The organism is Vibrio gazogenes (genome assembly GCF_023920225.1).
Classification (GTDB): Bacteria; Pseudomonadota; Gammaproteobacteria; order Enterobacterales; family Vibrionaceae; genus Vibrio; species Vibrio gazogenes.
Map to the genome: position 1 here is coordinate 461,373 of NZ_CP092587.1, position 57,671 is coordinate 519,043.

Below are 57,671 nucleotides of genomic sequence, written 5' to 3' on the forward strand. Positions count from 1 at the left end.
CGTGTTGTACGGTTATATGCCCGTTTATTCCCATGACCATATTTTGTCGGGCGTAACGATCTTTGGTAGAGGCACATCCCAAGATTCGATCGGCAGTCGTTCGACAAACTGGCACGAGTGGGCGAGCCCGATAGGTTTGGCTCCGCTTCGGCTTTTAAACCAAGGTTCTAAGGTTCGATCATAATAACCGCCCCCCATACCGAGACGGTGTCCTGATGCATCGAAGCCAACCAGTGGCGTAAAAATCAGATCAAGCTGGCGTGTCGGAAGAATCAACAGCTGATTCAGCCGTGGTTCGGCAATACCGTAACGGTTCTGAACCATGTCAGTTTCTGGTGTATAGCGTAAGAAAAGGAGCTGACCGGTTGAAAAAGGATGAAGCACGGGGAGATAAACGGATTTGCCTTGTTGCCAGAGCCATTCAATCAAGGCGTGGGTTGAGAGTTCCCCATCAGTTGATAAATAAACAGCGATATGTTGGCTGGTATCCAGCTCGGGTAAGTGAGAAAGCTGACGAATCATCTGCTCACTGGCCGCTTGCTGAAACGCATCAGAGAGCTGTTTTCTTCTGTCGCGGATCTGCTTTCTGAAATCAGCGCGCGTCATGTCGTTCTGGTGCATAGGGAACCCCAAAGTGCCGTTGCAGATGTTTGACCCTTGAACCAGCTGGTTCAAGGCGGATTAGTAATGTTGACCGTAGGCTTCTCGGTGCGTGCCGAGCTTGCTCAATAGCCAACAAGTACCAACCCTTATGTATTGCTTATCGGCTCAGGGACGTAATCCGCTGACGAACACTTCAGGGTAAATTTTGTGGCGCTGAGTTACGATTTTTCTTGCTCGACTTGATGAATCACCTGATCCAGCGATGTGGAGAGCAACTCCATCCGGGTTGCCAGATTCGACGTCGTCTGTTGATTCTCTTTTATCTGGCTTTGTAACTCATAACAAATATTTAAAGCAGCAATCGTGAGTAACTTCACTTCATTTGTCACCTTAGTTCTTTCCGCCATCTCTTTCAAACGATTATCAAGCTCTTTTGCCGCCTGAATCAGTGAGTCTTCTTGACCCGGGGGACAATTCACTCGTGTTATTTTTCCTAAAATCTCAACATCAACCGCTTGATTACTCATGACTTATGAACTCGCAACATGCCACTGTGGATGATACGTTGACGGTATCACCAAGACGGAAACTATAGGAAAAGCATCGATAAGATTCAAGTCTTTCCCTTGATATCAAGGTCAATGATTGGTTAAAAACACAGATCTTAGACAATTCGGACAAAACCTAGGCTATTGTTCCGGATAGTTTAACAGATTTGATGTTTTGAACATTTCAGCAATGAGACTGAGGTGGTAGGATTAGTTTTATTTTTCTTTAGGCAGCCCTATGAGTGACAATAAGTTTCCTAAATATGAGTCTTTTGCTGAGACGCTAAAGTCTGTTTCCCTCTCTGTAACACCAGCTGAACTACATGGACTGTTAACCGGTATGTTATCTGGTGGTTTGAGTTCGGAAGATGGGCGTTGGCAGCCGCTCTTATTTGATTATACCAACGATGGCATGGGCTGGCCGATGGCAGCATTGGGTTTGGCCGGTGAGCTGATGGCCCATACAGCGGAAGAAATCACCCAGAATCATTTTCAGTTGTGGTTGTTTCTACCGACAGGCGATGGTGAGCATGGTCTGTTTGAATTAGCCGATGGCGTTTCCGAATGGATTAATCACTTTATCTCCGGTTTGGGATTAGCTCATCCGAATATCAATAAGCTGTCGAATGACGCCAAAGAAGCTTTGGCTGATTTGGAAGAGATGGCTCGGCTTGGGATTGATGAAGATGATGATCTTGAGGAACAGGCGCTAATACTTGAGCAGGTTATCGAGCATGTAAAAGCCTGTGTCTTAGCGATCCATGCTGAATATGGCATGCGGATCAAAACCGAAAACAAGCGTCCCACCATTCATTAAATCGGTTGGATTGTCGAACGTTGGGTTGATACCGACAGTTATATATCAGGGATTCAGTCCATTGTTATTACGCGTGAATGTCTCACTCTACTACGGTCTTACTGAGCTGGGCTTGATTTATGGCAGAGTTATACGGGAACCTATACAAACGGAAAGCAGTTGAATGAAAATGTTTGATGTCATTATTTCTGGTGGTGCAATGGCTGGAGCGACACTGGCACTGGCATTAGATGCCAGTTTTGGTGGAAAACTTCGGATCGCAGTGGTTGAGTCATGTGATTTTTCGACGCAGACGCATCCCGGATTTGATGCACGATCAATTGCACTTTCTGACGGAACCGTTCAAATACTTCAGGCATATCAGCTCTGGGATGCGATTCAACCTTATGCGACACCGATTTCTCGGATTCATATTTCCGACCGGGGACATGCCGGGATGACAGATTTTGAAGCTAGTCGCCTTGGGATGTCCGCACTGGGTTATGTGGTTGAGTTGGCTGATGTCGGCCAAGTTTATCATCGCTTGTTGCAGGAACGTGCCGCGATTTCTCTGTTTTGCCCGGCAACGATCCAAAGCGTTGAGCGAACCACTGACGAAGTACAAGTGCAACTTGCTGATCAATCCACGCTCCGTGGCAAACTATTGATTGCCGCAGATGGCAATACATCGACCTGTTGCCATCAGCTCGGAATCACTTCTGAGGTGCGTGACTTTGAACAGGTTGCAGTGATTGCAAATGTTGAATTAAGTCAGCCTCATCAGGGACAGGCTTTTGAACGTTTCACGACTTCCGGACCATTGGCCCTGCTGCCCATGTCGCGTCAACGAATGGCAATGGCGTGGTGTATCAGGCCTGATTCTTTGGCAGAAATGCTTGCTCAAGACGATGACACATTCTTAGCCAAGCTTCAGCAGACATTTGGTTGGCGGTTGGGAAAAATGAACCGTGTCGGAACACGGGCGGCTTATCCGCTCAAGCTGACCTATCGCACTCGCGCGGTTTCTCATCGTTTTGCCATTATCGGTAATGCTGCTCAAACACTCCACCCGATTGCCGGTCAGGGATTTAATCTGGGCATTCGGGATATTGCAACATTGGTTGAAGAAGTGCGACGCTATCCGAATGATGTCGGATGTTATGCTGCACTGTCTGCATTCCAACAACGTCGCACCCCCGATCGACAAAAGACGATGATAATGACTTCCACGCTGGTCCACACTTTCTCTAATGCGTGGTTTCCGACGGTTGTGGGAAGAAATTTAGGGTTGATGGCCATTGATAACCTCCCTGTGCTCAAACAACCCTTGTTGACTCGGACACTGGGATACGTATCTCGTTAGAAGGTTTTTATATGATGCAAAGTTTTGATATTGCCATTATCGGTGGTGGTATGGTTGGGTTGACATTGGCCGCAGCACTGAAGAATACGGACTTGAGAATTGCTGTGATTGAAGGTCACACGCCGGATGCAACATTAGGTGAAGTGCCGGATATCCGCGTCTCAGCTTTGAGCCGAGCCAGTGAACATATTCTAAAGAATGTTGGGATCTGGGAAGGAATTGCCCAACGTCGGGCTGCGCCTTATGGTGGAATGCATGTTTGGGAAAAAGACAGCTTTGCCCGGATTGAGTTTGACTGTCAACAGCTTGCTCAGCCAGATTTAGGTCATATCGTTGAGAACAGAGTGATTCAACTGGCGGCTTTGGATGTCGTGCAATCCCAGCAAAATGTCACCTTTTTTATGCCGACGCATTGCCAGAGTCTGGTCGTGGGTGAAAGTGAAGCTTGGTTGACTCTGGATAATGGTCGTGCTTTGACCGCGAAGCTGGTTGTAGGTACGGACGGTGCAAACTCTTGGGTTCGTCAGCAGCAGGATATTCCGTTAACGCATTGGGATTATGACCACACAGCTTTGGTCGCAAATGTAATGACGGAAGAGCCCCATCAGCATATTGCACGGCAGATCTTTACACCACTGGGGCCGTTGGCATTTTTGCCTCTGACTGATCCGCATATGTGCTCTATTGTCTGGTCTACAGCTCCCGAGCGAGCAGAAGCATTGTTAAATATGACAGCAGAGCAATTCAACCGCTCACTCTGTACTGAATTTGATCGGCATCTTGGTTTATGTGAGTTAGTTAGCGAACGAGCGGTCTTTCCTTTGAAAATGCGTTATGCCCGAAACTTTGTCTGTGAGCGTATTGCACTCGCCGGGGATGCTGCCCATACCATTCACCCACTGGCAGGGCAGGGGGTTAACCTTGGGCTGCTTGATGCGGCATCGTTAGCTCAGGAAATCAAGACGTTATGGCAGCAAGGCAAAGACATTGGATACCAACGAAACCTACGCCAATATGAACGCTGGAGAAAAGCTGAAGCTGCCAAGATGATTGCGGCAATGCAGGGATTTAAGACATTATTTTCCGGAGATTTTCCAGTGAAGAAATTAGTGCGGGGGATGGGTATATCGGTATTAAATCAAGTACCATATGTCAAAAACGACATGATGTTGCGGGCTTTGGGGATTCGGGGGCACTTACCGGAGCTTGCGAAAACAGGAATTATCGAGTGACACATTATCGAAGGGCAACGAATTCGTTGCCCTATTATTCTGGTTATGCGCATACGTATTTTAGTCGCATAATTTCCTGATTGATTTCTTTGACCGTTCGATAATGACGTTGTTCTGCTTGTTCCGGAAGCATCAGTTTTCCCTGATCGAACTCAAATTTGCCAATACCGTCAATGTAGATTCTACCTTTAAATAGCCGACTAATATGTTTAGCAATCATACTCGGTATATAGCGCTTAAACAGTCTCATATTATCGTCCTTTCCTGAATATCTGAGGTGATTGTTAACTTGGTGACTTCACAGCCAGCAAACCTCAACATCACCTTTGTGAGAACTCAATTCACTCTCACGATTTTATTTTATTTCATTCTTCATACTGTGATATTTGTAGTGAAATAATCATGACATGATGAGTCAATTGAATTTTTGTGCTGTCATCTACATATTTAACAGAACGAGACAAATAGGCTGTATCGGTTCTGTTAACTTTGAGACAGCTTACACACATCTTGTGCAACGATGTGCTATCCCCGTTCTCGGTGGACTATTAGGCCCGATCATTGTGACACTTTTATAACAAAATTGCTGAACCATTGTTAAATTTTATGATGCTTATCCATGAATATAGTTTTTGACCGATGGCTGTCAAAAAAAATCCCTAACTTTGATGAAAAAAAGCCCGCATCTGTTTGGATACGGGCTAAATAGTCACAGATGCATTACACAAAAAGTGGATGTACTGACTTGAATCAGTTTCACTTTTCCGTCAATTCAGTCGCGATTTTGTTGAAAAAACGTGACTGAACCAACATCAACCAGACTACGTGAAAAAATAATAAATGACTATTTATGTTTTATTTTTGCTTAACAATTCACTTGTTGATTTGTTTATATTTGATATTGATCACATATTTTTGCAATGAATTACACTAACAGACAGGAGGTTCGCGATGAATGGAGAAAATGACGGGCTGAACAAGTTGAAGTAAGTCTTTGGCTTGTATTGCGATGCCGGCATGCAGGTCACCGCTACTGATAGTAATTTCTGATTCTTGGGAAATCACGGGATCAAACAGGATCGGCATATTGGTTTTAAGCAGTAACGGTGTGACCGCACCAACAGGGTAGCCTGTTACCTGCAAAACTTGGTCGCTTGTTGCACATGTCATTCTTCTCCACCCAAGGTAGGATCTGACTTTTTTGGGATCGACGGACAGATGGCCCGGCACACAAGCTAATGCATAACGTTCACTCATATCTCTCAGTAGAACACACTTGACCATTTGAGCCGGGCGAATTCCACGTAAAATCGCAGCTGCTTCGATCGTGACGGCTGCTTCTTGTTGCAGCAGCAGCCGGTGTGGCACCTGCTGCTGCCGGAGGAATTCAAGGATTTGGGTATCCAGATTAGGATTCATCATCCAAACCATAAGGGAGTGGTTGTATTGTCCACTCTGTTTGTGGTGCCCCCACGATTCTGAAGCGGGTATCTGCTTCCAGATTGTTTGGCAGGATGATAAGACCAATTGCAGAATGATCACTAAATGGATAGACCGCAAGAAAGCGACCGACACTGCGCCAGTTTTCCCCGACGGAACGTTCCAACTCGAGTGGTTGCTCGCTGTTGAATGTTGTGTCGATGTTTCCTTTAAGGATGTACATAGCGCGTTTGTTGGTACCACGATATTTTGCTCGCGCCACGATTTCCTGCCCGGTATAACAGCCTTTACTAAAGCTAATGCCACCGAGCGCCTGAAGATTCAGCGCTTGGGGAATGTGTTGTTCCTGTTCGTTCGCCGTCACAATCGGTAGCGCTTCTTCAATGTCAAAACGGGTCCATAAGCTTTCGGTGACTTTTTCACCCTGAAAGTCGGCTATGAATGATTGGGCTGTCGGCTGGTTTGTGATCAATAACCAGCGTTGCGCAGAGATTTTTACTGCCGTGCCGCCTTCGATCTCCCGGACATCGCCACGAGTATCACTGAGGGTATTGATGTAATTCTCAGCATCTTTTCCCATCACTCCGAGAAGCATGTCATCGCCTTGCGTGAGCTCGATCTTGGAAAAGACCGCATATTTTTTGAGAGCCTTGAGTTCGGCATCAATTGCACTGGTCGGTTGGAACATGGCGTAGCCATGGTTGTGGCGGAAAATGCGAAATACCGACCAGACTTTTCCTTTCGGATCGCAATGTGCACCGAACGTTGATTGATCTTTCTCGAGCGAAACGATGTCACAGGTAATCTGACCCTGTAGATAAGATTTCTGATCTGCTCCGGTAGCGGTAATATATCCCCATGACGAGAGTTGGGTGAGGAGTAAATTCGGTAAGGGGGTTTCTGGCGTATGTTCGAAAGGGTGAAAGTTGTTTTCTTGTGTCATATCTGTATCACCTTGTGCCGATTGAATGGGGACATTCTATATGTAAATCTTTTGATCCCCAAATCAACTGTTGGGACGTGTTTTCTTGTATTGCAAGGATGACACGCGATGTTATTTCATGGTAGACATTTACCGACAAATACGGGCGAGTTCAAATCATACTATCGTTTTCAGATAAATCTTTTGCTAATCGTCAGAAAGGTATGTTAAATCGGATAAGTTTTGTCGCTTAGATTGGACTGTGACCCACTTAGTAGCGGGTCGAGTGCTCCCTTGATACACTAATAAAAATTAAATCAATGAGGTTTTATAATGTATACCGACGAAGAGAAAGCCCGTATTAAGTGGGCATGCCGACGTGGTATGTTGGAACTAGATGTGGTGATTATGTCATTCTTTGAAGAATGTTTTGATCAATTGAGTGAATCCGATCAGCAGGATTTTGTTTCTTTATTGGAATGTGATGATCCGGATCTCTTTTCTTGGCTGATGGGGCATAAGCGGAGTGAAAATCTCAGTCATGCTTCGATGGTTGATAAGATAGTCGCTTATAACCTTGCTAAAGTCCGTTAATCTTTACGCCTCAGTCTCTTTGAATGCCTATATGGTTCAATGGTTGATTGTTCAACTTTCCATCTGGGCATTAATTTCTACCAATTTTCCCCTGATTCCCTCGATTATTTGTATCGGCTGGCTGCTGAATATCTGGCATGAACAAAAACTCTTGTTACCTGTGATCTCTGAACCATGCCGATATACGGATACGGGTATGCTGATCGCTGGCATTCGACAGCAGAGGATTGAGCAAGTTGAACTTTCATTTGCAATCTGGTTCGTGATTTTCGTCGGAGAACATGGTAAGCGGCAGATTCTGTGGCGTGATAGCTGCCGGGATCATACATATCGGCAGCTTTTGGTGATGGAAAAACGGAGGCGTTATCACCTCCGTTGACTAGGGGCTGTTGACCTTTCATGGTTGAATTTTGTTCAATCTGAACGGGTATTGATCGCGACGCGGGGCATGCCGCTTAGCTATCCTAAGCAAATGACCCGCAACAAAGAGCAAGACACGTTCAGATGAACCCTCTGGGCAGCATTTGTCGCTCATTTATCCAGCGTTAGGTCATGGTTCATGTAGATCGCTACACTTCACATGACCTGCCTTGACTAAATGCACGACAAATTGCTGCAAAAACCATCACGAAAGGTCAACAGCCCCTAGTAACGCGCTTTCAACATCATCCAGACTCAGGAAAAATCTTTAGGGTCAAGGACGGTCGGGCCACTATTCTCTAATAGCTCCGGATAATCCAGCGTGTAATGCAATCCGCGGCTTTCCTTACGCTGCATTGCACAACAGATCATCAGTTCGGCAACCTGAAGTAAGTTTCTGAGTTCGATGAGATTATTGGAGACCCGGAAATTACTATAATATTCATGCGTTTCCTGTTGAAGCAGGTGAATCCTTCTCAAAGCACGTTCTAAACGTTTATCTGTGCGAACGATGCCCATATAATCCCACATGAAGAGTCGCAGCTCATGCCAGTTATGTTGAATGACAACTTCTTCATCGGAGCAGGTGACTTGGCTCTCATCCCAAGGCGGAAGTGACTTAGCAAGCTGAGCATGTTCGAGCTTTTCGAGAATATCTTGTGCCGCAGAACGGGCATAAACCACACACTCCAGTAATGAGTTGGATGCCATTCTGTTCGCACCATGTAAGCCGGTATAGCTGACTTCACCAATGGCATAAAGTTGCTTGAGATCGGTTTCCCCTTGGCGGTTCACCATTACCCCACCACAGGTATAGTGTGCTGCAGGAACAATCGGAATCGGCTCTTTGGTCATGTCTATTCCCAGACTCTGAAGGCGGGTGTAAATGGTCGGGAAATGTTTTTCGATGAAGTCCGCAGGTTTATGACTGATGTCCAGATACATACAATCCGCACCAATACGTTTCATTTCATAGTCGATTGCTCTGGCGACCACATCCCTCGGTGCCAGCTCCGCTCGCTCGTCAAAATCCGGCATGAATCGGGAACCATCGGGACGGCGTAGGAAAGCCCCTTCACCCCTTAACGCTTCTGTCAGCAAAAAGTTGCGCGAATCCGGGTGATACAGGCAGGTGGGATGAAACTGGTTGAATTCTAGGTTGGCGACACGACAGCCTGCGCGCCAAGCTATGGCAATCCCGTCTCCTGATGAAACATCAGGATTGGACGTATATTGATAGACTTTGGATGCGCCACCAGTTGCCAGAATGATAAATTTCGCTTTAATTGTTTCGACATGTTCGTCGTTACGGTTCCAGACATAGGCACCGATCACTTTCTTCGGATCTCCGCCAATTTTGTCTTCAGTAATCAGGTCAAGTGCGTTGTGGCGTTCCAGTACTTTGATATTCGGGTGATTGATGACGTTATCTTGTAAAGATGTCTGCATCGCCATGCCTGTTGCGTCCGCTGCATGGAGAATTCTACGATGGCTATGTCCGCCTTCCCGGGTCAAATGATACTTAGGATGGTTTTGGTTACTGCCTTCGTCCAGATCAAATGGCACACCACCGTCAATCAGCCACTGAACGCACTTTTTAGCATTTTCAGCAATAAAGCGAACGGTCTCTTCTTCACAAATGCCACCACCGGCAACCAGCGTATCCTGAACATGTGATTCGATACTGTCGGACTCATCGAATACTGCTGCAATACCGCCTTGTGCATAATAGGTCGCACCTTCACTCCAGGCCCCTTTACTCAGAACAATGACCTGACACTTTTTTGCAACCCGTAGTGCGAGTGAGAGTCCGGCAGCACCGCTTCCGATAACGAGTACATCACACTGATGTTCTTGATTTACACGCATAATTTTATTTTTCCCAACAATTCCTAATCTATTTCTCTTCCGTTCATGTTGTTTTGAGTCATGAACAAGCTCCCTGAAGCGACAATTGGACCTTAAGTATTGAAACGTAGTGGCGATATAATGGATCAGTCAGATAAAAATGAATGAATTCCCGATTTCGCTTGTTTTTCTCTTTCACTACATGCAATGCTTTAATAAACACGGTTGACATCGATGAAATTTTACCTCATTTAAGGAAAGTGACGAAGCGCTGATTTGTGCAGCGACTGACTCACCTTTAATATGAAGAAAAATTTCACCGCAGGTGGGAACTATTTTCCTGTGCATGAGTCTCACTATACTGCTCATGTAAGCGGTGGTGTCAATACTACATTTTGAAGTATGAATACCCATATCTGAGAAGGTAAGGGATGAACGATAGGAGTATACGCTCGAATGCACGAGCAGTTGACTGATCAAGTATTGATTGAGCGCGTTCAGAGTGGAGATAAGCAAGCCTTTAATCTTTTGGTCGTAAAGTACCAGAATAAAGTTTGCAACCTCATCGCTAGATATGTAAACAACAGCGGTGATGTCGCCGATGTCGCTCAGGATACTTTTATTAAAGCCTACCGGGCTATTCCTTCATTTCGAGGAGAAAGTGCATTTTATACGTGGCTCTACAGAATTGCCGTGAATACGGCAAAGAACCATATCGTTGCACAAAGTAGACGTCCTCCTGCAAATGATGTGGATGCCGAAGAAGCGGAATATTACGAAAGTGGTCATGTTTTAAAAGAAATTTCGAACCCAGAGAATATTACGCTGTCGAAAGAATTGAAACATGCTGTATTTGCGGCAATTGATGCGTTGCCTGAAGATTTAAAGACCGCAATGACTCTGAGAGAGTTGGAAGGATTGAGCTATGAAGAAATTGCGGTTGTGATGAATTGTCCTGTCGGAACGGTAAGATCACGAATATTCCGAGCACGAGAAGCGGTAGAAAAGCGGATTGGTTCGCTTTTGTAATGTCTGGAGTTGTCTAGATAATGGTGAATAAAATGGCTGATAAAGAAAAACTTTCGGCGCTTATGGATGGCGAGTTGATCGATAGATCGTTGATTAGCGATCTATCGCAAGATCATGAAGGTTTAGAAACATGGCGCAACTATCACATGATTGGCGATGTGATGCGTGGTGATACACCTCAAGGGGAATGGGATATTGCCTCTCGGGTTGCGTTAGCGCTGGAAGATGAGCCAATCCATCGTAAAGATTTGGCATATGAACAACATAATACTGAGAATCCGGACACTTTAACGATTACACCTTTGGAATCTCAGCCATCGCCAAAACAGTCCAGAAGACAGTTACCAGCATGGTTAGGTCAATTGGGACAGGTTGCTGTTGCTGCTTGTGTTTCTCTTGTCGTCATTGTCGGTGTACAACAGTATCAGACGGGGGATGGTGTTGACGGAGAGCGTGTTGCTGACAATGGACAGCTTCCAGTGTTACAAACGGTCCCTCTGTCCGGAACTGCTGAGCCCGTAAGTCTGACGCGTGATTCGATGATGAGACATACGACAGAAAACAGTGCTCAGGAACAACGTCGCCGCGTCAATGCAATGTTGCAAGATTACGAGCTACAGTTAAAACTTTATAGCGAACAAAAACGGGAATCATCTGTGCGTTCAGGTGAAAACCAAGAGTTAGTTGTTGAATGAAAAAAATTCTGGTCAGTGTTGTAACTGCGCTGTTCAGTCTGAATGTGTCACTAGCCTTTGCAGATGAACCCTCTGCAGAGGCTTTGTTGCATCAGATGAGCCGTGCCAGCCAAAAATTAAATTATGAGCTTTCCTATATTCTGATTAAGAAGAACGGAATTGAGCCATTGTTATATCGGCATGCGGTCGAAGATGGTTATTCTTTGGCGCACTTGGTCTATCTGAGTGGTCCTGTTCGAGAGGTTATCCGTCGTGGTGACGAAGTGAGCTACATCGAACCGGGAGTTGAGCCATTTACCATCGAATCCAACAAAATGGTGGCACCGGTTATTCCGTTACTCCATGGCGACATGAATCAACTGAGTCATTATTATGATTTTGTGAAAATCGGCCGTGGTAGAGAAGCCGGCGCAGCGTGTCAGGTTATTCGTGTGGTTCCGAAAGACGGGCTGCGTTATTCCTATATCCTGTGGATCGATGAGCGAAGCCATCTGCCACTCCGCGCTGATCTGGTTGATCGGGACGGTGAAGTACTGGAGCAGTATCGGACCATCTCTTATTCTTTGAGTCATAAATTGGCTGAGCTGATGCTGAGCCTGAATAAAGCGCAATTGCCACATGTGCTTTCATTGCCTGAAAATCCCGTGAAGAAGTCATTCTGGAACGTGGGTTGGGTTCCGAATGGATTCTCTTCTAAAGAATTGAACCGTTACCGGATGGCAATCACGGATCGTTTGGTCGAAAGTCAGATCTATACCGACGGCTTGTTTAGTTTCTCGGTTTATGTGGCTGATAGTGACAACCTTTCGTTGAAAAACCAGTTGATCCGTCAAGGTCGCCGGACATTACAAACCGTCGTGAAAGGAAAAACTGAAATCTCAGTGATTGGTGATATTCCACCATCCACGGCAAAACGAATTGCGCAATCCGTGACGTTTAAACAGCGCTCGAAAACCACGCCAGAGGAAAGTCAGCCATGATGACGGCTTTGGCAACGGTTGCTCAAGTGCATGAAAATGCTGGTGATTATCAGGTTGAACTGAGTTGTCAGCAGCAGACCAGTTGTAGTCACTGTGAGTCATCTTCCAGTTGTGGCACAGGAATGGTTTCTAAAGCTATCGGTAAGAAAGTGTTGACTTGGCAGTTGCATACGTCCCAGCAAGTCAAAGCGGGTCAGGTTGTGGAAATCGGATTTCCTGAAAAAAGTCTATTGCAGTCTGCTGCTATTGTTTATCTTTTTCCTTTGTTCATGATGATTCTAGGCGGCGGAATTGGGCAGCTTTGGCTTGCACCACTACTTGGTGGTGGGGAGCCGTGGGTCATTGCCTGTACTATCTTATTCACCGCTGGTGGCGTATGGATTGCCAAAATTCTGGCCCGTCGAATGGAAAAGCTATCTCTGGAAGAAGTTGTTTTGCTCCGGGTTTTAGGAGAGCCAATTGTCAGTCATGATGTCTCAACGTGATTTATGATGCGAATCCCTTTTAAATTGGGTAGAATCTGCCAACTTAAATGGAATAGAACCTGTATCTTTGAGACGGTTTGTTCTTTTTCTTCTAAATATTAAAAGAGTTTAATCATCCCAAACCTATGAAGCACATTCGTAACTTTTCGATTATCGCCCATATCGACCACGGTAAATCCACGCTTTCCGATCGCCTGATTCAGGTGTGTGGCGGCTTAACCAACCGTGAAATGGCAGAACAGGTTCTAGATTCAATGGATCTTGAGCGTGAACGTGGTATTACCATTAAAGCTCAGAGTGTGACTCTGGACTACCTCGCCAAGGATGGAGAAACATACCAGCTCAACTTTATCGATACTCCCGGACACGTTGACTTCTCTTATGAGGTCTCCCGTTCTCTCGCTTCGTGTGAAGGGGCTCTGTTGGTTGTCGATGCCGGACAAGGCGTTGAAGCGCAAACGCTCGCCAACTGCTATACCGCGATTGAAATGGATTTGGAAGTGGTTCCTGTCCTGAACAAGATCGACTTGCCAGCGGCAGAACCGGAACGGGTTGCTGAAGAAATCGAGGACATTGTCGGCATTGATGCGATTGATGCTGTACGTTGTTCTGCGAAGACCGGAATCGGTGTCGATGATGTTCTGGAACGTATTGTTTCAGATATACCACCGCCGGAAGGGGATGTTGATGCCCCCTTGCAGGCCTTGATTATCGATTCTTGGTTTGACAATTATTTAGGTGTCGTGTCTTTGGTACGGATTAAAAATGGGATCCTGAAAAAGAACGATAAGATCAAAGTCATGAGTACCGGACAAACTTGGGGCGTTGATCGCCTCGGGATCTTTACACCGAAGCAGGTGGATACCGAGAAGTTAGGCACTGGCGAAGTGGGCTGGGTTGTCTGTGGTATCAAAGATATTCTCGGTGCACCGGTCGGGGATACGTTAACGCATGCAAAATATGGGAGTGAGAAGCCTCTCCCTGGATTTAAAAAAGTCAAACCGCAGGTTTATGCCGGATTATTCCCGGTTTCGTCGGATGAGTACGAAAACTTCCGCGATGCACTCGGAAAACTCAGTCTCAACGATGCATCGTTATTTTATGAGCCGGAGACATCGGCAGCACTTGGTTTTGGTTTCCGTTGCGGTTTCCTTGGCATGCTGCACATGGAAATTATCCAGGAGCGCTTAGAGCGGGAATATGATCTTGATTTGATTACAACCGCACCAACGGTTGTGTATCAGGTCGAGCAAACCGATGGTGAAGTGATTCATATCGATAGTCCGGCTAAATTACCAGCGATAAACGATATCCATGAGATTCGTGAGCCGATCAGTCGTTGTAATATTCTTGTGCCTTCAGATTATCTGGGGAACGTCATTACACTCTGTGTCGATAAACGGGGTGTGCAGGTTGATATGGTCTACCACGGCAATCAGGTTGCTTTGACTTACGATATTCCGATGGCTGAAGTGGTTCTGGACTTTTTTGACCGCTTAAAATCAACTTCTCGCGGTTATGCTTCTCTGGATTATGCTTTCCAACGTTTTGAAACATCAGACATGGTGCGCGTTGATGTGTTGCTCAACAACGAGAAGGTGGATGCTTTGGCGATTATTACCCACAAAGCTCAGGCCCAGACACGCGGACGTCAGCTGGTTGAAAAAATGAAGGAATTCATTCCTCGGCAGATGTTTGATATTGCGATTCAGGCTGCAATCGGTAACCACATTATTGCACGTTCAACCGTGAAACAATTACGCAAAAACGTACTGGCAAAATGTTACGGTGGTGACGTCAGCCGGAAGAAAAAACTGCTGAAGAAGCAGAAAGAAGGTAAAAAACGGATGAAACAGATTGGTAACGTCGAGTTACCTCAAGAAGCGTTTTTAGCCATTCTCCATGTTGGCAAAGATTAATTGACCTTCTGTCCGTTGCACTATCCCCATGAGCTCAAGATGTCTTTTCAACATGTTGAGTGACTTGGATATACACAGATCAAGTGAAAGAGTCTCGGTTCTTTCACTTTCGTATTTTTAACAAAGGGAAGTTCATGGCGAATACATTTTCACTCATACTAGTCATTGTGACGCTAGTGACAGGGATTATCTGGGCGCTTGAAAAGTTTGTCTGGGCGAAAAAACGCCAGCAAAAGCTCGATGAAATTCTGGCTCAGACCAAAGAGCTCGATCCATCCCTACAGCGTCAAGTTTTACCTCAGCCATGGTGGGTGGAAAATAGTGTTTCTATTTTTCCCGTCATTGCATTGGTTCTGATTGTTCGGTCATTTATTTTTGAACCGTTTCAGATCCCATCAGGGTCGATGAAACCGACATTGCTGATTGGTGATTTTATACTGGTTGAGAAATTTGCGTATGGCTTGAAAGATCCGGTGACACATACACAGTTTTTGGCTATCGGTAAACCAAAGCGTGGTGATATAGCTGTGTTCCGTTATCCTCCGGATCCGAGTGTCGATTATATTAAACGCGTTGTCGGATTACCGGGTGATATTGTTCGCTACAGTCCAGATAAGCGTATTTGTATTCAGCCGAAAGGCGCAACTGAATGTAAAATTGTGCCACAGTCGAACCGTGTTCGTAGTGATCTGAAATCGAATGTAGCACCGATGGAGCAACTCGATGAGCAACTGGGCCAAGTGAAGCACCATATTCTGATTAATCCATGGCGGATGGATAACCCGATGAATTATAAACCTCGTCCGGGGGTGAATGAATGGGTTGTTCCTGAAGGGCACTATTTTATGATGGGTGACAATCGGGATAACAGCGCCGATAGCCGTTACTGGGGATTCGTTCCTGAAGCGAATCTGGTCGGTAAGGCTGTTGCGATATGGGTTAGTTTTGAGTTTAACCGCTCGCCTGATAGCGTGTTACCATCATGGATTCCGACCGGAGTTCGCTTGAATCGGATTGGTCAGATTCATTAATATTTACCGGATAATTGCGATTATCAGGGGCATTTATTTAACCAGGCTGGTCAATAGATCAGCCTTTCAATATTGAGAAATCATGAATTCTCCAACATATCAACTTGAGAAAAAAATAGGGTATCAGTTCAATGATGGCGCGGTACTGGAACTTGCACTGACACACCGAAGTGCGAATGGTCATCATAACGAGCGTCTTGAATTTCTGGGCGATTCAATTTTAAGTTTTGTCATCGCAGATGAGCTTTATCACCGTTTTCCGAAGAGTAACGAAGGTGACATGAGCCGGATGCGTGCGACGCTTGTCCGAGGGAACACGCTGGCTGAGCTGGCTCGGGAGTTTGAGCTGGGAGATTACTTAAAATTAGGTCCAGGGGAATTGAAAAGTGGTGGTTTTCGCCGCGATTCAATTCTTGCCGATGCCGTTGAAGCGATCATTGGCGCCATTTATTTGGATAGTGATATCGAGTCGATCCGACGGATCATTTTAGACTGGTATCAGACGCGTTTGGACGCGATTCAGCCCGGGGTGTCGCAAAAAGATCCCAAAACTCGGCTGCAAGAGTACCTGCAAGGCAGAAGAAAACCGCTTCCTGTTTATACAGTGACTAAGATTAAAGGTGAGGCACACAACCAAGAGTTTACTGTGTCATGTGAAGTCGCGGGTATTGGAATGCCTGTTATCGGAAAAGGCACCAGCCGCCGCAAGGCAGAACAAGCGGCTGCAGAGCTAGCACTAGAGCAATTGAATAATGGCTGATAAAGAATTTGATATTGATGCTTTCTTTGCATCAGAAAGTCAGGAAGAGAGTAAACCAGAGAATCAACATTGTGGTTTTGTGGCGATTGTCGGACGACCTAATGTCGGTAAATCTACCTTACTGAACCAGCTACTGGGACAGAAAATTTCGATAACATCGCGTAAGCCGCAGACGACACGCCATCGAATTATGGGCGTCGATACAGATGGGGATTATCAGGCCATCTATGTCGATACACCGGGATTGCATATTGAAGAAAAACGAGCGATTAACCGTCTCATGAACCGTGCTGCAAGCAGCTCACTCAGTGATGTTAATTTGGTTCTTTTTCTGGTCGAAGGCACACACTGGACCAAAGATGATGAGATGGTGTTTACCAAGCTGCATAAAGCAGGTTTTCCGGTCATTCTTTGTGTCAATAAAGTCGATAACGTCAAAGACCGTAATGAAGTGATGTTGCACATGTACGAACTGTCTACCAAGATGGATTTTGTTGATGTGATTCCCATTTCTGCAAAACATGGTAAAAATATTGATGCGATTCGCCATCATGTTCGTGACCATCTTCCTCAAGCGGTTCACCATTTCCCGAGTGAATATGTAACTGATCGTTCGCAACGCTTTATGGCGTCAGAGATCCTCCGGGAAAAAATCATGCGTTTTACCGGAGAGGAACTCCCTTATTCGGTGACGGTCGATATTGAACGGTTTGATTACAACCCGGAAACCGATGGTTTTCATATCAATGGCTTGATTTTGGTCGAGCGGATTGGTCAGAAGAAAATGATCATCGGTAAAGGGGGCGAAAAAATTAAAACGATAGGTCGTGAAGCCCGTCTTGATATGGAAGCGTTATTTGGTCGTAAAGTCTATCTGGAAACTTGGGTCAAAGTGAAATCCGGTTGGGCTGATGATGAAAGAGCACTGAGAAGTCTGGGATATATTGACGATCTATAGTGAGATGACTTTCTCTTGTCGCGGGGCCCGAGTGTCATTGGAGATAAGATCTACAGCCCCTGAGGTTACCCCCTCAGAGAGATAGGAATGATGTCAGAGAACCAACTTCAGCGTTGTTTTGTTTTACATCGACGCTCATATAGTGAAAGTAGCCTGATTATCGATGTCTTTACTGAAGAATTCGGGCGAATGACTTTACTGTCTAAAGGTGCGCGACGCATCCGTTCTCCGCTAAAAGGTGTGTTGCAACCCTTTGTGCCACTGTTTCTGAAATGGTCGGGGAAGGGGACGATGCGCACATTACGTCAGGCCGAGCCGATCAGTCTGGGTTTACCTTTGACAGGCATTCATTTATATTCAGCGTTATATGTCAATGAATTACTGGCACGACTCATCCCTTCAGAAGTTCCCTTACCGGGGCTTTTTTATGATTATCTGCAAGTATTGACCGAACTGGCACAGTCATCGAACCCGGAGCCGGCGCTACGGCGTTTTGAACTCTCGCTGCTGGCTTGTTTGGGTTATGGCGTCGATTTTTTGCATTGTGCCGGCAGCGGAGAACCGGTTGTTCCGACGATGACTTATCGATATCGGGAACAAAAAGGATTTATAGCTTCCGTTCGCAAAGATAATCTGACCTTTGTGGGAGAAGAGTTGATAGCAATTAGTGAACGACGCTTCACGACACAAGCACAGTTACAGGCGGCCAAACGGTTTACCCGGATAGCACTCAAACCTTATCTGGGGGCAAAACCACTCAAAAGCCGAGAACTGTTCATTTCTCAAATTGGTATTTCGAGAGCACGGAGTAAAGGAACATGAGCGCAATTCTTTTAGGCGTTAATATCGATCATATTGCAACATTACGGAATGCACGTGGGACTAAATACCCTGATCCGGTTCATGCAGCTGAGGTTGCTGAACGTGCTGGCGCCGATGGGATCACGATTCATTTGAGAGAAGATCGTCGCCATATTCTTGATCGTGATGTCAAAATTTTAAGAGAGACACTACAAACCCGGATGAATTTAGAAATGGCCGTCACGGATGAAATGGTGGCTATCGCGCTAGAGGTTTGTCCTGATTATGTTTGTCTCGTTCCTGAGAAGCGAGAGGAATTAACCACCGAAGGTGGTCTGGACGTGTTAGGGCAACTTGAGAAAGTTAAAGCCGCTACTCACAAGTTAACTGAAGCTGGTATCAAAGTGTCGCTTTTCATCGATGCTGATAAAGAACAGATTGATGCAGCCAAGGCATGTGGGGCGCCTTACGTTGAGTTACATACGGGGCATTATGCCGATGCTGAAACCTCTGCGGCTCAGCAAGATGAGTTGAAGAAAATTTCCGCAGCAGCCAGTTATGCCAATGATATCGGTCTGATCGTCAATGCCGGTCACGGTTTGACTTACCATAATGTTGCTGCCATTGCTGCAATGCCGGAGATCCACGAACTGAATATCGGCCATTCGATTATTGGTCGTGCCGTTTTTGACGGGCTTGCCAAGGCTGTGGCAGATATGAAGACCTTAATGATAGAGGCCCGGCGCTAATTTATGGCAGTTGTCGGCTTTGGCACTGATATTGTCGAAATCGAGCGGATCGCGGCGGCGATTTCCAGAAATGGAGATGCTTTTGCGCAGCGTATTCTGAGCGAGAGTGAGTTTGCAATTTATACGCAGAGTAAAAAACCGGAGCGGTTTTTAGCGAAACGGTTTGCAGTCAAAGAAGCCGCCTCAAAAGCATTGGGAACCGGGATTGCACAAGGTGTTTCACTGCATGATTTTACTGTGTTGAATGATGAACTCGGTAAACCATGGTTACAGTTGAGTGGTAAAGCCGAAGAATTTGCTCAGTCATATGGCGTGAACGCCATTCACCTTTCGATATCAGATGAGCGACGCTACGCCGTCGCTTCCGTGATTCTTGAAAACAACTCAGGCCATTGATTTCAGGCCATTAAGCGTTGTGCGGCTTCAGCTACTTTTGTCATCTCATCTTGCAATTCGAATAGTTCAGGCTCAAGGTCTTTGATGGCCGTGCCTGAACGCAGTGATTGTTCCAGCGTGGCACAGATTTTCCTTAATCTGGGAACTCCGGTATAGGAACAGCTGCCATGGAGCTTATGGATATGATGAAGTAATGCTTCCTGATCCGATTCACCATTCAAAGACAATTCAATGATCTGATGAACTTCTGGGATCGAGTCAACCAACATCGTCAGCATATCTTTGGCTAAATCTTCTTTATTTGCTGCTTGTTTTAAAGCCATATGCCAGTCAATCACCGAGGATGGTGATGATGTTGGCTGTGTGTTATCAACATCAGCAGATTGCGAATGAACGACTGGCGATGCATCTTGTTGCGACCGTTGTGGCTGAGGATTCCAATGCACCAAAACCTGTTGCAACACATGTTCATCTATCGGTTTAGTCAGATAATCGTCCATGCCTTCATTGAGCAAACGATCCCGTTCTCCCACCATCGCGTGGGCGGTGACGGCAATGATCGGTGTGGTTGTGTTGAGCGGTAATTTCTTGATTTCCTGGCAGGCGGTGACCCCATCCATTTTAGGCATCTGAATATCCATGAAGATAATGTCGAACTTCTGGCGTGTGGCGATCTCGACTGCTTCTTCTCCGTTGGTACAGCTAATTACGGTGTCCACCCTTTCCTGTAATAGTGCTGTGATCAACTTCAGGTTCGCGGGGTTATCGTCGACAGCCATGACGGTTAACGGCATCTTCTCAATTGACGTTGAAAGCGTGTTCTCTTCCCGGAAAGCAGAGAGCTCAGGATGAATATCCAGCATGAGCTGTAATAGTTTTTTACGTGCGAGTGGTTTGGTAAGGCACTTGATCGGATACTGCGTCATCAGGTGATCCGCCAGTGCCAGTTCGGTACTCGGGATCCCGATTAAAACATGTTCAGAACATGCTACCGCTTGTTTTACCAGCGCTTCCGCTTCTTCGGATACCAACTTCTGGGTCGGTGAGAAATTGAGAATCACGTAATCTGACTGAGGTGGATTGTCCGGGAAAGTGGTCATGTAGTTAACGCGTAAGCCAGATTGCGTCAGGGTTTGTTGTAAGATAGAAGCAGACTGCATGTGTGACTCGATCAACAGGACTTCTTTACCTGCCAGTTGTTTTTGCGTGTACCACTCACCCATCATGATATCGGTCGGATGGAGGCGAATGGTGAACCAGAACGTTGAACCGCGGTGCAGACGGCTGGTCAGACTGATTTCGCCCCCCATTTGACTGACTAGTTTTTGGGTGATGACTAATCCAAGCCCTGTGCCGCCATAACGGCGGGAGATACTGGCATCAGCCTGACTAAATGCCTGGAATAACTGTGCTTGTTGTCGTTCTGAAATACCAATCCCTGTATCCCGAACCATAAATTGGAGCTCAACCAAATCATCCCGGACCGAACGAAGCTCGACACTGATGTCAATATTCCCTCGTTCCGTAAACTTAATCGAGTTACCGACAAGATTGGTAATCACTTGCTGGATTCTCAGTGGATCGCCGACCAGACCGACCGGAATCTTCTGATCAACTTTTAGGTTGATTTCCAACCCTTTTTCATGCGCGCTGGTTGCCAGCAGATCGACGACTTCTTCGAGATTTTCTTGCAATTCAAACGGAACATTTTCGAGTGCCAGTTTACCGGCCTCCAGTTTGGAGAAGTCCAAAATGTCATTAATAATCGTCAAGAGGTTATTTGCTGAACGTTCAATGGTTTGCAGGTAATCTTTCTGGCTATTGGTGAGTTGGGTTTTTAGAATTTGTCGGGTGAAGCCAATCACACCATTCAATGGCGTTCTTAACTCATGAGACATATTGGCCAGAAACTCAGATTTTACACGGGCAGCTTCCTGAGCCCGTTTTTTAGCGATATCCAGCTCAACGTTTTGGATTTCAAGTTGTTCGAGTGTCTCTCTTAGATCAGAGGTCGCTTGATCAATGCTATGTTGCATCTCGACATGGTACTCCGACAGAGAAACCGCCATGGCATTGATCCCTTTTTTCAGCTCATCCAGTTCGCCATGCATTTCTCCCTCAATGCGAACATCCAGATGCCCGCGTCGAATCCGGTCCAACATATTTTTCATATGGGTAATCGGCCGGGTGACATCATGGAGTAAACGGAATGCGAAAACACCGGAAAGTGCCAAGCCCAGAATCAAGACTAAAATCGCGGAAAAAATTTCCTGATATTGCTGGAGCCTCAGCGATGAGAGATCGAGTTCAATGACAATGTAGCCAAGGACCGGTAAGGTTTCGGCATTGGCTCTACCGTCAATCAGCCGACTCTCAGCCAGAATCGGCGTGCGAAGAATTAAGGTATTGTTATCCTTCATTTCCGAGCTACCCAAAATTGGAATGGGCTTGTCTTTCGGATAAGTCAGCGATTCGAAATCAGGATGGAAGTTAGACGTGACGAATAGTTCATGGTGTTTGTCGAAAACCGCGATACTCCGGACAAATTGAGAATTCTTGCGGTGTGCATAACTGATGATTCGTCTGACCGATTCTCGGCTATGCTTTTCTAACCCTTCTTCACTCGCGATAGCCAGCGGCTCGATGATATTTGAGCCGGCATGAATCACCTGAGACTCAAGATCGTGGTAACGATTATAAGAAAAAAATGCACTTAACAGCAGGCCGATGATGAGGGTCGGTGCCAGCGTGAGTGTGATGACGCGAGTGCGCAAGCCATATTTGGTGGTCATGAGTCTCTAATTATCATAATGAAGATCAGAAATAACGCATCGAATCATGCACTTTTCTGCTTTTGGTTGAGGTTTTCTTCCGTCACGGAGAAGCTTTATTTGAGTTGCTAGCTTAATCAAGTCATCGACAATTCACAATTTATTCTTGTTAAGAATAGTGAGGATTTCACGAAATTTTATGCCGTTTGATTGTCCGTTTTTTTCTCAGCGGATTATTTGCTAAACATCGTGATGTGGATATGGGAAAATAGCAAAAAATTTGCAAGTCTCTACTGTGATATCGACGGCTCGAACGGGCAGGGGTAACACGGTATTCGGCAACATCACAAGCGGTAATGTATTTATATGGCTCGTTTTTTCCAACCTAAAAAACAATCTACGATTAATAAAAAGCATCAGTTGGTTCAGGTAGCACGCATGGATCACCATGGTGAGGGTATCGCTTATCTGGAAGGAAAACCGGTTTTTATCGAAGGTGCTCTGCCGACAGAACAGGTTCTGATTCAACTGACAGAAAATAAAAGTAAGTATGCCCGGGCGAAATTGATCCAAGTACAACAGGAAAGTACAGAACGAACCAAACCGTTCTGTCCGCATTATCATCGTTGTGGTGGCTGCAACCTGCAACACCTGAGTCATCGGGAGCAAGTCAGATACAAGCAGGAATCGCTATCACAACTGCTGAATAAATTTGCCGGGTTATCTGTGCCACTCTCTCCGGTTGTTTCTGACGTGGATTTGGGATACCGGCGTCGGGCTCGGTTCAGTTTGAAGTGGGATACTCAATCGAAACGTTTGGCATTCGGTTTTCGTCAGAAAAGTAGTAACCGTATTGTCGATATTGAACATTGTGCGGTATTAGCGCCCACTTTAGCGTCACTGATTCAACCCCTCAGAGTGTTATTTGAGTCGATGTCGCAGCCAGAAAAACTCGGGCATCTGGAATTGATTGCGGCTGATAACGGAGCAGTGATGCTGCTGCGTACTCTCGGTCCGCTGACGGATGCCGATCAGGCTGATATCGTTACTTTTGCGCAGCAACAGCAGGTTTCACTCTATATGATGACCGAGGCTGGCAATTCTCGTTTACTGGATGGGCATGAACCTGTTTATCGCGATACAGGGATTGAAATCTCTTTCCTGCCCCACCATTTCATACAGATAAATCGACACATTAATCAGAAAATGGTACATCAGGCGCTTGCTTGGCTGGCACTCAATGAGGAAGATCGTGTGCTAGATTTATTCTGCGGTGTTGGTAATTTCAGTCTGCCAATCGCGCAACAAGTGAAGTCGCTTGTCGGGGTTGAAGGCATTGAAGAAATGGTTGTTCAAGCGCGTAACAATGCAGCACTCAACCAGATTCACAATGCCGTTTTTTATCAGGCGAATCTTGAGAAAACGTTGATCGACATCGAGTGGGCACAGGCGAAATTTGATAAAGTATTGCTCGATCCTGCCAGAGCTGGCGCAAAAGGTGTTATTGAGTTGCTGTCTGATTTCGGGGCTCAGCGCGTGGTTTATGTGTCCTGTGATCCCGCGACACTGGCCAGAGATAGTCAGCAGTTGTTACAGCAAGGATATCAGTTAGAGAAAGTGGGGATGCTGGATATGTTTCCTCACACAAGTCATCTGGAATCGATGGCTTTGTTTACCAAAATGTAACGTGGGTTGTAAAACCGTCAGGTGAGGTGAACTCATCAATAGCGATAGGGTCAAAGTCAAACTACGGGCCCTCAATAAACGAACATAAAACTAGGACGAAATAGAGAATAATGGTTGCGGTAAGAAGCGCACATCTGAACCCAGACGAACAATTTGAACCCGATAAGTGGATCGCCAGTATTGTGCGAGACCCCAAAATCGCGGAGCGACTGAAACAGGTCTATCGACAGATGGAAAACTTAGTGGTCGATCATCCGGCCGGGCCGCTGTTACTGTGGCGTGGTCGTGAGATGATCGAAATACTGGTGACGCTATCGATGGATCAAGAGACGTTAGTCGCAGCGTTACTGTTTCCAATTGTGTCTGGTGGATTGCTCGATGCTGAAATTTTGCAAGAACGCTATGGCAAAGACATTATCAAGTTGATTGATGGTGTTGAGGAGATGGCCGCTATCGGGCAATTGAATGTCACGATGCAAGGCAGTGAAGCCTCAACGCAAGTGGATAATGTCCGGCGGATGCTTCTGGCGATGGTTGATGATTTCCGTTGCGTCGTGATTAAGCTCGCTGAACGAATTTGTAATCTCCGTGAAGTGAAAGATCAACCTGACGAAATCAGACGTCAGGCGGCAAAAGAGTGTGCCAATATCTATTCGCCATTAGCCAACCGTCTGGGAATCGGTCAGTTGAAATGGGAAATGGAAGACTATGCATTTCGCTATCAACAACCGGATACCTATAAACAGATTGCCAAGCAGTTGTCTGAACGACGGATTGTTCGTGAAAGATATATTCAGGAGTTTGTTGAAGATCTGCGTGAAGAAATGCATCTGTCAAACATTCATGCCGAAGTCAGCGGACGTCCGAAACATATTTATAGTATCTGGCGTAAGATGCAGAAAAAGAGCCTGGCGTTCGATGAGTTATTCGATGTTCGGGCGGTTCGGATTATCGCCGAGAAACTTCAGGATTGTTATGCGGCTCTCGGGGTGGTTCATACCAAGTATAAACATTTACCCAGTGAATTTGATGACTATGTCGCCAACCCGAAACCGAATGGATATCAGTCGATTCATACGGTGATTCTTGGTCCTGAAGGGAAAACGATTGAGATTCAGATTCGAACTCGCCAGATGCATGAAGAGTCGGAATTGGGGGTTGCTGCCCACTGGAAATATAAAGAGGGTAGTTCTGCCGGACATCGTGGCTATGATGAAAAAATTACATGGTTGCGCAAGCTGCTTGACTGGCAAGAAGAGATGTCGGATTCCGGTGAAATGCTGGATGAGCTGCGCAGTCAGGTATTCGATGACCGGGTTTACGCCTTTACGCCCAAAGGGGATGTTGTCGATTTGCCGATGGGCGCAACACCGTTGGATTTTGCTTACCATATTCATTCAGAAGTGGGGCATCGCTGTATTGGGGCGAAGGTCGCCGGACGCATTGTTCCGTTTACCCATAAACTGACGATGGGTGATCAGGTTGAAATTATTACAGCCAAAGAGCCGAACCCATCGCGAGACTGGCTCAACCCGGCATTGGGTTTTGTCCATTCCGGACGAGCCCGGGCGAAGATTAACGCTTGGTTTAGAAAGCAAAGTCGAGAGAAGAACCTCGAAGCCGGGCGGGAGATTCTGGAAACGGAACTGGCAAAAATTGGTGCGACACTGAAAGATGCCAGTGAATATGCGCTGAAGCGCTTTAACGTCAATTCGCCCGATGAATTATATGTCGGGATCGGTAGTGGTGATTTACGGATCAACCAGATCGTCAATCACATTAATGCCTTGGTCAATAAGCCGACAGCGGAAGAAGAAGATCAGCTGGTTCTTGAAAAGTTACAGGAGAAGGAGCTGAAAACAGCCACGCCGGCACCGAGTAAAGATGCCGTGGTGGTTGAAGGCGTCGATAATTTAATGACGCACTTGGCGCGTTGTTGTCGCCCGATTCCCGGTGATGAAATTAAAGGCTACATTACTCAGGGACGGGGTATTTCTGTCCACCGGAGTGATTGTGAACAGCTGGAAGAGCTCAGTCATCATGCGCCGGAACGGATTATTGATACCGTTTGGGGGCGCGGACTGCTTGGTTCTTACGTGTTGACCGTTCGGGTTGAAGCGATGGAGCGGGGTGGATTGTTAAAGGATATTACGACGCTGTTGGCGAATGAAAAAATCAAAGTGACCAGTATGAAGAGCCGAACCGATCATAAACGTCAGCTTGTTTATATGGATTTTGATTTGGAACTAACCAGTGTGGAAGAGCTTACACGAGTCTGTCAACGCATCGAGCAGACGAAAGATGTCCTGTCAGTCAAACGACTGGGATAACGAGTATTGACATGCTCATGCCAGTTAAGTCGTTACAGAAAGCGAGGGTGATTCCTCGCTTTCTCTTTGAAGCAGAAGGAAGGTTATGTCTCATCCAATTGAACAGTTAAAGCAGATCATGGCACAACTCAGAGATCCTGAGTCCGGCTGTCCATGGGACCAAAAGCAGACATTTGAAAGTATCGTTCCTCATACCGTGGAAGAGACTTATGAAGTGATCGATGCCATTCATGCCCGGGATTTTGAAAATCTGCAAGAAGAATTAGGTGACTTTGTTTTCCAAGCCATTTTTTATAGTCAGTTGGCGCAAGAACAAGGGTTATTCGATTTTGATGATGTGATTCGAAGTGTCAATGAGAAGCTGATCCGTCGCCATCCGCATGTTTTTTCTGATCAGGTTTTTGACAATGAAGCGGCCATTCGGGCCAACTGGGAAAAAATCAAATCAGCAGAAAAATCCAGTGCAGGTCGGCAAGAGCAAAGCATTTTGGATGGCGTGCCTAAATCGCTTCCTGCATTAAGCCGAGCCTATAAATTACAAGCAAAGTGTGCCAAGCATGGGTTTGACTGGGATACTTTGACACCTGTTGTGGAAAAAGTGCGAGAAGAGCTGAATGAAGTGATTGAAGAGGTGCGTTGCTCACCGCAGGATCCTGCGGCTATCGAAGATGAGTTGGGTGATCTGTTGTTTGCGGTCGTGAATCTGACTCGACATTTAAAGCATCATCCTGAGTCTGCACTTACGCGAGCAAATCAGAAATTTTCCAGACGCTTTCAAGGCGTCGAAGCGCTGGCTAAACAGGAAGATCAATCACTCGATGACTATACACTCAGTGAATTAGATCGTTTCTGGGAACAGGTGAAGCTCCAAGAGAAAAATCAGGGTTCTGATTGAACTCTGGCTTTGGATTGAAGTCCTTATAATGTAGCCCAACCAGAATGAGCTACAATTGTGCTGATTGGATTTGATTTGAAGCAAAAAAGAAAAAGTGGGAGTGTGATAAGTTTCACGTTGTGGCGTTAATGGGGTTCTGGTATATTTACATCCCGTCCAGAAGAAATCCATTTCCCTCATTCAACCAATTTCAGGTTAAACATGACGACAAAGTATATTTTTGTGACTGGCGGGGTCGTATCCTCTCTAGGTAAAGGCATTGCAGCAGCATCTCTTGCAGCGATTTTAGAAGCGCGTGGTCTGAAAGTGACCCTCATGAAGCTCGATCCATACATTAACGTGGATCCTGGCACGATGAGTCCGACTCAGCACGGTGAAGTATTCGTCACTGAAGATGGTGCGGAAACCGATCTGGATTTGGGGCATTACGAGCGCTTTATCCGGACCAAGATGACCAAACGGAACAATTTTACCGCTGGTCGTGTATATGCGGATGTTTTACGCAAAGAACGTCGTGGTGACTATCTCGGTGCGACTATTCAGGTCATTCCTCATATTACCAATTCGATTAAAGACCGTGTGATTGCCGGTGCCGAAGGGCATGAAGTCGCAATCGTTGAAATTGGTGGTACGGTTGGTGATATCGAGTCGCTACCGTTCATCGAAGCCATTCGTCAGCTTGCTGTAGACATTGGTCGTGAAAATGCCATGTTTATGCACTTAACCTTAGTCCCTTATCTGGCCGCTGCCGGAGAAGTGAAGACGAAACCAACCCAGCATTCCGTGAAAGAGTTACTCTCTATCGGTATTCAGCCAGATATCTTGATCTGTCGTTCTGATCGCATCATTCCCGCCAATGAGCGGAAAAAAATTGCGCTGTTCTGTAATGTGGCAGAAAAAGCCGTTATTTCAATGAAAGATGTTGATTCTATTTATAAAATTCCTCAACTGATCAAGTCGCAGGGACTGGACGATTTAGTTTGCTCTCGTTTCGGTATTCAAGCACCGGAAGCCGACCTGTCTGAATGGGAACAGGTCATTTATGAAGAAGCTAACCCGACAGGTGAAGTTGTCATTGGCATGGTTGGTAAATATATCGAGTTGCCTGATGCGTATAAATCAGTCAACGAAGCTTTAAAACATGCGGGTCTGAAAAACCGTTTGAGTGTTCAGATCAAGTATATTGATTCTCAGGATCTGGAGAATAAAGGCGTTGAACTGCTGGAAGGACTGGATGCGATTCTGGTGCCGGGCGGATTTGGTGATCGCGGCGTCGAAGGCAAGATCTTAGCTGCTCAATATGCGCGGGAAAATAAGATCCCTTATCTGGGCATTTGCCTGGGAATGCAGGTTGCCTTAATTGAATATGCGCGTCACGTTGTGGGTATGGAAGGCGCGCATTCAACCGAATTTAATCGAGCAACGCAATATCCGGTTGTGGGTCTGATTACCGAGTGGACCGATTCTGAAGGTCAAGTTGAAGAACGTTCTGAGAAATCAGATTTGGGTGGAACAATGCGTTTAGGTGCGCAGTTGTGCCATCTTGAAGAAGGCAGTAAAGTTCATGCTCTATATGGCAGTAAAACCATTTATGAACGTCACCGTCATCGTTATGAAGTGAATAACGTGCTTCGTCCTCAAATTGAAGCGGCGGGACTGAAAGTTTCTGGTTTATCTGCGGATAAAAAACTGGTTGAGGTGATTGAGAATCCGGATCACCCATGGTTTGTGGCTTCTCAATACCACCCTGAGTTTACTTCAACACCTCGAGATGGACACCCACTGTTTTCTGGGTTTGTAAAAGCCGCTGGTGAGTATCAGCGTCGCAATATTGAGAAATAAAAGGACACGGGTAACGGTAGGGAATACGGTTACCCTAAGATTTGACATTTAAATTCAAAGAGAGGAAACATTAATGTCTAAGATCGTTAAAATTCTAGGTCGTGAAATCATCGACTCTCGCGGAAACCCAACTGTAGAAGCTGAAGTCCACCTAGAAGGCGGTTTCGTAGGTATGGCTGCTGCACCATCAGGTGCATCTACTGGTTCTCGTGAAGCGCTTGAGCTTCGTGATGGCGACAAGTCTCGTTTCCTGGGTAAAGGGGTTCTGAAAGCGATTGAAGCTGTCAACGGCCCAATTGCTGAAGCGCTGATTGGTAAAGATGCGAAAGATCAGGCTGCTATCGATCAGGTCATGATTGATTTGGACGGTACTGAAAACAAATCTAAGTTCGGTGCGAATGCGGTTCTGGCTGTTTCTTTGGCAAACGCAAAAGCTGCAGCTGCAGCAAAAGGGATGCCTTTGTATGAGCACATTGCTGAATTGAACGGTACTCCTGGCGTATTCTCTATGCCATTGCCAATGATGAACATCATCAATGGTGGTGAACATGCAGATAACAACGTTGATATTCAAGAGTTCATGATTCAACCTGTTGGCGCAAGCACACTGAAAGAAGCACTACGTATCGGTGCAGAAGTTTTCCATAACCTGGCTAAAGTTCTGAAAGCAAAAGGCTTGAACACGGCTGTTGGTGATGAAGGTGGTTTCGCACCTAACCTTGAATCAAATGCTGCTGCACTTGCTGCAATTAAAGAAGCTGTTGAGAAAGCTGGCTACGTTCTGGGTAAAGACGTGACTCTGGCGATGGACTGTGCTGCATCTGAGTTCTACAACAAAGAGCAAGGCATTTACGACCTGAAAGGTGAAGGTAAAACTTTCTCTTCTGAAGAGTTCTCTAAATATCTGGAAGGCTTGGTTGCAGAATATCCTATCGTTTCTATCGAAGATGGTCTGGATGAGTCTGACTGGGACGGCTTCAAATTCCAAACTGAACTGCTAGGTGACAAAATCCAACTTGTTGGTGATGACCTGTTCGTGACAAATACGAAGATCCTTGCTGAAGGGATTGAGAAAGGTGTTGCTAACTCTATCCTGATCAAATTCAACCAGATTGGTTCTCTGACTGAGACACTGGCTGCAATCAAGATGGCAAAAGATGCTGGTTACACTGCTGTTATCTCTCACCGTAGTGGTGAAACTGAAGATGCAACAATTGCTGATCTGGCTGTTGGTACTGCTGCAGGTCAAATCAAGACTGGTTCAATGAGCCGTTCTGATCGTGTTGCAAAATATAACCAACTGATCCGTATCGAAGAAGCATTGGGTGAACGTGCACCTTTCAACGGTCTGAAAGAAGTGAAAGGTCAAGCTTAATCGCGGCTTTATCATGAATTAAAAAACGCCTCTTCTGAGGCGTTTTTTTTGGTCTTACGGATTGGATTACCGCGATAAAACCGCTTTGATTGCTGCGACTCTGCGTTTGTCTAATTCATCCCGAATCTCAGAACCTTTCAAGCCTTCGGCAATGATCGATTGAACATCAATCGCAAGTGCAGCCTGATAAGCGGTTTCAAACTGTAACTTTTGTGGATAGGGTATTTCTTCATAGCCCAATCGCCCCTGATGATCTGCCTGACAACAAAGCAGCACACTTTCAAGTCGCTCCGGTTTGCGCCATACATCCATTTTATTCAGTATCTTGAGATAAGTTGCCGGTTTCAAAATAGCAGCGTTGTGAACATTGCTATGTTGTTCACAGACGATTAATGCTAAATCCCGATATTCCGCCGGGACTCGAATCCGTTCGCAAAGCGTACGGATACAGGCTAAGCCGGTGTGTGTATGCATTTTATGGCTTGGCCACTCACTTGGTGGTGTTTTTCCTTTGCCAAGATCATGAACCATCGCTGCAAACCTGACCGGAAGCGATGTCGAAAGACGTGTCGATTGACGCAGAACCATTAATGTATGTTTGCCTGTATCAATTTCAGGATGCCACTTCGGCGGTTGTGGCACCCCGAAAAGACAGTCGATTTCAGGGAAAATGACCGCGAGTGCGCCACACTCTCTTAAGACGGATAGGAATATGTCGGGATGATCTGTTGCGAGCGCTTGATGGAGCTCTTGCCAAACACGTTCTGCGGTTAAGTGAGCAACTTCTCCGGACTGCACCATCTGACGCATTAAGGTCATTGTTTCCGGTGCGATGGTAAAACCAAGTGAAGCAAACCTTGCTGCGAATCTGGCAACGCGGAGAACCCGTACCGGGTCCTCGGCAAAAGCGCTTGATACGTGACGAAGTATTCTCTGTTCCAAATCGGCTTGACCGCGATAAGGATCAATGAGTTGTCCTTGAGGATCTTGTGCGATCGCATTGATGGTTAAATCCCTGCGCATGAGATCATCTTCAAGCGTCACTGCCGGTGAGAAAAAACATTCAAACCCATGATAGCCAGAACCACTTTTCTTTTCGGTTCTGGCGAGCGCATATTCTTCTTTGGTTTGTGGATGAAGAAATACCGGGAAGTCTTTCCCGACGGATATAAAACCTTGTTCAAGCATGAGTGAAGGGGAACTACCGACGACAACCCAATCTCGATCTTTAATAGGAAGACCGAGTAACTGATCACGAACAGAGCCACCGACGAGATAGACTTGCACAGCTTGCCTCTTTTGAAACGGGGGAGGAAATCGTTAAGAGAAGGCCGAAGGCCGGCCTTCTTTATCGATCAGAGCCAGTTTGAGTGTGATTTCTTCCGTCTTGGAATCAAATTCGGCAGGATGATTCCCAATAGAATCCCTCCGAGAGCTACACCGCCACCGTACATAAAATATTTCATTAACAGATCTTCTTTCTGGGTATCCAGCTTTGCTCTCAGCTCACGCGTTTCACTTTGCGCGGTCGCCAGTTTCTGGCTGATCCCACTGTAGTTTTCTTCCAACTCTGCGATCTGCTTGTTACGAATTTCAAGAGACTCGACGAGTCCAGCCTTTTCTTGACTGGCTTTATGTTCTGCATCAGACAACTGTCCCTTCACGTCTTTGAGTTCTTTTTCTAAACGGGGAAGACGGGATGCCATACTCTCAGTTGTGGTAACAAACTTGTCTTGTACCCAACCCTGACGACCTTTGTCATCGAGTATTTCACTATAACCCGTTTCTTTATTAGTTTTCAGAAGCTGAACTTTCTCACCTGCATTGATACTGCCAATGATTCGATACTGATTGCTCGGGCCTGAATGCATATAGGTAAACAAGTCATCTGCTATGTAATGTCCTTGTGCAAAAACGGGTGTGGTCAGAAGCGAAAGCAGCGACATGAATAACAGTTTTTTCACGATAAATCCTTTAACGATAAGGTTGAAAAGTAAATCTATCCAAATAGTAAAAAGTTTCTTTATATGGTGCAACAAAGAAGGGAGGCTTAGCCTCCCTTTGTGCAGATTTGAGTCAATAATCACATGGTTCTGACAAACATCTGACGGTTGCACATTCTAAATGAAGATTTTTTCTAGCATATAATAGAAAATAACAGCCAGTAGTGCTCCGGCCGGTAAGGTCACGATCCAGGAAGCGACGATGTTACGCACAACACCAAGATTTAATGCTGCAATACCACGGGCGAAACCGACACCAAGAACCGCACCAACCAGTGTTTGAGTGGTTGAAATCGGTAGTCCGGTCCCCGATGCCAGAACAACCGTTGAAGCTGTTGCAAGCTGTGCAGCAAAACCACGGCTTGGAGTCAGTTCGGTGATCCCGGTACCGACCGTTGCCATGACTTTATGTCCCAGTGTTGCGAGCCCGACGACAATGCCAAGTCCACCTAGCGGTAAAATCCACCACGCAATTTGGGTTTTTCCTGAAATCTGACCAAGATTTTCAACGGTGGAAACTACCGCTGACAATGGACCAATTGCATTCGCGACATCGTTGGAACCATGGGCGAATGCCATCGCACAGGCTGTCACAACCATCAGGACACTGAAAATACTTTCTACACCAGAAAAACTGTGGTCTTCTTCCCGTCTTGAGAAGCGTCTTTGAATGTACAGATAGCCTCCGACCATCACGAGCGAAGAAACAAAAATAGCAGCAAGCCATGCTTCACCTGTACTCAGATGAAAACCTACATGTTTCAGGCCTTTCTTAATGGTTACCAGCGCGATGACCATCGTAGTGATGAACATATAAACCGGAACAAAACGCTTGGCATTTTGTAGCGGATTTTCCGTATCGAATATCAGACGTTGAGCACTGACGAAAATGACGTAGGCGAAGAAACCCGAGATAATCGGTGTGATAATCCAGCTCCCGACAATCCCTTGAACCGAATGCCAGTCAACCGCTCCTGTTCCCAGCGTGATACAGGCAAAACCGATAATCGCTCCGATAATGGAGTGGGTTGTTGATACGGGCCATCCCATATAAGAAGCCAGCAGCAACCATGTACCGGCAGCCAGAAGGGATGACATCATGCCATAGACAAGAATTTCAGGTTGTGCGACAAAGAGATTTGTCTCGATGACGCCTTTACGAATTGTGTCTGTTACTTCTCCACCGGCAAGATAGGCGCCGGCGAACTCAAAAACCATCGCAATAAAGATAGCTTGTTTTACGGTCAGCGCTTTGGAGCCAACCGATGTACCCATCGCATTTGCTACATCATTTGCACCGATGCCGATCGCCATCAAGAAACCGAAGGCTGCTGCCACAAGAATCAAGATAGATCCGTAATGTACAAGGATATCCATCATAATACCTAGTTGTTGATAACTAGCGGAGCACGCGCGACTTTCTACCGTGGCATATTATTATTCTGCCACAATAATTAGATTCAGAGACGCAATGTGTGAGTGCCCTTAGTTATTGTGAAAATCTATAATCTCAGGAACGAGAGAGCATTAGCTCTAAGCGAGCTCCCACACGTTGAGCTTGGTCAGCGATACCGCCCACCCACTCTAGAATTTTATATAAGAACATCATGTCAATCGGATTATATTTCGACTCGATAGCCATCAACTGCTGACGCAGATGAATTTGCATCGTGTCGGTATCATCCTCAATGGCGTCAAGTTGGTTGATCATCTCCGCAACCAGAGTGACTTCCCGGCCTTTAAATCCGGTTTCAAGGAGTTCATCGAGCTCACCGATGACTTTCTGGGCTTGAGTCGCCGCATCCAGACAACGTTTAACATAAGCGATGAAATCTATTTGAAGTGGCTCCGGAATCATCAGCTCTCGACCATAAACCCGACCTGAGATATCTTTCGCAAGATTCGCAAGTTTGTCTTGTTGGGTCAGTAGTTCGAGCATGTCTGTTCGATCAACAGGAAGGAATAATCCGCGCGGTAGTTTCAGACGGATTTCACGTTTGAGTACGTCGGCTTCTTTTTCCAGATGAGAAATTTGAGCCCGAATTTCGGCTGCTTTTTCCCAATCTTTCTGGAAAGTGACTTCAAAGAAGCTGATCAAGTAAGAACAGCATTCATTGACACAGACAACGTGTTTCTGCAAAGGCTTAATTGGGGACTTTGCAAATAACCCCATAATTGTATTCACTGGCATGTGACTCAATCCAAAAATATAACCTTAAAAGAACATACAACATTATGATGAAATGTTGAACATTGGCTATAAAGGCGCGCATGGTAACTCATTCGACGGTGCTTTAAAACCATTTTAGCGCATGAATGATATGTTATTTCTCACTTGCTCCTGTCTGAAATTGGCAATATCCTGTCGCTATCTGCCACGAAAGGTTTTGTTATGGAAACTGAGATAGAACTGAAGTTTTTCGTTTCTTCTGAATATTCAGATGTTTTGCGTCGTAAGATTGCCCAGACCAAAATTTTACAGCATCGTTGCCGTGAATTAGAGAATATATATTTTGATACGCCGGATAACTGGCTGCGTCAACATGATATCGGTCTGCGAATCCGATGTTGTGATGGTGTGTATGTGCAGACGGTGAAAACCGCTGGGCGGGTTGTTGCTGGTTTACATCAGCGACCGGAATACAATGCCGAACATGACCGCAATACCCCTTCTCTTTCCCTCCATCCTCAAGATATTTGGCCCGAAGACCGCACTGCCGAGCAACTGGAAGCAGAACTTCTCCCTCTTTTTTCAACTGATTTTACACGTGAACAGTGGCTTGTCGGTATGCCTGACGGTAGTCAAATTGAAGTCGCTTTCGATCAGGGGAAAGTGATCGTCGGAGAATTGGAAGACCCGATTTGTGAGGTTGAACTGGAGTTGAAGTCAGGTCAGACTGATGCTTTATTTTCGCTGGCAAGAACATTGAGTGATGAAGGCGGCGTTCGTCTCGGAAATTTAAGTAAGGCTGCCAGAGGTTATCGACTGGCTTCCGGATATGTGGGTGATGAGACGAAGCCTTTGGCCTTGGTTGAAACAACAGCCAATGACACAGTTGAATCTTGCTTTATCAATTCCTTGGAACATGCTTTAGAACATTGGCATTATCATGAACAGATTTATGTCGAAAAGGCATCGATAGAAGCATTGCATGAAATTAGATATGCAATTTGTTTTATTCGTCAGACGCTTGCTGTATATAGTGATATTGTGCCTCGGCGTGCGAGTGCCATCCTGCGTCAGGAGCTCAAATGGCTGGAGCAGGAATTGTCTTGGTTGAAGAAGTCCAATTATCTCAATTATCTCTGTGAAGACAAAGGCCATATTTTGCGCAAGTTGGACGCTCGGAAGTTTTTATTGTCGGAGCTTCGGACCTTGAAGGATGACTTACCGTCAACACAAGATATGTTGAAACTATTTTATTGTTCTCGTTATGTCGGTTTGATTCTCGACTTGAGTCGTTGGATTTTGACCAAAGGGTGGCAGCCTTTTCTGAATGAGAAAGCCCGAGTCATGATGGCGGAGTCGATTGAGCCGTTTTCAGCTGAGCAACTGGAACGCACTTGGAATGAGTTGTTAGCCGCTTTTCCCGCGGATAAGCAGTTCTCCAAACAGGATTATTTGATTCAGCAATATTGCCTGATGAGAAATTTATACACCGGTATTGGATTTGCCAGCCTTTATAATGAAAGTGAACGCCAGTCCTTTCGATTACCATGGGCTGACTTGTTGCAAGGGATTGAGGATCTTTTAACGCTTGAACCATTAGAGCAGCAGGTTGATAAGCTTGAAGGCGATCAGCAAGAGCAATTAAAACGGTGGTTGATTCGGCAGGAAAACTCGATTCTTCATGCCATGGAGCAAACCAGAAATATCAGTATGAGTGTGACACCTTATTGGAAGCATGTGTAACCTGAAAAAACGAATTGCTGCGTCGGGATGGCGCAGCCGATAAGCCCCGCTTCTTGTCTTTTTTCATATCTAAAATGAAGAAAGACTACAGAACAGCTCCGATGAGTCGATATAATTGTCATCGTTTGAGCATCAAATCAATCTGCCATTATGAGTTGTCTGAAAATATAAGGGAATCTACGCTGTTGTTGATGGCCTTCATAATGTTTGAAAATGAATTTTGGTATGCTCTTTGTTATTGCAATCATAAGAAAAGATATAGTGATTTAGTGAGAATGATTGAATTGGAAAAATTAGGACTTAGTGGAGACGGATCATGACAAAACTGGCCTTTAAGCCTTGGGAACGGGTAATTACGGATATTCGTCTTGTTCCCAAGATGGTGATGCTGATGGTATTCAGCACGATATTGATAGTTGCAAAACAGCTCTGGGATGCCAGTACATTTTACTCAGCCCTTTTAGATGCCACACATAATGTTGAGGTCGCACAACAGAACTATGAAGCCTATATCACGCAAGTTGTTTGGCAAACGTTACTGTTAATTGTTGTTTTCATTATACTATTACTATTTGCAGCGAGAGTGATGTTAAGACAAACGCAGTTTATCAGCGATGCAATTAGGGCCATGGCAAACCGAGATTTATCTGAGCCAGTTGAGATGGAATGCAAAGATGAATACGGTGATGTCGCCAGAGAAATTGAAAAAACGCGCCGTCAATTGCAAGACATGGTTAAACTGCAAATCACCAGCTCTCAGGAATTATCAGGGCTGACAGAAGTGATGACCATCAGTATGTCCGAAACCAAAGACTCGGCACAAGAAGAGTTCAATGAAATTGATCAGTTAGCGACAGCAATGAGTGAAATGTCGTCTACGGTTCATACGGTTGCTGATCATGCGCAAAATGCCTCATCGTTGACTGAACAGGCTTCATCTCGTGCCAAAACAGGTCAGGAGTTTGTCCAAGGAACTGTCTTGAAAATGCGTGATCTCTCCTCTGATATTTCTGAATCTGCACAAGCAGTTAATCAGGTTGAGGAACGTGTTGTCGCTATCGGTAGTGTTGTTGGTACGATCCAAAGTATTTCTGAACAGACTAATTTATTAGCACTGAATGCTGCGATTGAAGCTGCGCGTGCCGGTGAAGCTGGCCGGGGGTTTGCCGTCGTTGCTGACGAAGTCCGTAATCTTGCTCAGAGGACTCAACAGGCAACTGTTGAGATTCAGGAGATGATTTCTCAGTTGCAAAGCAGTGCGAATTTAGCTGTAGAACTGATGGAAAAGAGTGTTGTTGAAGCGGCTGACGGTGTGGAATTGGTCGCGAATGCGGGCAATGAACTGGATGGTATTGTTGAACAAATTCAGCAAATTAATGATATGAATTTCCAAATCGCCAGTGCTGCCGGTCAACAGAGTGGTGTTGCCGAGGAAATGAATCAGAATCTGACCAATGTCCGTGAGCTGGTCGAAGCTTCCGTCTCCGTGGTCGGTGAGTTGTTGGAAACATCTGAAATTATGCAGAGCAATGCTGAGGAACTGGATCAGAAGATTACTTCATTCAAAGTATGATCCTGTTTTGAAATTGTAAGCGCTCACTGAGAGGCTGTTGAACTTTCGTGTTTTAATCACGTTGGCGCAATTCCTTCAAGTGGGCGTTTTTTTTACCATCATTTTTTTCAAGCGGGCTGTTTTTAATCATCAGTTTTGTAGGGCACCGATCATAAGAGGCTGCGAATGCAATTACCATCCGAACTTCAAGCATTATCCGATTTTAACTATCAGCGGTTGACGGAAAAACATCCGGTGATCTTATCTTGGCCTTCACCGCTAACCGAACAACTGAAATATGTCTTGGGATTGAGTGATTTTCTGTATGAAGCGTTAATGCGTGATGCGCAATTGTGTGAAATATTTCCGACCATGATTGAGAGTCAATCCCGGGCTGATGGTTACCGACAGCAGTTACAGCAACAGTTGGTCTCAGAGCCGAATGAAGCCTCGGGAGAGCAGATACTTCGTGCGCTGAGGAACCGGGAAATGTTTTATATTGCCTGGCGCGATTTTCTAGCGGACTGGTCACTTGAAGAGAGTTTGCTACATCTCTCCGAGTTAGCGGAAGCATTGATCTTTGAAACGTATCAATGGCAATACGCACTTTGCTGCAAGCTTTGGGGAACCCCGGTCAATCAAGCGGGAGAGACCCAGCCCATGTTAATTATCGGTATGGGGAAACTCGGTGGTGGAGAACTGAATTTTTCATCCGATATTGATTTGATTTTTGCCTACCCGGATAACGGTGAAACGCAAGGCGTACGAAAAAGTATTGCGAATGCCCAATTCTTTACGCGGCTGGGGCAGAGAATCATTAAAAGCCTTGATCAGCAAACGGCCGATGGTTTTTGTTATCGCGTTGATATGCGGCTCAGACCTTTTGGTGATAGCGGCCCGTTGGTGATGAGTTTTGCAGCACTAGAAGACTATTATCAGGAACAGGGAAGAGACTGGGAACGCTATGCGATGGTGAAAGCACGCGTGATGGGGCGCGAAATGTATGTGTGCTATCAGGAGCTGAGACAGATGCTGCGTCCTTTCGTGTTTCGCCGTTACATTGATTTCAGTGCGATTCAATCGCTGCGCCGGATGAAGTCGATGATTCAAAGTGAAGTTCGTCGGCGGGGATTGGTGAATAATATTAAACTTGGTGCAGGCGGTATTCGGGAAATCGAATTTATTGTCCAATCATTTCAGTTGATCCGGGGAGGACGCGAACCGGGCCTACGAAAACGCGGTTTATTAGAAACGTTGGACGCCATTTTGACGTTAGGGCTGCTTGGTGAGCACGAAGTGACTTCGCTGCAACAAGCATATTTATTTTTAAGACGCGTAGAAAATCTACTTCAAGCCTTGGCGGATAAGCAGACGCAGACCTTGCCCGATGATTCATCTTCCCAGCAGCGTCTAGTGACGGCTTTGGGGATAGAGAGTTGGGAGAGGCTCCTTCAGGATATTCAGGCGCATATGAACCGTGTACATCAAATTTTCAGAGATTTGATCGGTGATGAAGACGATAGTGAAGAAACGCCGGTTGAACCGGTGTATCAAGAGCTTTGGGATATGGCGAATAAACCGGAAGTCGTCGCCGATATTCTCGACAAAGATCTCGCCTTAACGGCTGAAAGCAAAGTGGCGGATGTGCTGCTGCAATTTAAAACCGAATTGGCTAAAAAAACCTTGGGGCCTCGTGGCCGGGAAGTGATGAATCATTTAATGCCAAAAGTGTTTCAGGCGATTTTCCGTCACCCTGACGCTCAGTTCGGCTTTCCCCGGGTTTTGTATCTGTTACAAAGGATTGCCACCCGAACCACCTATCTGGAATTGCTCGATGAGCATCCCGCAGCACTGATGCAATTAACCCGCTTATGTACCGCGAGTCCGATGATTTCTGAACAATTGGCTCGTTATCCCATTTTGCTCGATGAATTACTCGATCCGCATCAGCTTTATCATCCGATTCCACTGGATCAATATCGCGTGGAACTGCGAGATTTTTTAGCCCGTATTCCTCAGGATGATATGGAGCAGCAAATGGAAGGGCTGCGTCAGTTTAAGCAGATCTGTCTGCTGCGCATTGCCGCAGCTGATATCGCGGACGTCATGCCGGTGATGAAAGTGAGTGACCACCTTACTTATTTGGCGGAAGCGATTGTTGAAGCCGTTGTTCATCAGGCATGGGAACAATTAAAAGAGAAATATGGTGAGCCGACGCATCTGAGTCAGCGTGACGGCAAAGGGTTTGCGGTGATTGGGTACGGTAAAGTGGGAGGCTGGGAGCTGGGTTATAACTCCGACTTGGATTTGGTTTTTCTCCATGATTGCCCGGCTAATATTAATACCGATGGCCATAAAGAAATTGATGGTCGCCAGTTTTATTTACGTCTGGCACAACGCATTATTCATATTTTCTCGGTGCGAACCGCTTCCGGTATTTTATATGAGGTTGATATGCGCCTCAGACCCTCTGGTGCCTCGGGGTTATTAGTGGCACCGGTTAGTGCTTTTGCCGAATATCAGCATCAGGAAGCGTGGACATGGGAGCATCAGGCTCTTGTGCGTGCGCGCATGATTTATGGCGATGAGCCATTAGCGGAGGCATTTATGCAAACGCGTCATCAGGTGTTAAGTCTTGTCAGAGATGAAGCGATTCTGAAACGAGAAGTGGTTGAGATGCGAGAAAAAATGCGTCAGCACCTTGCGGAGAAAAAAGCGGGTCGTTTTATGCTTAAACAGGATCGAGGCGGTATCACGGATATTGAATTTTTAGCGCAGTATCTGGTGCTTCGCTATAGCAGTCAGCACCCGGAGCTGACGCGTTGGTCGGATAATGTCAGAATTTTCGAGTCATTGATGATGGCCGGAATGATGTCATCGGAACAGATGCAAGCACTCATTGAGGCTTATACCACCATGAGAGACCAGATTCATCATCGTAATTTGCTGAATCTGGATGCGGACGTGAGTCAAGATAAACTCTCGACAGAACGTGAGGTGGTGATTCAAGCTTGGCAACAGTGGCTGGGATAATATCTCGGAGCGTGGTTATTCAGCCTGTGATTGGGCTGTGATAAACTCTGAACAAATCGAAAAACTGGAGATTTCTAATGAAGCCAATTCTACCTGACTATAACCAAGCAGGTGTTTTAATTGTTGGTGATGTGATGTTGGACCGCTATTGGTACGGCCCGACCGGGCGAATTTCACCGGAGGCCCCGGTGCCGGTTGTGAAAGTCGAACACAATGAGGAACGACCGGGCGGAGCTGCAAACGTTGCGATGAATATTGCATCGCTTGGTGGGCAGGCGCATATCGTCGGATTAACTGGCCAAGACGAGCCTGCCGCAGTTTTGGAAGAAAAGCTGACTTCATTAAATGTTCATTGCCACTTTGTGGCTTTACCTTCTTATCCGACGATTACTAAGTTACGTGTCTTAAGTCGTGGTCAGCAGCTAATCCGCCTTGATTTTGAAGATAAATTCGAGAATACCGACCCCGAGCTGGTGCTGTCCAAAATGGAAAGTTCTCTCCCTCTGGTTCGCTCTGTTATCCTGTCTGATTACGCTAAAGGCGCACTGGAACATGTGCAGCAGTTTATTCAGAAAGCGAAACAGTTCGATGTGCCTGTCTTTATTGATCCGAAAGGTGCCGATTTCGAACGCTATCGTGGGGCGACACTGCTAACGCCGAATATGGCTGAGTTTGAGACGGTTGTCGGTAAGGTTCATTCAGAAGATGAATTGGTTACCAAAGGGTTTGCCTTGATAGAGGAATATGAGCTTGACGCATTGTTAGTGACGCGCAGTGAGCATGGGATGACCTTGCTACGTCATGGCTATGAACCGTTCCATTTACCGACCCTGGCAAAGGAAGTTTATGATGTGACAGGTGCCGGAGATACGGTGATTTCCGTTCTGGCAGCTTCGGTTGCTGCGGGTAAACCGTTGGATGAAGCGTGTGTGCTGGCAAATGCGGCGGCCGGGATCGTCGTTGGTAAAGTCGGAACATCAACGGTATCGACGATTGAATTGGCGGAAGCGATTCATGGGAGTCAGGATACCGATTTCGGGGTTGTGAATGAGAAAACGCTGATTGAAGCGGTTAAAAAAGCCCAGTCCCGTGGTGAGAAAGTCGTGATGACCAATGGTTGTTTCGATATTCTTCATGCCGGACATGTCTCTTATCTCAATCATGCGGCACAACTGGGAGATCGCCTGATTGTTGCTGTCAATACCGATGAGTCGGTGAAGCGGTTGAAGGGACCGGGTCGTCCGGTTAATCCGACGGATCGTCGCATGGCCGTTCTGGCTGGGTTAGGTGCCGTCGATTGGGTTGTCCCATTCAGCGAAGATACGCCGCAACGTTTAATTGCGACCATATTGCCCGATCTTCTGGTCAAAGGTGGCGATTATCGTCCTGAAGAGATTGCGGGGGGTCAGGAAGTGATTGCCGCTGGTGGTGAAGTGCAAGTACTTAACTTTGAAGATGGCTGTTCAACCTCTGAAATTATTGAAGCCATTAAAGGTGGTCGCGGTTAACATCCCCTATAAGCGACTGCATTCAAATAAAAAAGCCAGCAATTTGCTGGCTTTTTGGTCAATGTTACAGGCTGTCTGACGTGCTCTGAATAATTTCAGAGCTGTATTTATTTCAGACCTGCATTGATAGCGAGAATATCTTGCTCGTTTAACGTTCCGACCGCCTGTTTTAACTGAAGTACGTTGAGGATATAGTCATAACGTGCATCAGATAGGTTTCTGTTTGCGTCATAGAGGCGACGGGTTGAGTCCAGAACATCCACGATGGTCCGGGTGCCGACATCAAAACCGGCTTCAGTGGCCTGTAGTGCTGATTTTGCCGACACGACGGCTTGTTGGTAAGCTCGGATGGCTTCGATGGAAGCATTGATGTTGTTATTGTATGCACGAACGTTTTTAACGACGCTACGATAACTTGCTTCAAGATCTTCACTGGCTTGCGTTAAACCATATTCCGCTCGCTTGGTCTCCGCAGTAATTTTACCGCCGGTGTAAAGAGGAACCGAAAGGTTAACACCGACACTGACATTATTGATCGGATCGAAAGCGTCATAGTTTGCATTGGAGCTCTCGTATTCATGCTTGGTGCTATAACCCGCATCCAGACTTAGGTTAGGTAAATGCCCTGAACTCGCTAAAGCAATTTTTTCACGAGCAATATCTTGTGAAATTCTGGCCGTCAACAGCGATAAATTCTTCTTCTGGGCTTCATTGACCAGTTCGGTCATCGTTTTGTCCATTCTACTGGCAGAGAAACGATCGGTATCCAATGAGCTGAGTTGGTGATGTTCCTGACCGGTAATTTCCCGAATGGCTTCGTAACTGTTGGTCAGGCTATTCTCAGCTAAAACTTCATCAGCCAGGACACTATCGTATTGGGCTTGAGCATCGTGGACATCGGTGATCGCAGATAAACCGACTTCAAAACGTTGTTTGGTCTGTTCCAGTTGACGGGCGACTGCATTTTTTTCAGCACGTACAAAAGCAAGGTTATCTTTGGCTCTCAGTACTTCAAAGTAGGCTTGAGCAACACGTAAAATAAGATTTTGCTGTGTTTGTGCATATTGAGAATCGACTTGGCGTGCTGATTTCTCAGCGATTCCCAAATTCAGCCAGCTGTTTCTGTCATAAAGCGTCTGAGATAAAGTCACGCCCGCAGACCATTGCTTGCTGTCTGCAACGTCTTTATTACTGCTGATGACGTTGTAACCTGTTGTCAGGTTGATTTGTGGTAATAGTTCTCCCCGAGTTGACTTTATTGCTTCATAGGCTGAGTCTCGTTGTGCCGCAGCGCTAAGCAACTGGGGATCATTTTGTTTGGCTTGGTCATAGATTTCCGCAAGGGTATCTGCCCAAACGATTGGGGACAGACTTCCTAAGGCGATACTGACGCATAGTGGGAGCAGTTTTTTCATTCTTCCTATTCCTGCAATATTGTCATGAGAGATTGCGCTCGATAGTTTAACTTAAATTTGCTAAGAAGTGCTTAGGGAGTTTGTCATTTTTCTGGTTAATTATCCATCTGTGTAGTAAACAAATTAATTAATTTAACTATTTTAGTAATTTTTATATAAAAAGTTGAACTGCATCCTTGGTGAGTAAACCCTTACATGGTTAAATTTAAGGATTCAAATGGAGAATAGAAAGAATGCGATCATCACGAAAAGAGCCGACACAGTTTTCTTCTCAAGATTTGCAGGTTGTCAAAAAAGAGACACTTTTTAACGGCTTCTTCAAAATGGTAAAGTATTATTTCAAATATAGGCAGTTTGAAGGTGGCTGGAGTCGGGTTGTTGAACGGGAAATGTTTGTGCGGGGGCGTGCTGCCGCAGTGCTTCCTTATGATCCGGTGCTTGATCAAGTTGTCTTAATTGAGCAAATCCGTGTTGGCGCACTTGAAAACCAGCATCCATGGCAGTTTGAAGTTGTTGCCGGGATTGTCGAAGACGGTGAATCTTCGGAAGATGTGGTTCGCCGCGAAGCTGTCGAAGAAGCAGGCCTCAACCTCGAACAGATTGTTCCGGTGACGTCATACTATCCATCATCTGGCGGATGCAATGAAATGATTGACGTCTATGTTGGTGAAGTTGACGCCTCCAAAGCACATGGTGTTCATGGGCTGGATGGGGAGGATGAGGATATTCGTGTCCATGTATTAAGTCGGGAAGAGGCTTATCACTGGGTGAAAACGGGTAAGATTGAAAATGGTGCCTCCATTATTGCATTACAATGGTTGGCGTTAAATTGGGAAGAACTGAAGACACAATGGCAGAAGTAGCAATGAAAAAGCCGTATCATGTTGACTTACCGGAATTGATGCGGGTTTATGAAACAAACTATGCAAAACTGAATGCGTTGTTGCCATCGATGCACAGCGCTGAGGATGTGCGTTGTTACCAAGCCTTGCGTATGAATTATCAACTCGAAGTCATGGAAGTGACCAAATATACGACATTGGTCAAGATATGTCAGAGTGATGATGTCGCTGTCTTTCCTCTACCGACTATGTCTGTCAGGTTATATCATGATGCGCGTGTTGCCGAGGTATGCAGTGCTGAACAGATACACCGATTAAAGCCTCGTTACGATTATCCGAACGATAGCATGGTACAAAAAGATGAAAAGGCTCAGACTAACCGTTTTTTGGGAGATTGGCTGACCTTTTGTTTAAAGCATGGTATTACTCGTGCACCGATTAATATCCGGGATCGATCATCTTCATAAGGTAAGTAGATTTGGACGTATCGTTTTACACCGAACATCTTGATAGTATAAAACTGCTTCAGATGACCGATACTCATTTGTTTGCTTCTGATGAGGGCAGCCTGCTCAGCGTCAATACGGCAAATAGTTTTAAAGCGGTCGTGCAAGAAGTTATCGCAAGGAATGTCGATTATCAGCTCATTCTGGCGACCGGTGATATCTCTCAGGATCATTCAGAAGCATCTTACCAGTTGTTTGTCGACAGCATTGAGCCGTTAAATAAGCCTTGTTTGTGCCTGCCGGGAAATCATGATGAGCAGAACGCAATGAAAGCCATTCTGGCGAATTCTCAAATCATCCAACCGAGACACGTGACGGTGGGTGCCCACTGGCAGATGATTTTGCTCGATTCACAGGTCTCCGGAGTGCCCTATGGTTATATCAGCCCTGAGCAGCTTCAACAGATGGATGACATGTTACGTGAGACGCAAGCAAGACATACGCTTATCTTACTCCATCATCACCCGCTGTTAGTCGGCAGTCGTTGGTTGGATCAGCATACGTTGAAAAATAGTGATTCATTCTGGGAGGTTGTGCTGAAATACCCTCACGTTAAAGGTGTAGTATGTGGTCATGTCCATCAGGTGATGGAACGCGATTATCATGGGGTTCAGGTCATGTCTACGCCCTCAACTTGTGTTCAGTTTAAACCGCACTCCAATGAATTTGCACTGGATCTGGTTTCTCCCGGCTGGCGTGAGCTGGAACTTCATCCTGACGGACAACTGACGACACAAGTTGGTCGTGTGAAGCAAGGTCTTTTCTTACCTGATTTCTCAGCAAACGGATACTGATAACAGCGAATGACCTGTGTGAACAGAAGATGAGGCAATCCATGCGTAAACCTTCTTTATTGATCTATATTCACGGTTTCAACAGTTCTCCTTTATCTCATAAAGCGATGATTATGCAGCAATACTGCCGTGATTATCGTCCTGACATGCGAGTGATCGTGCCACAGCTTCCTTGCTTTCCCGAAGCTGCCGCCCAGATGCTTTCCGAGTTGATTCGAGAGAAGCAGCAAGAATATCGCATTGGTTTGGTGGGAAGCTCGCTCGGGGGATATTTGTCTGTCTGGCTAAATTCACAGTTTCATCTCAGAGCTGTGGTTATCAATCCAGCCGTTCGCCCTTACGAATTGTTACAAGACTATCTTGGCGAACAAGTGAATCCATACACCCATGAAAAGTATACTCTGGCCGCTTGCCATATCGAGGAGCTTAAAGCACTGGATATTGAGGTTCTGCCTGACCCAGACCAGTTTTGGCTGTTACAACAGATGGGTGATGAAGTGCTTGATTATCGTCAGGCTGTTGAAAAATTCCGCGATGCCCGGCAAACCGTAGAACAGGGCGGTGATCATAGTTTTGTTAGCTTTGAACGTTACGCTGCCGCTATTCTTGAGTTTCTGGAACTTTGACATGCATTGAGAAAAGTGTCAGAAACTAAGGCTGAAGCCTGACTGAGGCTTGACAGGAAGCCTTCTCTTCCAGACTATACCTCAAACATCGATGGGAAAGGAGAGAATTGAAGTCTCTATCGTTTCCCACGTATGATGAGTCCCATACAAATAAACTTTTTTCAGTGACAACTGTAAATAGTCTCGAAATGTTTACAGATTGAGCGCAGAGTTAGAATCATTGATTGATATAAGCATCCCGAAATATGACTGAACAATATAATGCTGGTGCCATTGAAGTATTGAATGGCTTAGAGCCAGTACGTCGCAGACCTGGGATGTATACCGATACCGCACGTCCGAACCATCTAGGTCAGGAGGTCATTGATAATAGTGTTGATGAAGCGTTAGCCGGTTATGCATCGAAGGTACAAGTTATTCTTCATTCTGACCAATCTTTAGAAGTGTTCGATAATGGGCGAGGTATGCCCGTTGATATTCACCCAGAAGAGAAAGTCTCAGGTGTTGAGCTGATCATGTGTAAGCTTCACGCCGGAGGAAAATTTTCCAATAAAAATTATCAGTTCTCCGGTGGCTTGCACGGGGTGGGTATTTCGGTCGTCAATGCCCTGTCCAAACGTGTCGAAGTAACAGTTCGGCGTGACGGACAGGTTCATGAGATTGCATTTGAGCATGGCGATAAAGTCTCTGACCTGACGGTGACCGGCACCTGTGGTCGTAGAAATACAGGAACCAGCGTTCATTTTTGGCCGGATAGTATCTATTTTGATTCCGGTAATTTTTCCGTCACCCGGCTGATTAATAACCTGCGTGCCAAGGCGGTATTATGTCCCGGTCTTGAAATCACCTTCGAAGATAAAGTGAATGGCAATGACTACCGTTGGTTCTACGAAGACGGTCTGAAAGATTATCTGGCTGAAGGTGTGAAAGGGTATACGCTGTTGCCCGAAGAACCTTTTACCGGTGAATTTAAAGCAGAAATTGAAGCGGCGACTTGGGCTGTCATTTGGCAACCTGAGGGTGGTGATATGATCACCGAAAGCTACGTTAACTTGATTCCGACTTCGCTCGGTGGGACACATGTCAACGGATTGCGTCAGGGATTACTCGATGCCATGCGTGAGTTTTGTGAATTTCGCAACTTGTTGCCGCGTGGCGTCAAGCTCACCGGTGAAGACGTTTTTGAGCGTTGTTCCTATGTGTTGTCTGTCAAAATGCAGGATCCGCAGTTTGCCGGTCAAACCAAGGAGCGCTTGTCATCACGTCAAACCGCAGCATTTGTTTCCGGCGTCGTCAAAGACGCATTCAGCCTATGGCTGAACGAAAAACCTCAATTGGCGGAGCAATTAGCGGAAGTCTGTATTACGAATGCCCACCGCCGGATGCGAGCCAGTAAAAAAGTTGTCCGTAAAAAAATAGCTTCAGGGCCAGCGCTGCCGGGGAAACTGACGGACTGTACAGTACAAGATCTGAGTCGTACGGAATTGTTCCTGGTGGAAGGGGATTCTGCCGGAGGGAGCGCCAAACAGGCCAGAGACCGTGAGTTTCAGGCCGTGATGCCACTGCGGGGGAAAATACTTAACACGTGGGAAGTGTCAGGCGATCAGGTATTGGCATCACAGGAAGTGCATGATATTTCAGTGGCTTTGGGGATTGACCCTGACAACGATGATCTGGACAGCCTACGTTACGGTAAAGTGTGTATTCTTGCGGATGCGGATTCGGATGGATTGCATATCGCGACCCTATTATGTGCGCTATTTACCCGCCATTTCCCCGCATTGGTCCGCGCCGGACATGTCTATGTTGCGATGCCTCCGCTTTACCGAATCGATTGCGGGAAAGAGGTCTACTATGCACTGGATGATCAGGAAAAAGATGGCGTACTAGAACGCCTGAGTCAAAAGAAAGCCAAAATCAACGTGCAGCGTTTTAAAGGACTGGGGGAGATGAATCCACTGCAGTTACGTGAAACAACCATGGATCCCAATACGCGCCGTCTTGTCCAACTCACGATCGACGATGTTGAAGCGACTGATGAGATGATGGATATGCTCCTCGGTAAGAAAAGAGCTGACGACAGACGATCTTGGTTGCAACACAACGGTGACTTGGCAGAGGTATAAACATGGCAACAGAAATCAGTTTTGACGGAGTAGAACAGCTGCCGTTACGTAAATTTACGGAAGACGCATACCTGAACTACTCGATGTACGTCATTATGGACCGTGCATTGCCTTACATTGGTGACGGTCTGAAACCCGTTCAGCGCCGTATTATTTATGCAATGTCGGAGCTTGGGTTATCGGCTTCGGCCAAATATAAAAAGTCGGCCCGGACCGTCGGTGACGTGCTGGGTAAATATCATCCTCATGGTGACTCGGCCTGTTATGAAGCTATGGTTCTGATGGCTCAACCTTTCTCTTACCGTCATCCGCTAGTGGATGGTCAAGGGAACTGGGGGGCTCCGGATGATCCGAAATCTTTTGCTGCAATGCGTTATACCGAAGCCAAACTGTCTCGTTTTTCGGAAGTGCTATTGAGCGAGCTCGGACAAGGTACGGTTGAATGGCAGCCAAACTTTGATGGCACCATGAATGAGCCACAAATGCTGCCGGCACGTTTACCACATATCTTACTCAATGGCGTGACAGGGATTGCCGTGGGGATGGCGACAGACATCCCGCCGCATAATGTTCGGGAAGTTGCAGATGCTGTCATTCATCTCATTGATAAACCTCAGGCTGGTCTAGATGAGATCATGGGCTATGTTCAGGGGCCTGATTACCCGACGGAAGCGGAAATTGTCTCTGCTCGTACCGATATTGAAAAAATATATCGAACCGGCCGCGGTAGTATCAAAATGCGGGCGGTTTGGCATAAAGAAGGGGGTGATATTGTTATCACCGCACTGCCTCATCAGGTTTCCGGCGCGAAATTGTTAGAGCAAATTGCCAGCCAGATGCGTGCGAAGAAATTGCCGATGGTCGAAGATCTGCGCGATGAGTCTGATCATGAGAATCCGACGCGGATCGTGATTGTTCCGAGTAAGAAAAAAATCGATTGTGACGTCTTGATGAACCATCTGTTCGTTTCGACTGATTTAGAAAAAAGTTTCCGTGTGAACCTGAATATGATTGGTCTGGATAATCGTCCTCAGGTGAAAGGCTTAGTGGAAATCTTGTCCGAATGGCTTGCGTTTCGCCGCAATACGGTCAAGCGTCGCTTGCAGTACCGGCTGGATAAAGTTCTGGCAAGATTACACATTCTTGAAGGCTTGCTGATCGCTTACCTGAATCTCGATGAAGTCATTGAGATTATCCGCAACGAAGATGAGCCGAAAGCAGTTCTAATGGCTCGGTTCGGGATTTCAGAAATTCAGGCAGATGCGATTTTAGATACACGCTTACGTCATTTAGCGAAACTGGAAGAATTCAAAATCCGCGCTGAGCAAGAAGAGCTGGAAAAAGAGCGGGACAAATTAGAGCAGCTACTTGGTTCAGAGAGTCGTTTGAATACGCTGTTGAAAAAAGAGTTGAAAGCCGATGCCGAGAAATATGGCGATGATCGTCGTTCGCCATTGGTTGAAAGAGCTGAAGCGAAAGCATTAACGGAAAGAGAATTGGTACCGAGTGAGCCGATCACGGTGATCTTGTCGGATAAAGGCTGGATTCGCCATGCCAAAGGGCATGACATCGATTGTCAGGGACTGAATTATAAATCGGGTGACCAATATTTGGCTCATGCTTGTGGAAAAAGTAATCAGCAGGCGGTGTTCTTTGGCAGTGACGGGCGCAGTTATTCACTCGAAGCACATACTTTGCCGTCAGCCCGTTCTCAGGGGGAGCCGATTACCGGACGTCTGAATGTCGCTGAAGGCACACAAATTCGTCAGGTGGTCATGGGAGAGGATGATCAACTGTGGCTGGTGGGGTCGGATGCCGGCTATGGCTTTGTGTGTAAAGGGAGTGATTTTCTCTCCAAGAACCGCAGCGGTAAAGCGTTGGTGAATTTGCCGGATAACGCGCTGATCATGACGCCACAACCGTTGAATCATTTAGAATCGGATGAAATTTTGGCGATCACCAATCAAGGTCGTATGTTGTTATTCCCGATAAAAGATCTGCCGCAACTGGGTAAAGGTAAAGGTAACAAGATCATTAATATTCCTTCGGCGAAAGCCAAAGAAAGAGAAGAATTTGTTTCTCATCTGATGGTTCTGCCGCAAGGCGCAGCAATGACGATCTATGCCGGTAAGCGTAAGCTTGGGCTGAAGCAGGACGATCTGGACAACTTCCGTGGTGAACGAGGCCGGAGAGGTGCTCTGCTGCCGCGTGGTTTACAACGGGTGACCCGGATTGATATCGAAGATGTCGCAGTTGAGGGAGATGGGCAAGCATCTGACAATGATAATGCTTGATTGAATCAATCGACTTGACTGATATGTAAAAAAACTGGGCAATGAGAATTGCCCAGTTTTTTATGGATCAATTTTTATGAATGAGCTTGGTGATGGCGGCGAAAACGCAGTAGAGAATCCAATGAAATTGCCCCGGCACCCTGGTACATAATCCAGGCACTCAGCGCTAGCCAGGTGGCATGTGTCGGATAAGCATCCGGATAAACAAAAAGCTGAATCACCAGCGTCATTCCAAAAATGCCCAGCGCGGCAAAGCGAGTCATCAATCCGGTGAGCAATAATATGGCCAGCAGATGTTCGGTAATAGTGGCCAGATAAGCGGCCCACACATAAGGAATGATCGGCAGGTTGTATTCATATTCGAATAGGGCAAATGTGCTGTCCTTGATCGTCGGCCAACCCAGATGAATTGGGCCGGATATCAAATTGAACGCAAAGCCTTCAATTTTGGTTTGTCCGGATAACCAGAAAATCGCAGCGAGACCGAAGCGACTCAGCAATAAAATGATCGACGCCGTCCACGGAGAGGCCGAGATTTTCTTCAGCAATGGCAGTGACATAAACAGGCTCCTATTGTGGCAAAATCGCGCGAATAATGGGTTTCTGTAAGAGTGTTGAAAATAACTCTGGGAAATGAGCAGGTGCAATGGCCTGACTCGCTTGTGCTAGCGTGACACCTTGCTGTAATTGCTGAAGTAAATGGAATTCATCCGCTGAAAGCGCATAGAACACCCCATACCGCTCTCTTTTAGTGAGTAGTAGGTACTCACTTTTATCCCATTGGATATCCGAAAGTATGAGCCCTGAATCTGGTTGGTGGGCCTGATAAATTAACCCGACCGCATAAGATGTTTGCCATAACAGGCAGGGTTCGGTGAGTTGCCAGACCGATTGCGTCGGATCGGCGCATTCTGCCAGATGGTTTTGAATGTCGCTAATGGAGAGTGTGGGGATATCGGCAGCGTGAGTCAATTGCAGTAATTGATATTCCAACTTGGCTAATTCACTGAAATAAGGCAATGATGAAAGCTGAGGGATGGTGCTGGAAAACTCAGCAAAATATTCACCATATTCGCTTAAAATCGGTGAGCTTGGCGGATAATGTTGAATAAAATGACCTGCCAGCATTCGAAAAAAATCTTCACCGACAAGCTGCTGGCAGACCGGGTAGATCTCTTCCAGCGCTTCAGTCAGTGAATGATAGATATTGTTGCGGTAAACGGCGAAGCGAGCTTGCTTTTCCGCAATTGATATGGCGTCGATTTGTGGCAACACTTCGTCGCTTTGCATCAGGATCGACTGGCTAAATTGCTGTTGCATGGTCTGCCCCCGACTCTGATTGACCTGAATTTGATTGGCTTAACTCTGATTGACTGAACTTGGATTGACTTAATTTGGATTGAAAAGCACCTTGAATGCGAGTTCGGATCTGATCAGCCATGGTGGCCTGTTGTTGAAGCACACCGAATTCCGGCAGTTGTCCGTCCCATTCAATTAATGTGGGCTTATCTCCCCACTGCTGTAAGGTATATTGATATAGCTGCCAAACGTCGTCAGTGACTTCTCGATCATGACTGTCGATTCTCAGTGGAACCGCCTCATTCTGGTCCACTGCATATCCAGCCAGATGAATTTGTCGCACAGCCTGACCGGGAAATTGATTGATATATTGGTAAGGATCCTGCTGATGATTAAAACAGGAGACGGCAACATTATTGACGTCGAGTAACAACTGGCAACCGGTTCGTTCGATGATCGCCGAGATAAATTCCAGCTCACTCATCGTGGTTGTTTTAAAACGCAAATAAGTGGATGGATTCTCAAGCAGCATCGGGCGTTTTAGTTGCTCCTGAACCTGATCAATGTGTGAACAAACTTGTCGAAGTGTTTTTTCCGTGTAAGGCAATGGCAGCAAATCATTGAAAAAGTGGTTGAAATGGCTGGACCAAGCTAAATGCTCAGAGAAGACCAGCGGTTCGATCCATTCAACCAGTTGAGCGACTTTCTTCAGGTGTTCTCGGTTTAATGGTGATTCGCCACCGATCGAGAGGCCAACCCCATGAACGGTGAGCGGATAATGTTCTCGAATCTTTTCCAGATAGTAGCGGTTAGGTCCTCCGGCGGAGAGATAGTTTTCAGCATGGATTTCAAAAAAACCGACTGACGGTTGTTCTGCTAAAATCGTCTGATAGTGACAGGGTTTTAAGCTCACCCCACTTAGGCGAGGAAAGCCCGAAGACGTTTGCACGTCTTCGGTAGATTGGGTTAGACGAGGTTGAATCATCGTGCCCCCCGACTTAGAATGCTTTGAGTTGACCATGGCCTGTCGACGAGGTTTCTGATTTCATCTCCATGCAAGTCCCTTTAGGAACAAACTTCCAGGCATTTCCCTGATAATCTGTTTTTGATGTCCCGGCACAAGAGGTTCCGGGGCCGGCTTTACAATCATTTTGTCCGGCAAGCGAGACGCCGTAGCATTTTTCTTTACTGGCGGCTTGGGCCGGTAGTGTCACTGCCGAAAGTGCAACCGCAGTTGTCAGCGCGAAAGCAAGAGATGTTTTTGATGTTTTCATAGTGTTTTCCTCACAAGTGTACTGTCTAATTCCCTTATTCGACGGATGAACAGGGGTCGGTATTACACAAAAAATGAAAAAAAATTTATTTTTCTTTATCTTCTAATTCAGTACTCATATAAGCTTTTGATAATAAACGAATATCATCCATTTGATTACCAAAACGGCGGCAACTGCTACACATGCATGTATGGAGACGCAGTGCTAATTTTTCTTTGGTTGTGAGTGATCGCTCCATCCGTTCGGAAAGAAGGCGTGTGGCTTGTTTACAGTTCATCATCATCGTTCCTCCGACAGATACCAGTTATTTTCTAAACACTCCCTGAGTCTAAGACGAGCACGGTAGAGCGTGACATTCAGGTGGCTGACCGATATCTCTTCATGGTGACAAATCTCGGGGGTTTCCAGATCAAGGAACTCTCGCATCATAAATAGTCGACTGTAGCGTTCCGGTAAAGCATTCAGACAAGCATCAAACACACGCCAAAAGTATTCGTTTTCAATACAATTCTCAGGTTGTTGCCATTTCACCGGACGCTCATGTTTATGCCAGTGACCATGTTGATCAAACAGTTTTTCAATCAAGGCCTCGCCTTGAATACCGTCCCCTTGTTCAAGCTGACTCGCGGCAGTGGTGCGTTTTTCTTTTCTCAGTAAATCGATCAACTTATTTTTGAGAATGGCAAAAATCCAAGTTTTCAACGCAGCTTGCTGTTCAAACTTATCGATATGTTGATATGCGGCTATCATCGCTTCTTGAACGGCGTCCTCGGCCAGTTGTTCGTCTTGAACCTGCAACCGGGCAAATTTCAACATCTGCTGTCTTAATGGTTGGATAAACTGCTCATCATCAAAGAGATGGCGTGAGTATGTGCTGGGTTGAATCTCTGAGTCTGCTAATGTCATTCAATATCTCAATAGAAAGGAACTCTGTTAGTTTAGACGAATCTTGAATCAATTCCTTACCGTACATTTTTTATTTTAATCGATCTGATAGCAACGCTGTGTGCTTCGTCGCGTTGCGTATTTCAATAACAAGGGGACGTTGAAGAGCGGGCCGGAGCTGAATCATGTCTGAGCGGAGATCAATAGAAAGCGGAAAATTGATAGGGGAAATAGAGACATCCGCCCGATTGAGGGCGGATGTGAAGGTTAATCGAGGTCGTCTTCTGACCAATCATCCGTATCAGATATGTCGGATGCGCTGGGGATAACATTTTCTTCATTTGCCCAACTGCCAAAGTCGATCATTTGGCATTGTTTGCTACAAAATGGTCGGAAGGGGCTTTGCTCCCCCCAAATAACAGCGTTGCCACATTGAGGACATTGAACAGTGGTGATTTTTGGATTCGTCATAATTCTCTATATAGTTGGTGAGCAGCCTAGTACGTTAATAACCTAGTACGTTAGTAACCTAGTTCGTTAGTCACACATCGTTGGTTAGCAACAGACTGCCAGTTCAAACGGAATATCACAGGTGCTGGCTTGATTCGTTTCAAATTCAATAAATTTTATCGCAAAACGATTTTTGTGTCCTGAAATCATGGGATAAACCCCATATTCCAGAGGAATCATCAGGCGGAGAATATTGGCATCCTCAGCATCGCTCTGATAAAAGCCTGATTTTGCGGTATAAGCTCGGTACTGACCGGTTTCCCGGGCGAGTTTCAGCCATAGACTTAATGCGGATGAGAGTGGTTTCAGGGTTTGGAGCCAAGTTGAAGCATCCTGCTGCTTCTGTTCCGTCGGTGTATGGAGCCAGTAATGCAGGGCTGGCAGATCAAAACAACATGAACCTCCGGGAAGATTGAAGCGCTGACGGACAGAAAGCAGAAAGCGATCTTCTTTGAGTGACACCCCAAAGCGTTCTGAATTCATCAAATTTGAATGAACTTCATCAACTTCTCTCAGTAACGCCAGTAATGTATTTTGATCGACGCCGTCAACATTCAACCAATTTCGGTACATGATACGCTGTTTTTCGATATCTTTTGCCAGTTCACTGCGAAGCTGAATTTGTTCAAAAATATCAAGCAGGTCAAATAATGCCCGGAAAAAAAGCTGATATTGGTCACCATCATCAAATTGAGATGCACGATGAAGTTGGGCCAGCAGGGCTTCGACTCTCAGATAAATTCGAGTCTTTTCATTCAGGGGATGTTCGAATTGATGGATCGTCATTTCGCTAGCCTTTATTTATATCCGTATTATTTTCACAAATTTCTGCCGCTCATGGCTAGGTACTTTTGGTGCAATTCTGTGATTTGAGGCAGAAGTTGATGGTTTTCTGCACTATTGTTAATCACATCATCGGCCACTGCAAGGCGTTCAGCTCTTGTTGCTTGGGCAGAAAGTATATTCTGAGCGTGCGGATAACTGATTCCGTCACGGCGCATTGTGCGCTGGATTTGTATCGTTTCATCCACATCGACGACTAAAATTCGGTCAGCCATCGACTGGAGCTGATTTTCGACTAAGAGTGGGATCACTAACAATGCGTAGGGAGAAGTGGTATGAGTCAGTGCACACTTCATCTTTTGTCTGATCATCGGATGAAGGCGTTGATCCAGCCATGATTTTTCATGGGCATCGGCAAAAATAATTTCTCTGAGCCGCGAGCGATTTAATGTGCCGTCATGGTTGAGTATGGTTTGGCCGAAATGTTCTGCAATGGCAGCCAGCCCCGGGGTTCCGATGGCAACCACTTCTCTGGCAATGACATCCGCATCGACGACATCAATCGCAAAGTGTTGATGAAAGAGATCGGCCACCGTTGTTTTGCCGCTCGATATTCCTCCGGTTAACCCGACGACGAATGTCATATTACGCTCCTAACACGATTGATGTATACCAGCTCATCATGGGGTCGCCCCAGAGGAGACAAATCCATCCGGCAATTGCCAGAGAAGGGCCGAATGGAAAGGTCTGATTACCTTGTTTTCTTATCAACAGTAGTGTGACACCTAAAATGATGCCAATCACTGAGGACAATAAAATCACCATTGGTAACGTCTGCCAGCCGATCCATGCCCCTAAGGCTGCAAGATATTTAAAGTCACCGTATCCCATGCCTTCTTTTTTGGTCAGGAGTTTAAACATCCAGTAAATCGACCAGAGAGATAAATAGCCGGCAACCGCGCCTATCACCGCATCGGATAAAGGTAGAGGATTGATGTGTGTCAGTGATAGTAATAGCCCAAGCCAGATCAACGGGAGCGTTAAATTATCAGGGAGTAACATCTGATTGAGATCGATACATGCTGCGGCAATGCTGATGTAAGTAAAGACAAACAATGCCAGCGTGTAATAAGTCATACCGCCATGAATCGCGATGATGCCGCTTGCCAGCGCCGTCAAGAATTCTACCAGCGGATATTGTATCGATATACGCTCACCACAATCTGCACATTTGCCACCGAGTAATAACCAGCCAAACAGTGGAATATTATGCCAAATCCGGATTCGGTGATGGCAGTGCGGACAGAATGATGCCGGGAGACTGAGGGAAATCCGTTCCTTCTTCGTTGGTGAAGGAATATCGTACTCGGGGAAAGCTTCGGCAAATTCTTGCTTCCAGTTTGTGACCATCATTCGTGGTAAACGATAGATGACGACATTGAGAAAACTGCCGATGATAAGGCCGAAGAGGCTCGCAAAAACTGGAAATAACCAAGGATAAATCAAAAATGCATCCATTCAACTGTGCTCAATGTTATTCGATAATCCACCTCGTTTAACGAGGTGGTTTCAATTCAGACCAATGGCTCAGAGTCTATCTGAGTGGACAATCGCGGGCATTATACTATCCCATCACCTGCATTAAGTTAAAGACAGGTAAATACATTGCGATGACTAACCCGCCGATCAAGCCGCCAAGCAACACAATCAATAAGGGTTCAATCATTTCTCCGAGCTGTTCAATCGACTGATCGATGTCTTGTTCGTATTGTTGGGCTACTTTCGTCAGCACTTGACCTAATGTACCGGATTCTTCTCCGATGAATACCATTTGTGTGAC

General features: G+C 46.0%; 53 protein-coding genes, 1 other RNA gene and 1 pseudogene (1 of these 55 only partly in view). 31 read left to right on the top strand and 24 right to left on the bottom strand.

Going from position 1 to position 57,671, the window contains the following annotated elements; genetic code table 11:
• Positions 1 to 24: 24 nt before the first annotated feature.
• The 3 genes from MKS89_RS02135 to zapA form a co-directional block, all read right to left on the bottom strand.
• The gene (locus tag MKS89_RS02135; RefSeq protein ID WP_207521986.1) at positions 25 to 621 is read right to left on the bottom strand and encodes a 5-formyltetrahydrofolate cyclo-ligase; all 597 of its coding nucleotides are present in this window, start codon (positions 619 to 621) and stop codon (positions 25 to 27) included.
• A gap of 1 nt (position 622) precedes the next feature.
• Positions 623 to 806: non-coding RNA, 6S RNA (gene ssrS / locus MKS89_RS02140), on the bottom strand.
• 15 nt (positions 807 to 821) lie between these two features.
• The gene (gene zapA / locus MKS89_RS02145) at positions 822 to 1,130 is read right to left on the bottom strand and encodes a cell division protein ZapA (protein WP_072960246.1); all 309 of its coding nucleotides are present in this window, start codon (positions 1,128 to 1,130) and stop codon (positions 822 to 824) included.
• A gap of 259 nt (positions 1,131 to 1,389) precedes the next feature.
• Here zapA and MKS89_RS02150 point away from each other — a divergent pair, with 259 nt between their 5' ends.
• The 3 genes from MKS89_RS02150 to MKS89_RS02160 all read left to right on the top strand — a co-directional run bounded on the left by MKS89_RS02150 (position 1,390) and on the right by MKS89_RS02160 (position 4,542).
• A complete protein-coding gene (locus tag MKS89_RS02150; RefSeq protein WP_072960244.1) occupies positions 1,390 to 1,968 on the top strand; it encodes a YecA/YgfB family protein in 579 nt (192 codons plus the stop codon).
• Positions 1,969 to 2,131: 163 nt separating this feature from the next.
• Positions 2,132 to 3,310, top strand: a complete 1,179-nt coding sequence (gene ubiH, locus MKS89_RS02155) for a 2-octaprenyl-6-methoxyphenyl hydroxylase (RefSeq protein WP_072960241.1) — start codon at positions 2,132 to 2,134, stop codon at positions 3,308 to 3,310.
• Between the two features lie 11 nt (positions 3,311 to 3,321).
• The gene (locus tag MKS89_RS02160) at positions 3,322 to 4,542 is read left to right on the top strand and encodes an FAD-dependent 2-octaprenylphenol hydroxylase (protein WP_072960239.1); all 1,221 of its coding nucleotides are present in this window, start codon (positions 3,322 to 3,324) and stop codon (positions 4,540 to 4,542) included.
• A 43-nt stretch (positions 4,543 to 4,585) separates the two neighbouring features.
• On the opposite strand, the gene MKS89_RS02165 is transcribed toward MKS89_RS02160, so the two are convergent.
• The 3 genes from MKS89_RS02165 to ygfZ form a co-directional block, all read right to left on the bottom strand.
• Positions 4,586 to 4,792: a DUF1107 domain-containing protein gene (locus MKS89_RS02165; protein ID WP_072960236.1), complete on the bottom strand. Its 207-nt coding sequence runs from the start codon at positions 4,790 to 4,792 to the stop codon at positions 4,586 to 4,588.
• A gap of 680 nt (positions 4,793 to 5,472) precedes the next feature.
• The gene (locus tag MKS89_RS02170; RefSeq protein ID WP_072960233.1) at positions 5,473 to 5,964 is read right to left on the bottom strand and encodes an aminoacyl-tRNA deacylase; all 492 of its coding nucleotides are present in this window, start codon (positions 5,962 to 5,964) and stop codon (positions 5,473 to 5,475) included.
• Complete coding sequence (ygfZ, locus tag MKS89_RS02175) at positions 5,951 to 6,925, bottom strand: tRNA-modifying protein YgfZ (protein WP_072960231.1); 975 nt, start codon at positions 6,923 to 6,925, stop codon at positions 5,951 to 5,953. The genes MKS89_RS02170 and ygfZ overlap by 14 nt, the downstream gene beginning before the upstream one ends.
• Before the next feature lie 312 nt (positions 6,926 to 7,237).
• Between ygfZ and MKS89_RS02180 the strand changes: the two genes are divergently transcribed.
• A complete protein-coding gene (locus tag MKS89_RS02180) occupies positions 7,238 to 7,498 on the top strand; it encodes an FAD assembly factor SdhE (RefSeq protein ID WP_072960228.1) in 261 nt (86 codons plus the stop codon).
• A 31-nt stretch (positions 7,499 to 7,529) separates the two neighbouring features.
• Entirely contained in the window at positions 7,530 to 7,877 is a 348-nt protein-coding gene (locus tag MKS89_RS02185) for a hypothetical protein (RefSeq protein ID WP_072960225.1), read from the top strand.
• 296 nt (positions 7,878 to 8,173) lie between these two features.
• Here MKS89_RS02185 and nadB read toward each other — a convergent pair whose 3' ends face one another.
• Positions 8,174 to 9,787, bottom strand: a complete 1,614-nt coding sequence (nadB, locus tag MKS89_RS02190) for an L-aspartate oxidase (protein WP_072960223.1) — start codon at positions 9,785 to 9,787, stop codon at positions 8,174 to 8,176.
• A 435-nt stretch (positions 9,788 to 10,222) separates the two neighbouring features.
• Here nadB and rpoE point away from each other — a divergent pair, with 435 nt between their 5' ends.
• The 11 genes from rpoE (at position 10,223) to acpS (ending at position 19,569) form a co-directional block, all read left to right on the top strand.
• Positions 10,223 to 10,795, top strand: coding sequence for an RNA polymerase sigma factor RpoE (rpoE, locus tag MKS89_RS02195; protein WP_072960220.1), 573 nt, complete (start codon positions 10,223 to 10,225; stop codon positions 10,793 to 10,795).
• Between the two features lie 32 nt (positions 10,796 to 10,827).
• Positions 10,828 to 11,490, top strand: a complete 663-nt coding sequence (locus MKS89_RS02200) for an RseA family anti-sigma factor (protein ID WP_072960307.1) — start codon at positions 10,828 to 10,830, stop codon at positions 11,488 to 11,490.
• The gene (gene rseB / locus MKS89_RS02205; protein ID WP_072960217.1) at positions 11,487 to 12,470 is read left to right on the top strand and encodes a sigma-E factor regulatory protein RseB; all 984 of its coding nucleotides are present in this window, start codon (positions 11,487 to 11,489) and stop codon (positions 12,468 to 12,470) included. The genes MKS89_RS02200 and rseB overlap by 4 nt, the downstream gene beginning before the upstream one ends.
• Complete coding sequence (locus MKS89_RS02210) at positions 12,467 to 12,955, top strand: SoxR reducing system RseC family protein (protein ID WP_072960214.1); 489 nt, start codon at positions 12,467 to 12,469, stop codon at positions 12,953 to 12,955. Before rseB ends, MKS89_RS02210 begins: the two co-directional genes overlap by 4 nt.
• Before the next feature lie 125 nt (positions 12,956 to 13,080).
• Positions 13,081 to 14,874 carry a translation elongation factor 4 gene (gene lepA, locus MKS89_RS02215; protein WP_072960211.1) on the top strand — a complete coding sequence of 598 codons (1,794 nt, stop codon included), beginning with the start codon at positions 13,081 to 13,083 and terminating at the stop codon, positions 14,872 to 14,874.
• A gap of 134 nt (positions 14,875 to 15,008) precedes the next feature.
• Complete coding sequence (lepB, locus tag MKS89_RS02220) at positions 15,009 to 15,905, top strand: signal peptidase I (RefSeq protein WP_072960209.1); 897 nt, start codon at positions 15,009 to 15,011, stop codon at positions 15,903 to 15,905.
• Between the two features lie 82 nt (positions 15,906 to 15,987).
• Positions 15,988 to 16,665, top strand: a complete 678-nt coding sequence (rnc, locus tag MKS89_RS02225) for a ribonuclease III (RefSeq protein WP_072960206.1) — start codon at positions 15,988 to 15,990, stop codon at positions 16,663 to 16,665.
• On the top strand, positions 16,658 to 17,623 hold the full coding sequence (gene era, locus MKS89_RS02230) for a GTPase Era (RefSeq protein ID WP_072960203.1): 966 nt from the start codon (positions 16,658 to 16,660) through the stop codon (positions 17,621 to 17,623). Before rnc ends, era begins: the two co-directional genes overlap by 8 nt.
• Positions 17,624 to 17,713: 90 nt before the next feature.
• Positions 17,714 to 18,445, top strand: coding sequence for a DNA repair protein RecO (gene recO, locus MKS89_RS02235; protein ID WP_072960304.1), 732 nt, complete (start codon positions 17,714 to 17,716; stop codon positions 18,443 to 18,445).
• On the top strand, positions 18,442 to 19,173 hold the full coding sequence (pdxJ, locus tag MKS89_RS02240) for a pyridoxine 5'-phosphate synthase (RefSeq protein ID WP_072960200.1): 732 nt from the start codon (positions 18,442 to 18,444) through the stop codon (positions 19,171 to 19,173). The genes recO and pdxJ overlap by 4 nt, the downstream gene beginning before the upstream one ends.
• Positions 19,174 to 19,176: 3 nt before the next feature.
• A complete protein-coding gene (acpS, locus tag MKS89_RS02245) occupies positions 19,177 to 19,569 on the top strand; it encodes a holo-ACP synthase (protein WP_072960197.1) in 393 nt (130 codons plus the stop codon).
• Between the two features lie 2 nt (positions 19,570 to 19,571).
• On the opposite strand, the gene barA is transcribed toward acpS, so the two are convergent.
• Positions 19,572 to 22,361: a two-component sensor histidine kinase BarA gene (gene barA / locus MKS89_RS02250; protein WP_072960194.1), complete on the bottom strand. Its 2,790-nt coding sequence runs from the start codon at positions 22,359 to 22,361 to the stop codon at positions 19,572 to 19,574.
• Between the two features lie 345 nt (positions 22,362 to 22,706).
• Here barA and rlmD point away from each other — a divergent pair, with 345 nt between their 5' ends.
• From rlmD to eno, 5 genes are all read left to right on the top strand, one after another.
• The gene (rlmD, locus tag MKS89_RS02255) at positions 22,707 to 24,026 is read left to right on the top strand and encodes a 23S rRNA (uracil(1939)-C(5))-methyltransferase RlmD (RefSeq protein WP_072960182.1); all 1,320 of its coding nucleotides are present in this window, start codon (positions 22,707 to 22,709) and stop codon (positions 24,024 to 24,026) included.
• A gap of 110 nt (positions 24,027 to 24,136) precedes the next feature.
• Positions 24,137 to 26,356 (top strand): GTP diphosphokinase, encoded by a 2,220-nt coding sequence (gene relA, locus MKS89_RS02260; protein WP_072960180.1) that lies wholly within the window; start codon positions 24,137 to 24,139, stop codon positions 26,354 to 26,356.
• A gap of 85 nt (positions 26,357 to 26,441) precedes the next feature.
• Positions 26,442 to 27,251, top strand: coding sequence for a nucleoside triphosphate pyrophosphohydrolase (mazG, locus tag MKS89_RS02265; RefSeq protein WP_072960177.1), 810 nt, complete (start codon positions 26,442 to 26,444; stop codon positions 27,249 to 27,251).
• Positions 27,252 to 27,452: 201 nt separating this feature from the next.
• Positions 27,453 to 29,093, top strand: coding sequence for a CTP synthase (pyrG, locus tag MKS89_RS02270; RefSeq protein WP_072960174.1), 1,641 nt, complete (start codon positions 27,453 to 27,455; stop codon positions 29,091 to 29,093).
• Between the two features lie 73 nt (positions 29,094 to 29,166).
• Positions 29,167 to 30,468 carry a phosphopyruvate hydratase gene (gene eno / locus MKS89_RS02275; protein ID WP_021020525.1) on the top strand — a complete coding sequence of 434 codons (1,302 nt, stop codon included), beginning with the start codon at positions 29,167 to 29,169 and terminating at the stop codon, positions 30,466 to 30,468.
• Positions 30,469 to 30,534: 66 nt separating this feature from the next.
• Here eno and MKS89_RS02280 read toward each other — a convergent pair.
• From MKS89_RS02280 to MKS89_RS02295, 4 genes and pseudogenes are all read right to left on the bottom strand, one after another.
• Positions 30,535 to 31,752: pseudogene (locus tag MKS89_RS02280) on the bottom strand (multifunctional CCA addition/repair protein); the annotation flags it as partial.
• Positions 31,753 to 31,823: 71 nt separating this feature from the next.
• Complete coding sequence (locus MKS89_RS02285) at positions 31,824 to 32,432, bottom strand: TIGR04211 family SH3 domain-containing protein (protein WP_072960171.1); 609 nt, start codon at positions 32,430 to 32,432, stop codon at positions 31,824 to 31,826.
• Positions 32,433 to 32,588: 156 nt separating this feature from the next.
• Positions 32,589 to 33,848: an inorganic phosphate transporter gene (locus tag MKS89_RS02290; protein WP_072960168.1), complete on the bottom strand. Its 1,260-nt coding sequence runs from the start codon at positions 33,846 to 33,848 to the stop codon at positions 32,589 to 32,591.
• A gap of 133 nt (positions 33,849 to 33,981) precedes the next feature.
• Positions 33,982 to 34,662: a TIGR00153 family protein gene (locus MKS89_RS02295; protein ID WP_072960164.1), complete on the bottom strand. Its 681-nt coding sequence runs from the start codon at positions 34,660 to 34,662 to the stop codon at positions 33,982 to 33,984.
• 201 nt (positions 34,663 to 34,863) lie between these two features.
• Between MKS89_RS02295 and MKS89_RS02300 the strand changes: the two genes are divergently transcribed.
• From MKS89_RS02300 to hldE, 4 genes are all read left to right on the top strand, one after another.
• Positions 34,864 to 36,384 carry a CYTH and CHAD domain-containing protein gene (locus MKS89_RS02300; protein ID WP_072960162.1) on the top strand — a complete coding sequence of 507 codons (1,521 nt, stop codon included), beginning with the start codon at positions 34,864 to 34,866 and terminating at the stop codon, positions 36,382 to 36,384.
• Positions 36,385 to 36,700: 316 nt separating this feature from the next.
• A complete protein-coding gene (locus MKS89_RS02305) occupies positions 36,701 to 37,957 on the top strand; it encodes a methyl-accepting chemotaxis protein (RefSeq protein ID WP_072960159.1) in 1,257 nt (418 codons plus the stop codon).
• A gap of 165 nt (positions 37,958 to 38,122) precedes the next feature.
• Positions 38,123 to 40,969 carry a bifunctional [glutamate--ammonia ligase]-adenylyl-L-tyrosine phosphorylase/[glutamate--ammonia-ligase] adenylyltransferase gene (gene glnE / locus MKS89_RS02310; RefSeq protein ID WP_072960156.1) on the top strand — a complete coding sequence of 949 codons (2,847 nt, stop codon included), beginning with the start codon at positions 38,123 to 38,125 and terminating at the stop codon, positions 40,967 to 40,969.
• A gap of 77 nt (positions 40,970 to 41,046) precedes the next feature.
• Positions 41,047 to 42,477: a bifunctional D-glycero-beta-D-manno-heptose-7-phosphate kinase/D-glycero-beta-D-manno-heptose 1-phosphate adenylyltransferase HldE gene (gene hldE / locus MKS89_RS02315; protein WP_072960154.1), complete on the top strand. Its 1,431-nt coding sequence runs from the start codon at positions 41,047 to 41,049 to the stop codon at positions 42,475 to 42,477.
• A 107-nt stretch (positions 42,478 to 42,584) separates the two neighbouring features.
• Here the strand turns inward: hldE and tolC are convergent, their stop codons facing one another.
• On the bottom strand, positions 42,585 to 43,892 hold the full coding sequence (gene tolC, locus MKS89_RS02320) for an outer membrane channel protein TolC (protein ID WP_072960151.1): 1,308 nt from the start codon (positions 43,890 to 43,892) through the stop codon (positions 42,585 to 42,587).
• Between the two features lie 233 nt (positions 43,893 to 44,125).
• Here tolC and nudF point away from each other — a divergent pair, with 233 nt between their 5' ends.
• The 6 genes from nudF (at position 44,126) to parC (ending at position 51,080) form a co-directional block, all read left to right on the top strand.
• Positions 44,126 to 44,755 carry an ADP-ribose diphosphatase gene (nudF, locus tag MKS89_RS02325; protein WP_072960148.1) on the top strand — a complete coding sequence of 210 codons (630 nt, stop codon included), beginning with the start codon at positions 44,126 to 44,128 and terminating at the stop codon, positions 44,753 to 44,755.
• Positions 44,743 to 45,201: a DUF1249 family protein gene (locus tag MKS89_RS02330; protein ID WP_021020537.1), complete on the top strand. Its 459-nt coding sequence runs from the start codon at positions 44,743 to 44,745 to the stop codon at positions 45,199 to 45,201. Before nudF ends, MKS89_RS02330 begins: the two co-directional genes overlap by 13 nt.
• 11 nt (positions 45,202 to 45,212) lie before the next feature.
• Positions 45,213 to 46,034: a 3',5'-cyclic-AMP phosphodiesterase gene (gene cpdA, locus MKS89_RS02335; RefSeq protein ID WP_072960146.1), complete on the top strand. Its 822-nt coding sequence runs from the start codon at positions 45,213 to 45,215 to the stop codon at positions 46,032 to 46,034.
• Between the two features lie 41 nt (positions 46,035 to 46,075).
• On the top strand, positions 46,076 to 46,660 hold the full coding sequence (yqiA, locus tag MKS89_RS02340) for an esterase YqiA (protein WP_072960143.1): 585 nt from the start codon (positions 46,076 to 46,078) through the stop codon (positions 46,658 to 46,660).
• Between the two features lie 245 nt (positions 46,661 to 46,905).
• Positions 46,906 to 48,786 (top strand): DNA topoisomerase IV subunit B, encoded by a 1,881-nt coding sequence (gene parE / locus MKS89_RS02345; protein ID WP_072960140.1) that lies wholly within the window; start codon positions 46,906 to 46,908, stop codon positions 48,784 to 48,786.
• A 2-nt stretch (positions 48,787 to 48,788) separates the two neighbouring features.
• Complete coding sequence (gene parC, locus MKS89_RS02350; protein WP_072960135.1) at positions 48,789 to 51,080, top strand: DNA topoisomerase IV subunit A; 2,292 nt, start codon at positions 48,789 to 48,791, stop codon at positions 51,078 to 51,080.
• 74 nt (positions 51,081 to 51,154) lie between these two features.
• On the opposite strand, the gene MKS89_RS02355 is transcribed toward parC, so the two are convergent.
• From MKS89_RS02355 to MKS89_RS02405, 11 genes are all read right to left on the bottom strand, one after another.
• Entirely contained in the window at positions 51,155 to 51,640 is a 486-nt protein-coding gene (locus tag MKS89_RS02355; RefSeq protein ID WP_072960132.1) for a DoxX family protein, read from the bottom strand.
• A 10-nt stretch (positions 51,641 to 51,650) separates the two neighbouring features.
• Complete coding sequence (locus tag MKS89_RS02360; protein ID WP_072960129.1) at positions 51,651 to 52,400, bottom strand: HvfC/BufC N-terminal domain-containing protein; 750 nt, start codon at positions 52,398 to 52,400, stop codon at positions 51,651 to 51,653.
• On the bottom strand, positions 52,384 to 53,364 hold the full coding sequence (gene bufB, locus MKS89_RS02365; protein ID WP_077316282.1) for an MNIO family bufferin maturase: 981 nt from the start codon (positions 53,362 to 53,364) through the stop codon (positions 52,384 to 52,386). The genes MKS89_RS02360 and bufB overlap by 17 nt, the downstream gene beginning before the upstream one ends.
• Positions 53,365 to 53,377: 13 nt before the next feature.
• On the bottom strand, positions 53,378 to 53,653 hold the full coding sequence (locus MKS89_RS02370) for a BufA1 family periplasmic bufferin-type metallophore (protein ID WP_072960114.1): 276 nt from the start codon (positions 53,651 to 53,653) through the stop codon (positions 53,378 to 53,380).
• Between the two features lie 85 nt (positions 53,654 to 53,738).
• Positions 53,739 to 53,936: a zf-HC2 domain-containing protein gene (locus MKS89_RS02375; protein WP_205409134.1), complete on the bottom strand. Its 198-nt coding sequence runs from the start codon at positions 53,934 to 53,936 to the stop codon at positions 53,739 to 53,741.
• The gene (locus MKS89_RS02380; protein ID WP_083571270.1) at positions 53,933 to 54,559 is read right to left on the bottom strand and encodes an RNA polymerase factor sigma-70; all 627 of its coding nucleotides are present in this window, start codon (positions 54,557 to 54,559) and stop codon (positions 53,933 to 53,935) included. The genes MKS89_RS02375 and MKS89_RS02380 overlap by 4 nt, the downstream gene beginning before the upstream one ends.
• Positions 54,560 to 54,805: 246 nt before the next feature.
• Positions 54,806 to 55,009 (bottom strand): DNA gyrase inhibitor YacG, encoded by a 204-nt coding sequence (gene yacG / locus MKS89_RS02385; RefSeq protein WP_021020548.1) that lies wholly within the window; start codon positions 55,007 to 55,009, stop codon positions 54,806 to 54,808.
• Between the two features lie 84 nt (positions 55,010 to 55,093).
• Entirely contained in the window at positions 55,094 to 55,834 is a 741-nt protein-coding gene (gene zapD, locus MKS89_RS02390; RefSeq protein ID WP_021020549.1) for a cell division protein ZapD, read from the bottom strand.
• Positions 55,835 to 55,866: 32 nt separating this feature from the next.
• Positions 55,867 to 56,475 carry a dephospho-CoA kinase gene (gene coaE, locus MKS89_RS02395; protein WP_072960112.1) on the bottom strand — a complete coding sequence of 203 codons (609 nt, stop codon included), beginning with the start codon at positions 56,473 to 56,475 and terminating at the stop codon, positions 55,867 to 55,869.
• A 1-nt stretch (position 56,476) separates the two neighbouring features.
• Positions 56,477 to 57,349 (bottom strand): prepilin peptidase, encoded by an 873-nt coding sequence (locus tag MKS89_RS02400; protein ID WP_072960110.1) that lies wholly within the window; start codon positions 57,347 to 57,349, stop codon positions 56,477 to 56,479.
• A gap of 106 nt (positions 57,350 to 57,455) precedes the next feature.
• Positions 57,456 to 57,671, bottom strand: partial view of a type II secretion system F family protein gene (locus tag MKS89_RS02405; protein WP_072960108.1) — the end only. 1,011 nt of this gene lie beyond the right edge of the window; the window shows 216 of its 1,227 coding nt (coding positions 1,012-1,227); its start codon lies beyond the right edge, outside the window; the stop codon is at positions 57,456 to 57,458.

Bases quoted from the DNA above. Each gene is read 5' to 3' on its own strand.
- MKS89_RS02135 (WP_207521986.1), bottom strand. From the start codon at position 621: ATGCACCAGAACGACATGACGCGCGCTGATTTCAGAAAGCAGATCCGC.
- zapA (WP_072960246.1), bottom strand. From the start codon at position 1,130: ATGAGTAATCAAGCGGTTGATGTTGAGATTTTAGGAAAAATAACACGA.
- MKS89_RS02150 (WP_072960244.1), top strand. From the start codon at position 1,390: ATGAGTGACAATAAGTTTCCTAAATATGAGTCTTTTGCTGAGACGCTA.
- ubiH (WP_072960241.1), top strand. From the start codon at position 2,132: ATGAAAATGTTTGATGTCATTATTTCTGGTGGTGCAATGGCTGGAGCG.
- MKS89_RS02160 (WP_072960239.1), top strand. From the start codon at position 3,322: ATGATGCAAAGTTTTGATATTGCCATTATCGGTGGTGGTATGGTTGGG.
- MKS89_RS02165 (WP_072960236.1), bottom strand. From the start codon at position 4,792: ATGAGACTGTTTAAGCGCTATATACCGAGTATGATTGCTAAACATATT.
- MKS89_RS02170 (WP_072960233.1), bottom strand. From the start codon at position 5,964: ATGATGAATCCTAATCTGGATACCCAAATCCTTGAATTCCTCCGGCAG.
- ygfZ (WP_072960231.1), bottom strand. From the start codon at position 6,925: ATGACACAAGAAAACAACTTTCACCCTTTCGAACATACGCCAGAAACC.
- MKS89_RS02180 (WP_072960228.1), top strand. From the start codon at position 7,238: ATGTATACCGACGAAGAGAAAGCCCGTATTAAGTGGGCATGCCGACGT.
- MKS89_RS02185 (WP_072960225.1), top strand. From the start codon at position 7,530: ATGGTTCAATGGTTGATTGTTCAACTTTCCATCTGGGCATTAATTTCT.
- nadB (WP_072960223.1), bottom strand. From the start codon at position 9,787: ATGCGTGTAAATCAAGAACATCAGTGTGATGTACTCGTTATCGGAAGC.
- rpoE (WP_072960220.1), top strand. From the start codon at position 10,223: ATGCACGAGCAGTTGACTGATCAAGTATTGATTGAGCGCGTTCAGAGT.
- MKS89_RS02200 (WP_072960307.1), top strand. From the start codon at position 10,828: ATGGCTGATAAAGAAAAACTTTCGGCGCTTATGGATGGCGAGTTGATC.
- rseB (WP_072960217.1), top strand. From the start codon at position 11,487: ATGAAAAAAATTCTGGTCAGTGTTGTAACTGCGCTGTTCAGTCTGAAT.
- MKS89_RS02210 (WP_072960214.1), top strand. From the start codon at position 12,467: ATGATGACGGCTTTGGCAACGGTTGCTCAAGTGCATGAAAATGCTGGT.
- lepA (WP_072960211.1), top strand. From the start codon at position 13,081: ATGAAGCACATTCGTAACTTTTCGATTATCGCCCATATCGACCACGGT.
- lepB (WP_072960209.1), top strand. From the start codon at position 15,009: ATGGCGAATACATTTTCACTCATACTAGTCATTGTGACGCTAGTGACA.
- rnc (WP_072960206.1), top strand. From the start codon at position 15,988: ATGAATTCTCCAACATATCAACTTGAGAAAAAAATAGGGTATCAGTTC.
- era (WP_072960203.1), top strand. From the start codon at position 16,658: ATGGCTGATAAAGAATTTGATATTGATGCTTTCTTTGCATCAGAAAGT.
- recO (WP_072960304.1), top strand. From the start codon at position 17,714: ATGTCAGAGAACCAACTTCAGCGTTGTTTTGTTTTACATCGACGCTCA.
- pdxJ (WP_072960200.1), top strand. From the start codon at position 18,442: ATGAGCGCAATTCTTTTAGGCGTTAATATCGATCATATTGCAACATTA.
- acpS (WP_072960197.1), top strand. From the start codon at position 19,177: ATGGCAGTTGTCGGCTTTGGCACTGATATTGTCGAAATCGAGCGGATC.
- barA (WP_072960194.1), bottom strand. From the start codon at position 22,361: ATGACCACCAAATATGGCTTGCGCACTCGCGTCATCACACTCACGCTG.
- rlmD (WP_072960182.1), top strand. From the start codon at position 22,707: ATGGCTCGTTTTTTCCAACCTAAAAAACAATCTACGATTAATAAAAAG.
- relA (WP_072960180.1), top strand. From the start codon at position 24,137: ATGGTTGCGGTAAGAAGCGCACATCTGAACCCAGACGAACAATTTGAA.
- mazG (WP_072960177.1), top strand. From the start codon at position 26,442: ATGTCTCATCCAATTGAACAGTTAAAGCAGATCATGGCACAACTCAGA.
- pyrG (WP_072960174.1), top strand. From the start codon at position 27,453: ATGACGACAAAGTATATTTTTGTGACTGGCGGGGTCGTATCCTCTCTA.
- eno (WP_021020525.1), top strand. From the start codon at position 29,167: ATGTCTAAGATCGTTAAAATTCTAGGTCGTGAAATCATCGACTCTCGC.
- MKS89_RS02290 (WP_072960168.1), bottom strand. From the start codon at position 33,848: ATGGATATCCTTGTACATTACGGATCTATCTTGATTCTTGTGGCAGCA.
- MKS89_RS02295 (WP_072960164.1), bottom strand. From the start codon at position 34,662: ATGCCAGTGAATACAATTATGGGGTTATTTGCAAAGTCCCCAATTAAG.
- MKS89_RS02300 (WP_072960162.1), top strand. From the start codon at position 34,864: ATGGAAACTGAGATAGAACTGAAGTTTTTCGTTTCTTCTGAATATTCA.
- MKS89_RS02305 (WP_072960159.1), top strand. From the start codon at position 36,701: ATGACAAAACTGGCCTTTAAGCCTTGGGAACGGGTAATTACGGATATT.
- glnE (WP_072960156.1), top strand. From the start codon at position 38,123: ATGCAATTACCATCCGAACTTCAAGCATTATCCGATTTTAACTATCAG.
- hldE (WP_072960154.1), top strand. From the start codon at position 41,047: ATGAAGCCAATTCTACCTGACTATAACCAAGCAGGTGTTTTAATTGTT.
- tolC (WP_072960151.1), bottom strand. From the start codon at position 43,892: ATGAAAAAACTGCTCCCACTATGCGTCAGTATCGCCTTAGGAAGTCTG.
- nudF (WP_072960148.1), top strand. From the start codon at position 44,126: ATGCGATCATCACGAAAAGAGCCGACACAGTTTTCTTCTCAAGATTTG.
- MKS89_RS02330 (WP_021020537.1), top strand. From the start codon at position 44,743: ATGGCAGAAGTAGCAATGAAAAAGCCGTATCATGTTGACTTACCGGAA.
- yqiA (WP_072960143.1), top strand. From the start codon at position 46,076: ATGCGTAAACCTTCTTTATTGATCTATATTCACGGTTTCAACAGTTCT.
- parE (WP_072960140.1), top strand. From the start codon at position 46,906: ATGACTGAACAATATAATGCTGGTGCCATTGAAGTATTGAATGGCTTA.
- parC (WP_072960135.1), top strand. From the start codon at position 48,789: ATGGCAACAGAAATCAGTTTTGACGGAGTAGAACAGCTGCCGTTACGT.
- MKS89_RS02355 (WP_072960132.1), bottom strand. From the start codon at position 51,640: ATGTCACTGCCATTGCTGAAGAAAATCTCGGCCTCTCCGTGGACGGCG.
- MKS89_RS02360 (WP_072960129.1), bottom strand. From the start codon at position 52,400: ATGCAACAGCAATTTAGCCAGTCGATCCTGATGCAAAGCGACGAAGTG.
- bufB (WP_077316282.1), bottom strand. From the start codon at position 53,364: ATGATTCAACCTCGTCTAACCCAATCTACCGAAGACGTGCAAACGTCT.
- MKS89_RS02370 (WP_072960114.1), bottom strand. From the start codon at position 53,653: ATGAAAACATCAAAAACATCTCTTGCTTTCGCGCTGACAACTGCGGTT.
- MKS89_RS02375 (WP_205409134.1), bottom strand. From the start codon at position 53,936: ATGATGATGAACTGTAAACAAGCCACACGCCTTCTTTCCGAACGGATG.
- MKS89_RS02380 (WP_083571270.1), bottom strand. From the start codon at position 54,559: ATGACATTAGCAGACTCAGAGATTCAACCCAGCACATACTCACGCCAT.
- yacG (WP_021020548.1), bottom strand. From the start codon at position 55,009: ATGACGAATCCAAAAATCACCACTGTTCAATGTCCTCAATGTGGCAAC.
- zapD (WP_021020549.1), bottom strand. From the start codon at position 55,834: ATGACGATCCATCAATTCGAACATCCCCTGAATGAAAAGACTCGAATT.
- coaE (WP_072960112.1), bottom strand. From the start codon at position 56,475: ATGACATTCGTCGTCGGGTTAACCGGAGGAATATCGAGCGGCAAAACA.
- MKS89_RS02400 (WP_072960110.1), bottom strand. From the start codon at position 57,349: ATGGATGCATTTTTGATTTATCCTTGGTTATTTCCAGTTTTTGCGAGC.